Source organism: Azoarcus sp. DD4, from assembly GCF_006496635.1.
In the GTDB taxonomy this organism is placed as follows: Bacteria; Pseudomonadota; Gammaproteobacteria; order Burkholderiales; family Rhodocyclaceae; genus Azoarcus.
This window is the reverse complement of record NZ_CP022958.1, coordinates 5,324,464-5,379,809: the sequence shown is the minus strand read 5'-3', so window position 1 is coordinate 5,379,809 and position 55,346 is coordinate 5,324,464. Positions and strand designations below refer to the sequence as shown.

55 protein-coding genes (2 of these 55 only partly in view) are annotated in these 55,346 nt (G+C 68.8%); 39 read left to right on the top strand and 16 right to left on the bottom strand.

All coding sequences use genetic code 11. The features are described 5' to 3' along the window. Positions 1-1,287 carry the 5' portion of an MFS transporter gene (locus CJ010_RS24980; RefSeq protein ID WP_141020498.1) on the bottom strand. Its footprint begins 234 nt before the window's first position, so only the first 1,287 of its 1,521 coding nucleotides appear in the window; the start codon lies at positions 1,285-1,287; its stop codon lies beyond the left edge, outside the window. Positions 1,288-1,595: 308 nt separating this feature from the next. Here CJ010_RS24980 and CJ010_RS24970 point away from each other — a divergent pair, with 308 nt between their 5' ends. Further along, entirely contained in the window at positions 1,596-1,913 is a 318-nt protein-coding gene (locus CJ010_RS24970) for a hypothetical protein (RefSeq protein WP_141020496.1), read from the top strand. On the opposite strand, the gene CJ010_RS24965 is transcribed toward CJ010_RS24970, so the two are convergent. Then, entirely contained in the window at positions 1,900-3,588 is a 1,689-nt protein-coding gene (locus CJ010_RS24965; protein WP_141020495.1) for a hypothetical protein, read from the bottom strand. The genes CJ010_RS24970 and CJ010_RS24965 overlap by 14 nt on opposite strands. A gap of 141 nt (positions 3,589-3,729) precedes the next feature. On the opposite strand from CJ010_RS24965, the gene CJ010_RS24960 reads away from it, so the two are divergent. Then, complete coding sequence (locus tag CJ010_RS24960; protein WP_141020494.1) at positions 3,730-4,536, top strand: peptidoglycan-binding protein; 807 nt, start codon at positions 3,730-3,732, stop codon at positions 4,534-4,536. Between the two features lie 27 nt (positions 4,537-4,563). Here the strand turns inward: CJ010_RS24960 and metW are convergent, their stop codons facing one another. Then, a complete protein-coding gene (metW, locus tag CJ010_RS24955; RefSeq protein WP_141020493.1) occupies positions 4,564-5,151 on the bottom strand; it encodes a methionine biosynthesis protein MetW in 588 nt (195 codons plus the stop codon). Position 5,152: 1 nt separating this feature from the next. After that, positions 5,153-6,280 (bottom strand): homoserine O-acetyltransferase, encoded by a 1,128-nt coding sequence (locus CJ010_RS24950; protein ID WP_141020492.1) that lies wholly within the window; start codon positions 6,278-6,280, stop codon positions 5,153-5,155. A 367-nt stretch (positions 6,281-6,647) separates the two neighbouring features. On the opposite strand from CJ010_RS24950, the gene atzF reads away from it, so the two are divergent. From atzF to CJ010_RS24910, 8 genes are all read left to right on the top strand, one after another. Then, positions 6,648-8,450 (top strand): allophanate hydrolase, encoded by a 1,803-nt coding sequence (atzF, locus tag CJ010_RS24945; RefSeq protein WP_205754855.1) that lies wholly within the window; start codon positions 6,648-6,650, stop codon positions 8,448-8,450. Between the two features lie 60 nt (positions 8,451-8,510). Continuing rightward, positions 8,511-9,641 carry a BMP family ABC transporter substrate-binding protein gene (locus CJ010_RS24940; protein ID WP_141020490.1) on the top strand — a complete coding sequence of 377 codons (1,131 nt, stop codon included), beginning with the start codon at positions 8,511-8,513 and terminating at the stop codon, positions 9,639-9,641. Positions 9,642-9,656: 15 nt separating this feature from the next. Further along, positions 9,657-10,691 carry an ABC transporter permease gene (locus CJ010_RS24935; RefSeq protein ID WP_141020489.1) on the top strand — a complete coding sequence of 345 codons (1,035 nt, stop codon included), beginning with the start codon at positions 9,657-9,659 and terminating at the stop codon, positions 10,689-10,691. Beyond that, positions 10,684-11,619, top strand: coding sequence for an ABC transporter permease (locus tag CJ010_RS24930; RefSeq protein WP_205754854.1), 936 nt, complete (start codon positions 10,684-10,686; stop codon positions 11,617-11,619). Before CJ010_RS24935 ends, CJ010_RS24930 begins: the two co-directional genes overlap by 8 nt. 18 nt (positions 11,620-11,637) lie before the next feature. After that, entirely contained in the window at positions 11,638-12,321 is a 684-nt protein-coding gene (locus CJ010_RS24925) for a cysteine hydrolase family protein (protein ID WP_141020488.1), read from the top strand. A 4-nt stretch (positions 12,322-12,325) separates the two neighbouring features. Continuing rightward, complete coding sequence (locus CJ010_RS24920; RefSeq protein WP_141020487.1) at positions 12,326-13,903, top strand: ABC transporter ATP-binding protein; 1,578 nt, start codon at positions 12,326-12,328, stop codon at positions 13,901-13,903. A gap of 8 nt (positions 13,904-13,911) precedes the next feature. Continuing rightward, positions 13,912-14,988: an oxalurate catabolism protein HpxZ gene (hpxZ, locus tag CJ010_RS25315; RefSeq protein ID WP_141020486.1), complete on the top strand. Its 1,077-nt coding sequence runs from the start codon at positions 13,912-13,914 to the stop codon at positions 14,986-14,988. Between the two features lie 67 nt (positions 14,989-15,055). Beyond that, the gene (locus tag CJ010_RS24910) at positions 15,056-15,922 is read left to right on the top strand and encodes an outer envelope protein (RefSeq protein ID WP_141020485.1); all 867 of its coding nucleotides are present in this window, start codon (positions 15,056-15,058) and stop codon (positions 15,920-15,922) included. Between the two features lie 91 nt (positions 15,923-16,013). Here CJ010_RS24910 and CJ010_RS24905 read toward each other — a convergent pair whose 3' ends face one another. Together CJ010_RS24905 and CJ010_RS24900 are read right to left on the bottom strand one after the other, a co-directional pair. Further along, complete coding sequence (locus CJ010_RS24905) at positions 16,014-16,691, bottom strand: GntR family transcriptional regulator (protein ID WP_141020484.1); 678 nt, start codon at positions 16,689-16,691, stop codon at positions 16,014-16,016. Positions 16,692-17,047: 356 nt separating this feature from the next. Next, positions 17,048-17,332: a hypothetical protein gene (locus tag CJ010_RS24900; RefSeq protein ID WP_141020483.1), complete on the bottom strand. Its 285-nt coding sequence runs from the start codon at positions 17,330-17,332 to the stop codon at positions 17,048-17,050. Positions 17,333-17,716: 384 nt separating this feature from the next. Between CJ010_RS24900 and thiS the strand changes: the two genes are divergently transcribed. The 5 genes from thiS (at position 17,717) to CJ010_RS24875 (ending at position 21,949) form a co-directional block, all read left to right on the top strand. Further along, positions 17,717-17,920 carry a sulfur carrier protein ThiS gene (gene thiS, locus CJ010_RS24895; protein ID WP_141020482.1) on the top strand — a complete coding sequence of 68 codons (204 nt, stop codon included), beginning with the start codon at positions 17,717-17,719 and terminating at the stop codon, positions 17,918-17,920. A gap of 55 nt (positions 17,921-17,975) precedes the next feature. Continuing rightward, the gene (locus tag CJ010_RS24890) at positions 17,976-18,761 is read left to right on the top strand and encodes a thiazole synthase (protein WP_141020481.1); all 786 of its coding nucleotides are present in this window, start codon (positions 17,976-17,978) and stop codon (positions 18,759-18,761) included. Further along, positions 18,758-19,498 (top strand): tRNA (guanosine(46)-N7)-methyltransferase TrmB, encoded by a 741-nt coding sequence (trmB, locus tag CJ010_RS24885; protein WP_141020480.1) that lies wholly within the window; start codon positions 18,758-18,760, stop codon positions 19,496-19,498. The genes CJ010_RS24890 and trmB overlap by 4 nt, the downstream gene beginning before the upstream one ends. 44 nt (positions 19,499-19,542) lie before the next feature. Then, complete coding sequence (gene sppA, locus CJ010_RS24880) at positions 19,543-21,375, top strand: signal peptide peptidase SppA (RefSeq protein WP_141020479.1); 1,833 nt, start codon at positions 19,543-19,545, stop codon at positions 21,373-21,375. Between the two features lie 64 nt (positions 21,376-21,439). Beyond that, entirely contained in the window at positions 21,440-21,949 is a 510-nt protein-coding gene (locus CJ010_RS24875; RefSeq protein WP_141020478.1) for a hypothetical protein, read from the top strand. A gap of 34 nt (positions 21,950-21,983) precedes the next feature. On the opposite strand, the gene hemW is transcribed toward CJ010_RS24875, so the two are convergent. From hemW to CJ010_RS24850, 5 genes are read right to left on the bottom strand one after another with little or no spacing between them, the layout of a single operon-like run. After that, positions 21,984-23,222: a radical SAM family heme chaperone HemW gene (gene hemW, locus CJ010_RS24870; RefSeq protein ID WP_141020477.1), complete on the bottom strand. Its 1,239-nt coding sequence runs from the start codon at positions 23,220-23,222 to the stop codon at positions 21,984-21,986. Continuing rightward, positions 23,219-23,815, bottom strand: a complete 597-nt coding sequence (rdgB, locus tag CJ010_RS24865; RefSeq protein WP_141020476.1) for an RdgB/HAM1 family non-canonical purine NTP pyrophosphatase — start codon at positions 23,813-23,815, stop codon at positions 23,219-23,221. The genes hemW and rdgB overlap by 4 nt, the downstream gene beginning before the upstream one ends. 2 nt (positions 23,816-23,817) lie before the next feature. Continuing rightward, positions 23,818-24,537 carry a ribonuclease PH gene (rph, locus tag CJ010_RS24860; protein ID WP_141020475.1) on the bottom strand — a complete coding sequence of 240 codons (720 nt, stop codon included), beginning with the start codon at positions 24,535-24,537 and terminating at the stop codon, positions 23,818-23,820. A gap of 13 nt (positions 24,538-24,550) precedes the next feature. Beyond that, entirely contained in the window at positions 24,551-25,471 is a 921-nt protein-coding gene (locus CJ010_RS24855; protein WP_141020474.1) for a PP2C family serine/threonine-protein phosphatase, read from the bottom strand. A gap of 11 nt (positions 25,472-25,482) precedes the next feature. Further along, entirely contained in the window at positions 25,483-26,433 is a 951-nt protein-coding gene (locus CJ010_RS24850) for a serine/threonine-protein kinase (RefSeq protein WP_141020473.1), read from the bottom strand. A gap of 93 nt (positions 26,434-26,526) precedes the next feature. Here CJ010_RS24850 and CJ010_RS24845 point away from each other — a divergent pair, with 93 nt between their 5' ends. From CJ010_RS24845 to CJ010_RS24835, 3 genes are all read left to right on the top strand, one after another. Then, positions 26,527-27,393 (top strand): YicC/YloC family endoribonuclease, encoded by an 867-nt coding sequence (locus CJ010_RS24845; RefSeq protein ID WP_141020472.1) that lies wholly within the window; start codon positions 26,527-26,529, stop codon positions 27,391-27,393. A gap of 124 nt (positions 27,394-27,517) precedes the next feature. Continuing rightward, on the top strand, positions 27,518-27,973 hold the full coding sequence (locus tag CJ010_RS24840) for a MerR family transcriptional regulator (RefSeq protein ID WP_141020471.1): 456 nt from the start codon (positions 27,518-27,520) through the stop codon (positions 27,971-27,973). Continuing rightward, positions 27,918-28,304, top strand: a complete 387-nt coding sequence (locus CJ010_RS24835; RefSeq protein ID WP_141020470.1) for a carboxymuconolactone decarboxylase family protein — start codon at positions 27,918-27,920, stop codon at positions 28,302-28,304. The genes CJ010_RS24840 and CJ010_RS24835 overlap by 56 nt, the downstream gene beginning before the upstream one ends. Positions 28,305-28,319: 15 nt before the next feature. Here CJ010_RS24835 and CJ010_RS24830 read toward each other — a convergent pair whose 3' ends face one another. The 3 genes from CJ010_RS24830 to imuA are packed head-to-tail and all read right to left on the bottom strand — an operon-like array spanning position 28,320 to position 33,701. Continuing rightward, positions 28,320-31,514, bottom strand: coding sequence for an error-prone DNA polymerase (locus CJ010_RS24830; RefSeq protein WP_141020469.1), 3,195 nt, complete (start codon positions 31,512-31,514; stop codon positions 28,320-28,322). A 9-nt stretch (positions 31,515-31,523) separates the two neighbouring features. Further along, on the bottom strand, positions 31,524-32,948 hold the full coding sequence (locus tag CJ010_RS24825) for a DNA polymerase Y family protein (protein ID WP_141020468.1): 1,425 nt from the start codon (positions 32,946-32,948) through the stop codon (positions 31,524-31,526). Between the two features lie 15 nt (positions 32,949-32,963). Continuing rightward, on the bottom strand, positions 32,964-33,701 hold the full coding sequence (gene imuA, locus CJ010_RS24820; RefSeq protein WP_141020467.1) for a translesion DNA synthesis-associated protein ImuA: 738 nt from the start codon (positions 33,699-33,701) through the stop codon (positions 32,964-32,966). 320 nt (positions 33,702-34,021) lie between these two features. Here imuA and gmk point away from each other — a divergent pair, with 320 nt between their 5' ends. The 6 genes from gmk (at position 34,022) to CJ010_RS24790 (ending at position 39,722) form a co-directional block, all read left to right on the top strand. Further along, complete coding sequence (gmk, locus tag CJ010_RS24815) at positions 34,022-34,636, top strand: guanylate kinase (protein ID WP_141020466.1); 615 nt, start codon at positions 34,022-34,024, stop codon at positions 34,634-34,636. Between the two features lie 3 nt (positions 34,637-34,639). Further along, complete coding sequence (gene rpoZ / locus CJ010_RS24810; RefSeq protein WP_011767674.1) at positions 34,640-34,855, top strand: DNA-directed RNA polymerase subunit omega; 216 nt, start codon at positions 34,640-34,642, stop codon at positions 34,853-34,855. 26 nt (positions 34,856-34,881) lie between these two features. Next, positions 34,882-37,083 (top strand): bifunctional (p)ppGpp synthetase/guanosine-3',5'-bis(diphosphate) 3'-pyrophosphohydrolase, encoded by a 2,202-nt coding sequence (locus CJ010_RS24805; protein ID WP_141020465.1) that lies wholly within the window; start codon positions 34,882-34,884, stop codon positions 37,081-37,083. A 120-nt stretch (positions 37,084-37,203) separates the two neighbouring features. Continuing rightward, positions 37,204-37,395, top strand: coding sequence for a DUF3460 family protein (locus CJ010_RS24800; RefSeq protein WP_141020464.1), 192 nt, complete (start codon positions 37,204-37,206; stop codon positions 37,393-37,395). A 132-nt stretch (positions 37,396-37,527) separates the two neighbouring features. Beyond that, positions 37,528-38,295, top strand: a complete 768-nt coding sequence (locus tag CJ010_RS24795; protein ID WP_141020463.1) for a class I SAM-dependent methyltransferase — start codon at positions 37,528-37,530, stop codon at positions 38,293-38,295. A gap of 2 nt (positions 38,296-38,297) precedes the next feature. Continuing rightward, positions 38,298-39,722, top strand: a complete 1,425-nt coding sequence (locus tag CJ010_RS24790) for an exonuclease domain-containing protein (RefSeq protein ID WP_141020462.1) — start codon at positions 38,298-38,300, stop codon at positions 39,720-39,722. 5 nt (positions 39,723-39,727) lie between these two features. Here the strand turns inward: CJ010_RS24790 and CJ010_RS24785 are convergent, their stop codons facing one another. Beyond that, the gene (locus tag CJ010_RS24785) at positions 39,728-40,420 is read right to left on the bottom strand and encodes a Crp/Fnr family transcriptional regulator (protein ID WP_205754853.1); all 693 of its coding nucleotides are present in this window, start codon (positions 40,418-40,420) and stop codon (positions 39,728-39,730) included. 258 nt (positions 40,421-40,678) lie between these two features. Between CJ010_RS24785 and CJ010_RS24780 the strand changes: the two genes are divergently transcribed. From CJ010_RS24780 to CJ010_RS24740, 9 genes are all read left to right on the top strand, one after another. Further along, a complete protein-coding gene (locus CJ010_RS24780) occupies positions 40,679-42,607 on the top strand; it encodes a HAMP domain-containing protein (protein ID WP_141020460.1) in 1,929 nt (642 codons plus the stop codon). A gap of 145 nt (positions 42,608-42,752) precedes the next feature. Beyond that, positions 42,753-43,406 (top strand): two-component system response regulator NarL, encoded by a 654-nt coding sequence (gene narL, locus CJ010_RS24775; protein WP_141020459.1) that lies wholly within the window; start codon positions 42,753-42,755, stop codon positions 43,404-43,406. Positions 43,407-43,530: 124 nt separating this feature from the next. Next, complete coding sequence (napF, locus tag CJ010_RS24770; protein WP_141020458.1) at positions 43,531-44,037, top strand: ferredoxin-type protein NapF; 507 nt, start codon at positions 43,531-43,533, stop codon at positions 44,035-44,037. Beyond that, complete coding sequence (locus CJ010_RS24765; RefSeq protein ID WP_141020457.1) at positions 44,034-44,288, top strand: chaperone NapD; 255 nt, start codon at positions 44,034-44,036, stop codon at positions 44,286-44,288. Before napF ends, CJ010_RS24765 begins: the two co-directional genes overlap by 4 nt. Position 44,289: 1 nt before the next feature. Beyond that, positions 44,290-46,836: a nitrate reductase catalytic subunit NapA gene (gene napA / locus CJ010_RS24760; protein ID WP_141020456.1), complete on the top strand. Its 2,547-nt coding sequence runs from the start codon at positions 44,290-44,292 to the stop codon at positions 46,834-46,836. A gap of 163 nt (positions 46,837-46,999) precedes the next feature. Next, the gene (gene napG / locus CJ010_RS24755) at positions 47,000-47,860 is read left to right on the top strand and encodes a ferredoxin-type protein NapG (RefSeq protein WP_141020455.1); all 861 of its coding nucleotides are present in this window, start codon (positions 47,000-47,002) and stop codon (positions 47,858-47,860) included. After that, the gene (gene napH / locus CJ010_RS24750) at positions 47,857-48,804 is read left to right on the top strand and encodes a quinol dehydrogenase ferredoxin subunit NapH (RefSeq protein ID WP_141020454.1); all 948 of its coding nucleotides are present in this window, start codon (positions 47,857-47,859) and stop codon (positions 48,802-48,804) included. The genes napG and napH overlap by 4 nt, the downstream gene beginning before the upstream one ends. Continuing rightward, positions 48,801-49,253 (top strand): nitrate reductase cytochrome c-type subunit, encoded by a 453-nt coding sequence (locus tag CJ010_RS24745; RefSeq protein WP_141020453.1) that lies wholly within the window; start codon positions 48,801-48,803, stop codon positions 49,251-49,253. The genes napH and CJ010_RS24745 overlap by 4 nt, the downstream gene beginning before the upstream one ends. A 22-nt stretch (positions 49,254-49,275) precedes the next feature. Beyond that, entirely contained in the window at positions 49,276-49,929 is a 654-nt protein-coding gene (locus CJ010_RS24740) for a NapC/NirT family cytochrome c (protein WP_141020452.1), read from the top strand. Between the two features lie 309 nt (positions 49,930-50,238). On the opposite strand, the gene CJ010_RS24735 is transcribed toward CJ010_RS24740, so the two are convergent. After that, entirely contained in the window at positions 50,239-51,873 is a 1,635-nt protein-coding gene (locus CJ010_RS24735; protein ID WP_141020451.1) for a methyl-accepting chemotaxis protein, read from the bottom strand. A gap of 484 nt (positions 51,874-52,357) precedes the next feature. On the opposite strand from CJ010_RS24735, the gene ccmA reads away from it, so the two are divergent. From ccmA to CJ010_RS24705, 6 genes are all read left to right on the top strand, one after another. Continuing rightward, positions 52,358-52,984: a cytochrome c biogenesis heme-transporting ATPase CcmA gene (ccmA, locus tag CJ010_RS24730; protein ID WP_141020450.1), complete on the top strand. Its 627-nt coding sequence runs from the start codon at positions 52,358-52,360 to the stop codon at positions 52,982-52,984. Further along, positions 52,978-53,646: a heme exporter protein CcmB gene (gene ccmB / locus CJ010_RS24725; protein ID WP_141020449.1), complete on the top strand. Its 669-nt coding sequence runs from the start codon at positions 52,978-52,980 to the stop codon at positions 53,644-53,646. Before ccmA ends, ccmB begins: the two co-directional genes overlap by 7 nt. Before the next feature lie 88 nt (positions 53,647-53,734). Then, entirely contained in the window at positions 53,735-54,511 is a 777-nt protein-coding gene (ccmC, locus tag CJ010_RS24720) for a heme ABC transporter permease CcmC (protein WP_141020448.1), read from the top strand. Continuing rightward, positions 54,511-54,732: a heme exporter protein CcmD gene (gene ccmD / locus CJ010_RS24715; RefSeq protein WP_141020850.1), complete on the top strand. Its 222-nt coding sequence runs from the start codon at positions 54,511-54,513 to the stop codon at positions 54,730-54,732. The genes ccmC and ccmD overlap by 1 nt, the downstream gene beginning before the upstream one ends. Beyond that, positions 54,729-55,175, top strand: a complete 447-nt coding sequence (ccmE, locus tag CJ010_RS24710; RefSeq protein ID WP_141020447.1) for a cytochrome c maturation protein CcmE — start codon at positions 54,729-54,731, stop codon at positions 55,173-55,175. Before ccmD ends, ccmE begins: the two co-directional genes overlap by 4 nt. Next, a protein-coding gene (locus tag CJ010_RS24705; RefSeq protein ID WP_141020446.1) for a heme lyase CcmF/NrfE family subunit crosses the window boundary here: on the top strand, positions 55,172-55,346 show its 5' end (the start). It continues 1,799 nt past the right edge of the window; only the first 175 of its 1,974 coding nucleotides appear in the window; the start codon lies at positions 55,172-55,174; the stop codon falls past the right edge of the window. Before ccmE ends, CJ010_RS24705 begins: the two co-directional genes overlap by 4 nt.

Sequence of the window (55,346 nt, the reverse complement as noted above, 5' to 3'; positions counted from 1 at the left end):
GGCCATCAGCAGCGCGATGAAGGCCACCGTGCCCATGCCGCCGGAGATATTTTCGCCCGCGATCACCACGAGCAGTAGCCAGTCCAGTTGAGCCGGGCCGTCGAGGGCGACGATGCCCCAGTCGAAGGCGGGCATCTCCACCGCGCCCCAGGCGCCGCGGCCGAGTTCGGCCAGCAGATAGAAACCGAAGTTGGACACCAGCTGCAGGATGCCGAACAGCAGCAGCGAGCGGTACAGCGCCAGCCGCGTCATGATCAGGCCGCCGACGAAGGCGCCGAGGATGGTCAGCCAGATGCCTATCATCTTGTTGGCGATACCGACCTCTTCCTGGCTGAAGCCCATGCCCTTGATCAGGAAAGGTGTGGTGAGGCTGCCGGCGAAGGCATCGCCCAGCTTGTAGAGGATGATGAGCGCGAGGAAGGCGGCCGCGCCCTGCTGCGCGAAGTAGCTCGACAGCGAGCGGTTAAGCGTCTCGAAGCCGGCCCGGCGCGCCGCCCAGTAGGCCAGCGGCAGCGCCACCGCGATCTCGGCGAGCACGAACAGCAGCTGTATCCAGCGGTTGGCGTCGTCGGGATCGAGGCCGAGCAGGATCAGCGCCTGGTGCGCGGCGAGGTAGCCGACGCCCAGCCCGGCCAGCATCGCGACGAAGCCGACGAGTTCGCGCACCGGGTCGGATTCGAGCGGACGCAGGTGGGTCGCGACCCGCGGCAGCGCGAACATCGAGATCACGCAGCAGGCGAGCATGATCGCCGACATGGTCTCGTACACGCGTGGCCAGGACTGCCATTGGCCGGCCCAGATCAGGGCGATGCCGCCGGACAGGATCATCGCCAACCGGTAGGCAAACACGTGTACCGAGGCGCCCAGGCCGCGTTCGTCCTCTGGCAGCAGGTCGGTGCGATAGGCATCGACGACGACATCCTGTGACGCCGACAGGAAGGCCACCAGCAAGGCGGCGATGGCGAAGAGTTCAGGCGTGCCGCTGGGCGAAAGCCTGCCCATCCACCACAGCAGGCCGGCCAGCGCGAGCTGGGTCAGCACCAGCCAGCCGCGGCGACGGCCGAGCAGCGGCGGCTCGAAGCGATCCATCAACGGCGCCCACAGGAACTTGAACGTGTAGGGCACGCCGACCAGACCGAAGAAGCCGATGGTGGCGATGTCCACGCCATCCACCGTCAGCCAGGCCTGCATCGCCTGGCCGGTAAGCGCGAGGGGCAGGCCGGAGGCGAAGCCGAGCACCAGGATGGCGAACAGGCGCCAGCCGCGCCGGAGCGCGTGTGCCGTCATCGGCGCACCTCCGGCACTGGCGCCGGCGTGGCCGGGAGCGGAAGGCGATGCTTGGTGTGGAGCGGGCGTGGCGTTGCGGCTTGCGCCGGAGGCGATGCCGGCGCGGCAAGGGGACGGAGCACTGGCGGGTTCCGGGGCAAAGTTCGGCGGATTATCCCAGATTGGCCGCGGCGCCGGCAGCCACGTGCCAGCGGCGGGCCACGCCGGGGCGGGGGAGGTCACATTTCGATACGTTTCTTGCGCGCCGGCGTTGCCACACCAACAATGTGCGGCACACAATGAATCCAGACCAAAGGAGGAGACTCGCCATGTCCCAAGTCGTGATCGTGGCCTTTGGCCCTGAGCGTGAGTTCGAACTGACGGTGTCCGACAGCGAGACTGCAGGGCTGAAGAAGGACGAGGCCCGCGCCTGGCTGGCCAAGGAGTTCGAGGCGCTGGAATGCACGCCGTCGAACCCCATGGGCAAGGTGCTGGTGCTGGACATGATCCTCAACGTCGCCAAGTATGGCGGCGAGGCCCGCTTTGCCGAGAACGGCCCCTGGGCGCAGCGTTTCGCCGCGGTCACGGCGGCTGCCCTCGAACGCCCGGTGGTCCGCGTCGATATTCCCAGCTTCACTGTCGGCTGAGTCGCTCGCCGGGCGCGACCCTCACTGCGCCGTGCAGGCAGTCGAGCAGCGCGCTCAGCGTCGCGGCATTCGCGTTCCGGATGTCGATCAGGCGCGCGCGGGGAGCGGCCGCGCCACGGTTGGGGGAGTCAGGCGCCAGCGCCTGCCACAGGCCGGTCAGTGCATCCGCGAGGACGGTCCGATCGGTGCTGGCGTCGATCAGGAACACCACCCGTTGCAGCGCTACCGCGTCCAGCAGGTGGCGCAGTTCGTAGAGGCAACCGTGGTTGCCGGTCGAGAAGCTGCGCAGGTCCATCAGCACCACGTCGGCCAGTGCGGCCAGCCGGCGCATCGCCTGCTGCCAGGTGTCCGCATGGCAGAACAGCTCATTGACGCGGTAGCGTCCGTCCGGGTCGGGGCCGAGGTCGCGGCTGGAGATGCGGCGCTCGAGGTCGCTGTCGCCGCCGACGAACTGGCGTGACAGCCGGCCGCTGACGAAATCCAGGAATTCATGCGGTTCCACCGTGCTGGTGGCGAGATCGGGGCCGGCGATCAGGCTGATGTCGCCGAGCCGCAACCAGTACTTGCCGAGTGCGTCGAACAGGCGCTCGCTGCGCGCACCGAGTGCGAACACCCGCAGAAGCAGCAGGGATGGCGCGTGTTCGCTAGCGACCACCGGCCGCGCCAGCACCCACGTCAGCCGTCTGGTCAGCAGGTAGGCGATGAAGGCGACCAGGCCGGTCAGTACCCACAGCCAGCCCTCGAAGGCGAGCGTGATCGACTGCACCACGCCGAACAGCAACCACATCGCATCCAGCGTCAAGGCCTGGTCGCTGCTGCGCCGGGCACGGTGGCGGCGCCCCAGCCACAGCAGCAATTGCCAGCCGACGATGGCGGCGAGTACCGCGCCGACCAGCATCGTGAGGCCAAAAAGGCCACGGCTGCCCAGGCCGAACGGCGCGCCCAGCGCAATTACCGTGCGCATCGCCGCATCGTTCGATCCCAGCAGGCTTACCGCCAACTGGCTGCCGGTGACCGCCACTACCATGAAGCAGAGCACCAGCGGGCCGACCGCGCGTACCCGGCGATGCAGGAAGGCGAGCAGCAGCACGGTAGCGGGTGCGTTGGTGAGCAGCCAGAAGGTGGCGAGCTGGCCGAAGTCGAGGCCGGCGTTGCGCAGCAGGCCGTGGATGGCGACGGCCAGCACGATGGCGAAATAGCCGAGTGCCACCAGCAGGCGCTGGCGCAGGTCGACCGCTGCCACCAGGCCCACTGCCAGGGCGATGGGCCACGCGTAACAGGACATCAGCCACAGAAAGCGCGACAGCACGAAACCGCCGTCGCGGGTGAAGTACTGCCAGGCGCCGAACATCACCAGTGCGTAGGCAAGGCCACCTGCGACATAACCGAGGACGGCGCCGAGCATGGCGTGGCGCACGGCCCGGCGCACCGGGGAGGGCGCCAACCGGGCGGGATCGAGATAGTCCAGCGCCAGCGGCCGGGGCGGTGGTTCGCCGGCGATGACGATCTCCGGCGGTGGGGCGGCGCCGGCGCTGGCCGCCATCGACGTCAGTACTGCACGGCGATAACGCGCCAGCAGCAGGAAGGACACCGGCGCCGTCAGTGCCGCACTCAGCAGCACCAGGAAGGGCAGCATGCCGGTGGTGATCAGCGTGACCTGCGACGTCGCGTTCATGTGCCGTTCTCGGCTGCGCGGGGTAATTCAGTATAGGGGGAGCCACGGATGCTCACCGCATGATAAATCCGGTGCCGTCGCCTATAGTGGGTTGAGCCGCCGGCTTCGGCGCAGACGGCATAACCAGCGGGGGAGACGATCATGACGGTGCTGAAACGCGGCATGAGCGGCGCGGCGGTCAAGCGCCTGCAGAAGACCTTGAAGGAGAAGGGCTTCGATCCCGGCAAGATGGACGGCGATTTCGGCGGCGGCACCGAGGCCGCCTTGATGGCCTTCCAGCTCAGCGAAGGCTTGCTGGCCGACGGCATCGCCGGTCCGCGCTCGCTGACCGCGCTCGGGCTGGAGAAGAAGGAAGACGTTTGGCCCGACGTGATGCCCGGGGTGAGAGTGCAGGCGGTGTCGGGCATGTTCCCGGCCACCCCCATCGGCAACATCCGCGAGAACCTGCCGCCGGTGTGCGCCGCGCTCAGCGAGCGCGGCCTGACCGACCAGCCCATGGTGCTGATGGCGCTGGCGACGATACGGGCCGAGACCGAGAGCTTCGAGCCGGTGGCCGAGGGCCGCTCGCGCTTCAATACCTCGCCGCGCGGCCATCCCTTCGATCTCTACGACAACCGGCGCGACCTCGGTAACCAGGGCACGCCGGACGGCGAGCGTTTCCGCGGCCGTGGCTACGTCCAGCTCACCGGCCGCTTCAACTACCAGCGCTACGGCGAGCTGCTCGGCCTGGGCAAGCGCCTGATCGACGAGCCGGAACTCGCCTCCGACGCGGCGATCGCCGGCCGGTTGCTGGCGGCCTTCCTGAAGGACAAGGAGATCGCTATCAAGCAGGCCCTGCTGGCCGACGACCTGCGCCACGCGCGCCGGCTGGTCAACGGCGGCAGCCACGGCCTGGACCGCTTCACCGATGCCTTCCGCCGCGGCCAGCGGCTGATCCCGGCAGGCTGAAGGCGCGGTCTGGCCGCGGCCCGACGATCAGTCGCGGCCCAGCCGGTATACCGCCACGCTGGCGAGGAAGTTGGGCTCTTCCACCACGATCTTGCCCTCGTCGAAGGCCAGCCGCTCGCGCACCGCGATGCCGTTCAGCTCGCACAGCGCGTCGAAGTCGGCGATGGTGAAGAAGCGCACGTTGGGAGTGTTGAACCACTGGTGCGGCAGGCTTTCCGACACCGGCATGCGGCCGTTGAGGATGCTTTGGCGGTGGCGCCAGTAGCCGAAGTTGGGAAAGCTCACCACCGCTTCGCGGCCGACGCGCAGCATCTCGGCGAGGATGCCCTGGGTGTTGTGCATCGCCTGCAGCGACAGGCTCATGATGACGTGGTCGAAGAAGCCGTCCTCGAAGCCGGACAAGCCGTTTTCCATATCGACCTGGATCGCGTTCACCCCGTTCTTCACGCAGGCGATCAGCTTGTCGGGATCGTTCTCGACGCCGTAGCCCTGCACCTGACGTACCGCGATCAGGTGCTTGAGCAGGCTGCCGTCGCCGCAGCCGAGGTCCAGCACCTTCTCGCCGGGGGCGATCCACTGCGCAATCACGTCGTAGTCGTAGCGATAGGCCGCCATCTCACACCTCGATGCGGTCGAACCAGGCGCTGAGCAGCGCGTGGTATTGCGGGTCGTCGAGCAGGAAGGAGTCGTGCCCGGCCGGGCAGTCGATCTCCGCGTAGCTGACGTTGCGGCGGTTGTGCAGCAGGGCGTAAACGATCTCGTGCGAGCGCGCCGGCGAGAAGCGCCAGTCGGTGGTGAAGGACACCACCAGGAAGTCGGCGCTGGCGCGGGCGAGGGCGGCGTTGAGGTTGCCGCCATGTTCGAAGGCCGGGTCGAAGTAGTCCAGCGTCTTGGTCGTCAGCAGGTAGGTGTTGGCGTCGAAGTAGCCGGCGAACTTGTCGCCCTGGTAGCGCAGGTAGGACTCGATCTCGAATTCGACGTCGTAGCTGTATACCGCCTTGCCGTGGCGCAGGCTGCGGCCGAATTTCTCGCCCATCGAATCGTCGGACAGGTAGGTGATGTGGCCAATCATGCGTGCCAGTTTCAGGCCGCGGGCCGGCACCACGCCGTGCTCGTAGTAGTGGCCGCCGTGGAATTCGGGATCGGTGAGGATGGCCTGGCGGGCGACCTCGTTGAAGGCGATGTTCTGCGCGGTGAGCTTGGGCGCCGAGGCGATCACCGCGGCGTGGCCGACGCGCTCCGGATACTGCAGTGCCCACGACAGCGCCTGCATGCCGCCCAGGCTGCCGCCGACAATGGCGGCGAAGCGGGCGATGCCGAGGCGGTCGGCCAGCCGCGCCTGCGCATCCACCCAGTCTTCCACCGTGACGAAGGGGAAGTCGGCGCCCCAGGGCTTGCCGGTGGCAGGATTGATCGAACCTGGCCCGGTGCTGCCGTAGCAGCCGCCGAGGTTGTTCACCCCGATGACGAAGAACTTGCGCGTGTCGAGCGGCTTGCCGGGGCCAATCAGGTTGTCCCACCAGCCGACGTTGCGCGTGTCGTCCGCATACACGCCGGCGACGTGGTGCGAGCCGGACAGGGCGTGGCAGACCAGCACCGCGTTGCTGCGCGCGGCGTTGAGTTCGCCATAGGTTTCATAGACCAGGTCGTAGTCGGCGAGCGTGCCGCCGCTGCGCAGCGCCAGCGGCTCGGCGAAGTGCGCCGTCTGTGGCGTCACGATCCCGACGGATTGGGGTTCGGTCATGATCTTTGCGTGAAAAACAAAAAACCCAGCCGGCTGGAAAACGCGGACTGGGTCGCCCTCGCTTTAGCCGGATTTATTGAGCGCCCGCAAGCTGTGGTTCAAATCGGCGCTAGGTGGCCGAAAAGTAGCGCTGCGCCGGGCAAAAGTCAAACGTGCGGCGCGGCGCTGCAGCCCCGTCCGGCGCGCCCTGTTCCGGGGCGGGGGGCGCGGATTTTCCCCGCGGTGGTGCATGGCCACGCCGCCGCCTGTCTTCCGATATGCAACAAATGCGCGCCAATCAAGGGGAACGGGCTCAGGAAGTGCCGTGGCTTGGATATTGCTTCTTGTATTCCATCTTGAATCCAAGAAGAGGGCGACGATGCCAGCCATGCCGCAAGTACTCACCGTCGAGGGTTTGCTGGAGGCCTATCGCAGCGGTGTGCAGCGACCGGAGCAGGTGGTCGAGGCAGTATTGGCGCGCATCGCTGCCGCGGTCGATCCGGCAATGTGGATCTGCACTGCACCGGCCGAGCGCCTGCGGGCCCGCGCGGCCGAGCTGGCGGCAGCACTGCGCGACGGACCGGATCGTGCGCTGGAACGCTTCCCCCTGCTCGGCGTGCCCTTCGCGGTCAAGGACAACATCGACGTCGCCGGTCTGCCGACGACCGCGGCCTGCCCCGCCTTCAGCTACATGCCGCGCCGTTCGGCGGCGGCGGTAGAAAGCCTGGAGGCGGCCGGCGCGCTGATGGTGGGCAAGACCAACCTCGACCAGTTCGCCACCGGTCTGGTCGGTACCCGCTCGCCCTATGGCGAGGTCAGCAATCCCTTCGACGCGCGCTACATCTCGGGCGGTTCCAGCTCCGGTTCGGCCGCGGTCACCGCGCGCGGCCTGGTCGCCTTTGCGCTCGGCACCGACACCGCCGGCTCCGGCCGCATCCCGGCCGGCTGCTGCAATCTGGTCGGACTCAAGCCCACGCCCGGCCTGGTGAGCAACGAGGGTGTGTTTCCGGCGTGCCGTTCGCTCGATTGCGTGTCGGTGTTCGCCCACACCGTGGCCGACGCCTGGCGGGTGCTGGGCCGCTTTGCCTACGGTGCGCAGCCGGTGCTGCCGCTCGGCCCCGACCACCAGCCGCTGGTGGTGGGCGTGCCGATCGAGCTGAAGAAGGAGCTCGATGCGGCGGCCTGGCAAGCGTTCTCGCTCGCGCTTTCGCGCCTCGGCGAACGCGCCGGAATACGCGTCGAGATGATAGACATGACGCCCTTCCACGAGGTCTCGGCCCTGCTTTACGAGGGGCCGTGGGTGGCCGAACGGCGGGTGGCGCTCGGCAGCTTCCTCGACGAACATCGCGCCAGCATGGATCGCCATGTAGCCGCGATCATCGGCCGCGCCGACTGCTTCTCGGCCGCCGATGCCTTCCGCGGCCAGTACCGCCTGGCCGAACTGCAGGCGCAGTGTCAGGCACAGTTCGACAAGATCGACCTGCTGCTGGTACCGACCATGCCGGCCTTCTACACCCGCGAGCAGATCGCGCGCAGCCCGATCGAGTGCAACACCCATCTCGGTCGCTACACCAACTTCGTCAATCTGCTGCGTCTGTGCGCGCTGGCCGTGCCCGGGCCGTTCCGCGGCGACGGCCTGCCGGCCGGGGTGACCCTGATCGGCCCGAGCGGCGCCGACCACCGCCTGGCCGAGCTGGCGCGCCGGTGGGAGCCCCTGCTGCACACCCGGCTCGGCACCGGCACGCTCGAACCGCCCCGCCGCACGACGCCCTTGCCGCCGCTGCCCGGCAGCGAACCGACCGTGCGGCTGGTGGTCGTCGGCGCCCACCTGAGCGGATTGCCGCTCAACTGGCAGCTCGTCGAACGTAATGCCCGCCTGCTGGAAACCACCCGCACGGCGCCGGAATACCGCTTGTTCGCGCTGCCGGGCACGACGCCGCCCAAGCCCGGCCTCGTCCGCGTGGCGTCGGGCGGCGCGGCCATCGAAGTAGAGGTATGGGAATTGCCTGCCCGTCACTTCGGCAGTTTCGTTGCGCTGATCCCGGCGCCATTGGCCATCGGCACCGTGGTGCTGGAGGGCGGGCGCGAGCTCAAGGGTTTCATCTGCGAAGGCCTCGCGGCGAGCAGTGCGCAGGACATCAGCGCCAGCGGTGGCTGGCGCAACTACCTGCGGACACAGGCGCTGGCCTGATCAGCCGGCGGCGGACGCAGTCCCCACCGATTTCTCACCAAACAGAGAGGGAGCAAGGAAATGAGCCAGTCCAGACAGACCACCCGTCGCGATGTCCTCCGCGTGCTCGGCGCCGGTGCCGCAGCCGGGATCGCCCACAGTCTGCCCTTCGGCATCGGCAGCGCGCAGGCGGCCGACAAGCTTGTGGTCGGCGTGATCTACGTCGGCCCGCGCGACGACTTCGGCTACAACCAGGCGCAGGCCCAGGCTGCGGCGGTCATCAAGAAGCTGCCCGGCGTGAAGGTGATAGAGGAAGAAAAGGTGCCGGAGACGGTCGCGGTGCAGAAGACGATGGAGGCGATGATCGTGCAGGATGGCGCCACGCTGATCTTCGCAACTTCCTTCGGCTACTTCGATCCGCACGTGTTGAAGATGGCGGAGAAATACCCCAAGGTGCGCTTCGCCCACTGCGGCGGGTTGTGGACCGCCGGCAAGCACCCGGCCAACGTCGGCAGCTTCTTCGGTTACATCGACGAATGCCAGTACCTTGACGGTATCGCCGCCGCTTCGGCGAGCAAGACCGGCAAGCTCGGCTTCATCGCCGCCAAGCCCATTCCGCAGGTGCTGCGCAATATCAACGCCTTCCTGCTGGGGGCGCGCTCCGTCAATCCGACGGCCACCTTGCGGGTGGTGTTCACCGGCGACTGGTCGCTGCCGGTGAAGGAGGCGGAAGCCGCGAACAGCCTGATCGACCAGGGTGTCGACGTGCTCAGCTGTCATGTGGACAGCCCCAAGGTGATCGTCGAGACCGCCGAACGGCGTGGCGCGTTCAGCTGCGGCTACCACGCCAGCCAGGCCGCGCTGGCGCCCAGGGGCTACCTGACCGGTGCAGAGTGGGACTGGCAGACACCCTACACCCAGCTGGTCAAGGCTGCGGTCGAGGGCAAACCCATGGTGAATTTCCTGCGCGGCGGCCTCAAGGACGGCTTCGTCAAGCTGTCGCCCTTCGGTCCGGCGGTGCCGGCGGCAGCGCGGGCGCAGGCGGATGGCGTCAAGGCGGCGATGCTCAAGGGCGACTTCGTGATCTTCAAGGGCCCGCTGCTCGACAACTCCGGCAAGACGGTGCTGGCCGCGGGCAAGGCGCTGGGTCAGCAGGATCCGTTGCTGGAGAGCATGAACTACCTGGTCGACGGCGTGATCGGCCAGGTCTGAGCGCCGGATACGACCATGCATGCCGTTCGCGCCTTCTTCATGCCGGTGGCCCCGGTCACCGCGGCGATCGCTTTCGCCGCGGCGATGTTCGCGCTTTTCCTCGCGTTGCAGGGCTATCCGGCGCTGGCGGCGCTCGGCCTGGTGGTGGAGGGCGCCTACGGTTCCGTCTTCGCCTGGCAGAACACGCTGTCGCGCGCAGCGCCGCTGATGCTCACCGCGCTGTGCGTGGCGCTGCCGGCGCGGGCCGGGCTGGTGATCATCGGCGGCGAGGGCGCCTTCGCGGTCGGCGCGCTGGCCGCGGCGGTGGTGCCGCCGGCCCTGTCCGGCCTGCCGGCGCCGGCGGTGCAGCTGGCGATGGCGCTGGCGGCCTGCGCCGTCGGCGGCGGCTGGATCGCGCTGTCGGCCTGGCTGCGTCACGCGCGCGGCATCAACGAGACGATCTCCAGCCTGCTGCTGGCCTACATCGCCATCGCCGTCTTCAATTTCCTGGTCGAAGGCGCGCTGCGCGATCCGGCCAGCCTCAACAAACCTTCCACCCTGCCGCTGGCCGACAGCCTGATGCTGGGCGCGCTGCCCGGCCTGGATGTGCATTGGGGTCTGGCCTGGGGGGTGCTCTGCTGCGTGCTGGCCTGGTGTCTCACCCGGCGCACGGTGTTCGGCTTCGCCGTCGGCGTGGTCGGCGGCAACCCGCGCGCGGCGGCCATGGCCGGCCTGCCGGTCGGCCGGCTGATCCTCGCCGCCTGCCTGCTTGGCGGCGGCGCGGCCGGGCTGGCCGGCATGCTGGAGGTGGCGGCGGTGCATGGCAGCGCCAATGCGGCGGTGCTGGCCGGCTACGGCTACGCCGGCATCCTGGTGTCCTTCGCCGCCCGCCACAACCCGCTGGGCATCGTCGCCTGTGCGCTGCTGGTGGGCGGCATCGGCGCTTCCGGCAGCCTGCTGCAGCGCCGCATCGACCTGCCCGACGCCGCCACCCTGGTGCTGCAGGGCGCGCTCTTCGTCGCGCTGCTGGCCTTCGAAACCCTCAATCGCAAAGGAGGCCGCCGTGTCTGAAGCCGGTGACGGTCTTGCGCTGGGCAGCCTGCTGCTGGCCTTGCTGGGTGGCGCGCTGCGGGTCAGCACGCCCTTCCTCTTCGTCAGCCTGGGCGAATGCATCACCGAGAAATCGGGGCGCATCAACCTCGGCCTGGAAGGGATCCTGGTGCTGGGCGCGATGTGCGGCTACGGCGCCTCGCTGCTGAGCGGTTCGCCCTGGCTGGGCGTGCTGGCGGCCGGCCTGTCCGGCCTGTTGATGGGCCTGCTGCACGGCCTGCTGTGTTCGCTGCGCAAGGTGAACGACATCGCCGTCGGCATTGCGCTGATGCTGTTCGGCACCGGGCTGGCCTTCTTCCTCGGCAAGCCGCTGATCCAGCCGCAGGCTCCGATGCTGCCGGCGCTGGAGCTGGGTGCCTGGAGCGACAACGCCCAGGTGCAGTCGGCGCTGCGCATCAACGTGCTGCTGCCGCTCGGCCTGGCGCTGGCGCTGGCCTTGCGCTGGGGCTTTTCCAACAGCCGCTGGGGGCTGGCGCTGCGCCTGGTGGGCGACAACGCCGCGGCGGCGCGGGCGCTCGGTTACGCGGTGGTGCCGATGCGCGTGGGCGCGACGGCCATCGGCGGTTTTCTGGCCGGCATCGGCGGCGCCTTCCTGTCGCTGCACTACCCCGGCAGCTGGAACGAGGGCCTGTCCAGCGGCCAGGGCCTGATGGCCGTGGCGCTGGTGATCTTCGCGCGCTGGGATCCGCTGCGCTGCGCGCTCGCCGCGCTGCTGTTCGGCGCCGCCGGCGCGCTCGGCCCGGCCCTGCAGTCGCAGGGCGTGACCGCCGGCTACTACCTCTTCAACGCCGCCCCCTACGTGCTGACCCTGGCGCTGATGGCGGCGAGCTGGGCGCCTGGCCGCAGTCTGGCCGGCGCGCCCGGCGAATTGTCCCTGACCCAACGCTGACCCGCCGGAGCGCAGAACATGACCGCCTTTCACCTCGACGCCGATCCCTATCCCTGGCCCTGGAACGGCGACCTCACGCCGGCCAACACCGCGCTCGTCATCATCGACATGCAGACCGACTTCTGCGGCGTCGGCGGCTATGTGGACAAGATGGGCTACGACCTGTCGCTCACCCGTGCGCCGATCGAGCCCATCGGCCGGGTGCTGGCGACGATGCGGCGCAAGGGTTTCTTCATCATCCACACCCGCGAGGGTCACCGCCCCGATCTCGCCGACCTGCCAGCCAACAAGCGCTGGCGCTCGCAGCGCATCGGCGCCGGCATCGGCGACCCCGGCCCCTGCGGCCGCATCCTGGTGCGCGGCGAGCCGGGCTGGGAAATCATCCCCGAGCTGGCGCCGCTGGCGGGCGAGGTCGTCATCGACAAACCGGGCAAGGGCTCCTTCTACGCCACCGACCTGGAACTGGTCCTGCGCACCCGCGGCATCCGCAACATCGTGCTGACCGGCATCACCACCGACGTCTGCGTGCACACCACCATGCGCGACGCCAACGACATGGGCTTCGAATGCCTGCTGCTGGAAGACTGCTGCGGCGCTACCGATCACGGCAACCATCTCGCCGCGATCAAGATGATCAAGATGCAGGGCGGCGTGTTCGGCGCGGTAGCCGATTCGTCCACCCTGCTGGCCGCGCTGGACTGAGGCCATGAACCTGCTCGAACCGCCGGCCCTGCAGACGGTCGCCCTGGAGCGCGGGGCGGCGGTCGAGGCCTACCGCGTGACCAAGCGCTTCGGCGAACTCACCGCGCTCGATACCGTGTCGATGAAGGTGGAGGCGGGCAGCTTCCACTGCCTGCTCGGCGAGAACGGCGCCGGCAAGAGCACCCTGGTGAAGTGCCTGGTGGGCTACCACCCGCCGGAAGAGGGCAGCTTCCTGGTGGACGGCCGCGAGCAGGCCATCCGCAGCCCGCGCGATGCCCAGCGCCTGCGCATCGGCATGGTGTACCAGCATTTCACGCTGGCGCCCGGCATGAGCGTGGCCGAGAACCTGCTGCTGGCGCGCGGCGATCTGCCGCTGCGCATCGACTGGCGCAAGGAGCGCGCGGCGCTGGCGGCCTTCCTCGACGGCACGCCCTTCCGCCTCGATCTCGATGCGCGGGTCGCCGACCTTGCCGCCGGCGAAAAGCAGAAGCTGGAGATCCTCAAGCAGCTCTATCTCGGCCAGCGCCTGCTCATCCTCGACGAGCCCACCTCGGTACTGACGCCGGGCGAGGCCGACGAGGTGCTCGGCATGCTGCACGGCATGACGCGCGAAGGCCGGCTGACGGTGATGATGATCACCCACAAGTTCCGCGAGGTCGCCGCCTACGGCGACGCGGTCACCATCCTGCGCCGCGGCAAGCTTGCCGGCAGCGGCAAGGTGGGCGAACTCGGCACTGCCGAGATGGCGGAGATGATGGTCGGCAGCAGCGTGTCGGTGACGGTGAGGCCGCGGCGCAGCGCCGGCCAGGTCCATGCGCCGGGGGAGGAGCGCCTGCGCATCGAAGGCCTGTGCGCCGACAACGACCGCGGCACGCCTGCGGTGCAGGGCCTGGACCTGTCGGTGCGGGCGGGCGAGATCGTCGGTATCGCCGGGGTGGCCGGCAATGGCCAGAAGGAGATGATGGAAGTGCTGCTCGGCCAGCGCCGCCCCCGCGCCGGCCGCATTCGCGTAGGCGGCGAGGACTACCGCGCGACGCGGCCCGAGATGCGCCGCCACGGCGTCTACAGCCTGCCCGAGGAACCGCTGCGCAATGCCTGCGTGCCGGCGATGAGCGTGGCCGAGAACATGGCGCTGCGCGACTTCGACCTCGCACCGTATGCCGGCGGCTGGCTGTCGTTGCGTTTCCTGAAGAAGGGGGTGCTCGACCAGCGGGCGCGCAGGCTGATCGAAGCCTTCGGCGTGCGACCGCCGACGCCGGCTGCCGCCATCGAAAACTTGTCCGGCGGCAACGTGCAGCGCGCGGTGCTGGCGCGCGAGTTGTCGCAGCCGGTGCGCCTGCTGCTGGTGGCCAACCCGGTGTTCGGTCTCGACTTCCTCGCCACGGAGGCCATCCACCAGCGTCTGGCGCAGGCGCGCGACGAGGGCGCCGCCATCCTGCTGGTGAGCGAGGACCTCGACGAACTGCTCGAACTGGCTGACCGCATCCTGGTGATGTCGGGCGGCCGCATCGCCTATGAGGCCGCTGCCGGCGAGGCCGATCTTGGCCTCATCGGCCAGCACATGGCCGGCTTCGACCATTGAGGACATCCATGATCCGCGTACCCGCCCAACCCGGCGATTTCGTCTTCGATCCCGCTACCACCGCACTCGTCGTCATCGACATGCAGCGCGACTTCATCGAGCCCGGCGGCTTCGGCGAAAGCCTGGGCAACGACGTCTCGCGCCTGGCCGCCATCGTGCCGACGGTGGCGGCGCTGCTCGACCTGTGCCGCGCCCGCAGCATCGCCGTGATCCACACCCGCGAGGCGCACCGGCCCGATCTGTCCGACTGCCCGCCGGCCAAGCGCGCGCGCGGCACGGCCAGCCTGCGCATCGGCGATTGCGGGCCGATGGGGCGCATTCTCGTCGCCGGCGAGGCGGGCAACGACATCCTGGCGGCGGTGGCGCCGCGTCCCGGCGAGATCGTCATCGACAAGCCGGGCAAGGGCGCGTTCTACGCCACCGGGCTGGGCGAGATCCTGCGCCTGAGGGGCATCACCCACCTGATCTTCGCCGGCGTCACTACCGAGGTCTGCGTGCAGACCACGATGCGCGAGGCCAACGACCGCGGCTACGATTGCCTGCTGGTGGAGGACGCGACCGAAAGCTACTTCCCCGAATTCAAGGCCGCCACGCTCGCGATGATCCGTGCCCAGGGCGCCATCGTCGGCTGGACGGCGCCCCTGGCCGTGTTGCAGGCAGCGCTGGCGGGAGGCGGCAACAAGGTCACCGTCGGGACCACTGCCGGCGGCGCCGCGATCAACCTGCCGCACGTGGTCGCCGAACTGACCGCGGTGTTCGAGCGCTACGAGGCGGCGCTGATCCGCAACGACGTCGCCGTGCTCGACGAGCTGTTCTGGAACAGCCCGCTCACGGTGCGCTACGGCATCGGCGAAAACCTCTACGGCGCCGACGCCATCCGCGCGTATCGTGCCGCCTTCGTACCGCCGGCCAACATGCCGCGCAGCCTGCGCAAGCGGGTCATCACCACCTATGGCGAGGATTTCGCCACCGCCGACGTCGAGTTCCTGCGCGACGGCGATCCGGTCGGCCGCCAGAGCCAGACCTGGGTGCGCTTCGCCCGAGGCTGGCGGGTGGTGTCGGCGCATGTGAGCATGCTGGGCTGAACGGGCCCGCGGCGACCCGTTCGCGCGTCGCCACCAAAGGTTTTTGCAACGAGAAAGGGGAAGCAACATGAAAGGGAAGGCCTTGAAGCACGCCGCGCTGTGCGCCGCCATCGCCGCCATCGCCACGCCGGCAGCGGCGGCGGAGTGGAGCGACACCTCGATCGGCTGGCGCTACGGCGAAACCTTCGCCGAGCCGTACAACGACGAGGACATCAGCAAGCACATCCTCAACTTCACCCATGCCAGCGGCTACAAGTACGGCACCAACTTCCTCAACGTGGATTTCCTGTTCTCCGACAGCAAGGATTCCCCGACTACCAACGGCGTGCCCAACCGCGACGAGAGCGCACAGGAAGTCTATGTGCTCTACCGCCACACCCTGGACCTGGGCAAGATCACCGGCAGCAGCGCGTTCGCCTACGGCCCGGTGCGCGGCACCGGCGTCACGCTGGGTTTCGACTTCAATACCAAGTCGGGCGACGGCTACGAGTCGAAAAAGCGGATGTGGGTGTTCGGCCCGACCTTCATGCTGGACGTGCCCGGCTTCCTCAACGTCAGCCTGCTGATGCTGTGGGAAAGCAATGCGCCCAAGGGCCATCCCGACCGTTACCACTACGACCCGCATCCCATGCTCAACCTGGCCTGGGGCATTCCGTTCAGCATCGGTCCGGTGCCGCTGTCCTTCGAGGGCTTCGCCAACTTCATCGCCTACAAGGGCAAGGACGAGTTCGGCGGCAACACCAAGCCCGAGACCAACATCGACATGCAGGTCATGTACGACCTCAGCCATGCCGTCGGCGGTCCCAAGAACACCTTCAAGGTCGGCCTGGAATACCAGTACTGGCGCAACAAGTTCGGCAACGACCACACCGGTCCGGCCGGTGACGGCGCTTTTGCCAAGACGCCGATGATCCGCGCGGAATACCACTTCTGATGCGGCGTTGCCGGCGGCGCGGGCCACCGGACAGCAAAAAAGGCGCGGGGGACCGCGCCTTTTTCGTACAAGGCCGCCGCCGGACGGCGTTTCAGCGCTTGTTGCGCGCCATGTGCAGCATGTGCAGGGTGATGCCGCGCACTTCCGTCTTGCTGGCTTCGATGTGGCTGCGCAGCAGCTTGCCGGCGCCGACGGCGTCGCGCGCCTGCAGCAGGCGCAGGATGCGGGCGTGTTCGTCGTAGGTGGCCTGGATGCGTTCGCCCTTGGTGAAATCCAGCCGGCGGATGATGCGGATCTTTTCCGACACGTCGCGGTGCACCCGCGCCATTTCCGCATTGCCGGTGGCGATCACCAGTTCCTGGTGGAAGGCTTCGTCGTTCTCGGCCACGGTGCGCGCGTCGGTCAGGCGTTGTTCCGGCGGCACCAGCCAGATCGCAGCGAGCGCGGACAGGTCCGGCGCATCGGCGGCGCTGCAGATCTGCTCCACCGCCGCGAGTTCGAGCACGACGCGCAGGTCGTAGAGCTGCTCGAAGCGGTCGAAGTCGAAGGGCGACAGCGTCCAGCCGTTGCGGAAGGCCACCTTGAGGTAACCCTCCTGCTCGAGCCGGGACAGGGCCTGACGCACCGGCGTGCGACTGACCTGCAGGCTGTCGGCAAGCTCCGTCTCGGTCAGGCGGTCGCCCGGTAACAGGCGGAAATCGAAGATGTCCTGCTTGAGCCGCTCGTAGACGGTCTCGGACAGGCGGGCATGGGATTTGGACTGGGCCATATCGGTTCGCAGCGTTTACTCGGGCCTCATCGCTGGCGGTTTCGGGAATTGACCGGCGGTGCCGTGGTGTGTCCGCAGTCGATGTCTTTGTCATCGTTGTCCGCGCCGGTCGGCGTTTGCGGCCTGCGCGGAGGACGGCACACATTCCGTGAAAATGGCCGCCGGGAAGCGTGTCGGCGCAATCGCCGCCATACGCCGCCGAGCGATGTGGATGGCGGATAGCCTAGCGTAAACGCGCTGGCGAAGGGCCGCCGTAACATCGGTGCCGGCGACGCGGTTCGCACAGGCCGGTCGGGGCGATCGCCTTCCCCGGGCGGTGCGCCTGCCGTGTGCCCGCCTGCCGCCGGCAAGGGCGGTCAGCGCGATTCGGCAGCTATCGGAGCGGCGGCGACGCGCCCGTCGGCGGCTTGTGGCGAAGCCATGCCGCCGGCCAGCGGTGCACAGGCCTGTTTGAGCGCCGGACCATGCGGACAGATGGCCGTCTCGGCAGCGGCGACCGTCGCCACTTTCACGCAACGCAGATCGCCCTTGATGTTCGGTTGCAGCTTGCATTCGGCCGCGGCGGTGGCGGCGAAGGTGGCCGCGGTGCAGCTCAGCAGGGCGGTCAGGGTCAGGCGATAGGCAAGGTTCTGTACGTTCATGGCGATTCCTTCGTGAAAAGTCGTGGTTTGTCGCGTGAGGCGGGGCGGACGGGATGGTGTGGGTGGCGGCGTGCGCTGCCGCGGCGGTGGGCGAGCCGATCGATAGGACCTCCGGGGTGGTGGATACGGAGTTGGCGCCTCGGCGTGCCGGGCACTGCCTGGAATCTAGCTTATGGATACAATAAAGTATACAAACTTGTATCCAAAAAAGATCGGGACAAGGAAATACACCCCGCATGGAGGCCTCGGGGGGGCGGCAAGCTCATGTGCATGGCGGGCTTGAGGCAGGTGTCGACAACTGTCGGGCGGACGCTGCGGCGGTGCGCCGGTGGCGGCGATGGGGCGTGATAAGATTTCCGCCCTGATTCGCACCGGTTTCCCCGCATGATTCGCGTCATCCTCAATGGCCAGCCCGCCGAGATCGAGGCCGGCCTCACCGTCGCAGGCCTGCTCGAACAGCGCCAGCTCGCCGGCAAGCGTCTCGCCGTGGAGCGCAACGGCGACATCGTGCCGCGTGCGCGCCACGGCGAGACGCAGCTGGTCGACGGCGACCGGCTCGAGATCGTCGTCGCGGTCGGTGGCGGTTGAGCGCCACGCTGCGCACCACCGCCTTTATCCCACCCTAGCTCCCACAGGTTTCCCCATGAACGACGCCCTGGTGATCGCCGGAAAGCAATACCGCTCCCGGCTGCTGGTCGGTACCGGCAAATACAAGGATTTCGCCGAAACGCGAGAGGCCATCGACGCGAGCGGCGCCGAGATCGTCACCGTTGCGATCCGCCGCACCAACATCGGCCAGAACGCCGACGAGCCCAATCTGCTCGATGCCCTGCCGCCGGACCAGTTCACCATCCTGCCCAACACCGCCGGCTGCTACACCGCCGACGACGCGGTGCGCACGCTGCGGCTGGCGCGCGAGCTGCTCGACGGCCACGCGCTGGTGAAGCTGGAGGTGCTGGGCGATCCGAAGTCGCTGTTCCCCAACATGCCGGAAACCCTGAAGGCGGCGGAAACCCTGGTGAAGGACGGCTTCGACGTGATGGTTTACTGCGCCGACGACCCTATCCAGGCCAAGATGCTCGAAGAGATCGGCTGCGTCGCGGTGATGCCGCTCGCCTCGCTGATCGGCTCCGGCATGGGCATCCTCAATCCGTGGAACCTGCGCCTCATCATCGACAACGCCAAGGTGCCGGTGCTGGTCGATGCCGGCGTCGGCACCGCGTCGGATGCCGCGATCGCCATGGAACTCGGCTGCGACGGCGTGCTGATGAACACCGCCATCGCAGCCGCCGGCCGGCCGGTGCTGATGGCGAGCGCGATGAGGAAGGCGGTGGAGGCCGGCCGCGAGGCCTTCCTCGCCGGCCGCATGCCGCGCAAGTTCTACTCGGCCGACCCGAGCTCGCCGACCGCGGGGCTGATCGGTTCATGAGCGATATGGAACACAAGCCGGCCGCAGGCGCGGTCGAGCTGATCGCCCAGGACCGCCCGGAACACCGCTTCTCCAGCCGCAGCATCCGCAGCTTCGTGCTGCGCCAGGGCCGGATGTCGGGCGCGCAGCAACGCTACCTGGAAGACATGCTGCCCAAGATCGGTATCGAATACCGGGCGGCACCGCTCGACCTCGACGCCGCCTTCGGCCGCAGCGCGCCCAAGATCCTCGAGATCGGCTTCGGCATGGGCGAGACCACCGCGAAGATCGCCGTTGCGCATCCCGAGCAGGATTACCTCGGCATCGAGGTGCACGGCCCCGGCGTCGGCGCGATGTGCAAGCTGGTGGCCGAGAACGGCCTCGCCAACGTGCGCATCATGCAGCACGATGCCGTCGAGGTGATGCGCGACATGATCGCCGACGGCGCGCTCGCCGGCGTACACGTGTTCTTCCCCGATCCCTGGCGCAAGGCGCGCCATTACAAGCGCCGCCTGATCCAGCCCGATTTCGTCGCCCTGGTGGCGCAGAAGCTCGCCCCCGGCGGCTATCTGCATTGCGCGACCGATTGGGAGCATTATGCGCACTGGATGCTGGAGATCCTCGCCGCTGAGCCCTCGCTGCAGAACACCGCAGACGGCTTCGCACCGCGGCCGGATTACCGGCCGCTGACCAAATTCGAAAACCGCGGCCTCAAGCTGGGCCACGGCGTGTGGGATCTCGTCTTCCGCCGCCGCTGACGCCGGGCAGCGCCCGGCCCTGAGATCGTCGAGGAGGGCGAACCGTGTTGCGTAGGCTGTTCCGATTCATCGGCCGGGTGCTGGGCGGCATCTGGCGTGGCGTGGACCTGCTGCGTCGCACGACGCTCAACCTGGTGCTGCTGGCACTGATCGTCGCCGGCCTGTTCGCCTTCTTCCGCGCGCTGCCGGACGTGCCGCAGGGCGCGGCGCTGGTACTCAAACCGAGCGGCGTGCTGGTCGAACAGGTGGTGGTGGACGAACCGCTGGCGCTGCTGCGCGGCGAAGCCGCCGGCGGCCAGGTGGCGCTCAACGACCTGCTCGAAGCCCTGCGCGCCGCCGCCAACGACGAACGCATCGGCGCGCTGGTGATCGAGACCGACGACCTGCGCGCCGGCGGCCTCTCCAAGCTGACCGAGCTGCGTGAGGCCATCCTCGCCTTCAAGGCCACCGGCAAGCCAGTGCTCGCCCGCGGCGAACGCTATACCCAGGCGCAGTACTACCTGGCCGCGCTGGCTGACGAGGTGCACCTGTCGCCGGACGGTTTCCTGCTGCTGCAGGGCCTGTCGCGCTATGTCACCTACTTCAAGGGCGCACTCGATGCATTGGGCGTGAAGCTGCACGTCTTCCGCGTCGGCGAGTACAAGTCCTTCTCCGAACCCTTCACCCGCAGCGACATGTCGGCGGAGGATCGCGAATCCACCCAGGCGCTGGTCGACGAATTGTGGCAGGTGTTCCGCGGCGACGTTGCCGGCGCCCGCAAGCTGACGCCGGAGGCGCTCGACGCCTATGTGCTGCGCTACCGCGACGCCCTGGCCGCGGCCGGTGGCGATGCCGCGCAGGCCGCGCGTGCCGCCGGTCTGGTCGACCGGCTGTCGACCCGTGACGAATGGCGCGCCCGCCTGATCGAGCGGGTCGGCGCCGACAATTCCGGCAAGGATTTCCGTCAGGTCGACGCCGCCGCCTACCTGTTCGCGCTGCGCGCGACCAAGCCGCAGCATGCCGACCGCGTCGCGGTGGTGGTGGCGCAGGGCGCGATCGCCGACGGCGAGCAACCGGCCGGCGTGGTCGGCGGCGACACCCTGGCACGGCAGATACGCGAAGCGCGCGAGGACGCCGCGGTGAAGGCGGTGGTGCTGCGCATCGACAGTCCGGGCGGCAGCGCGTGGGCGTCCGAACTGATCCGCCGCGAGCTGGAGCTCACCCGTCGCGCCGGCAAACCGGTGATCGCTTCGATGAGTTCGGTCGCGGCGTCCGGCGGCTACTGGATTGCCGCCGGGGCGGACGAGATCTGGGCGGCGCCGAGCACGCTCACCGGCTCGATCGGCATCTTCGCCCTGATTCCTGAACTGTCGCAGCCGCTCAAGCGGCTCGGTGTCACCGTGGATGGCGTCACCACCGGACCGCTGGCCGGCCTGCCCGATCCGCGGCGGCCGCTCGATCCTGCCGTGGCGGATGCCCTGCAGCTCGGCATCGAACACGGTTATCGGCGCTTCCTCGATGTCGTGGCGCAGGCGCGCGGCATGCAGGCCACCGAGGTGGACGAGGTGGCGCGCGGCCGGGTCTGGACCGGCGAGGCCGCCGCCCGCCTCCGCCTGGTGGACCGGCTGGGGGGCGTCGAGGCCGCGGTGGCGGCGGCGGCGCAGCGCGCCGGCCTGGAACACTACACCGTGGTGTGGCCGGCGGCCGAGGTGTCGGCCGGCCGGCTCCTGCTGCATCGTCTGCTGGCCTTCGCCGGCATCGACGCCGTGCCGTCGGGTGTCCCGGCTTCGCCGCTCGGCCGCCTGCTGGCCGGGCTGGAGGCAGAGGCGGCCGCGTTGCTGCAGTGGAACGACCCGCAGCATTTCTACGTACACTGCCTGTGCGCCGCACCGGAGTAGACGGCTCCCAATCTGCTGTCTGTCATGCAAGAATCCCCGCACAATAACAGCGGGGAGACGAAGCATGGCCGTGGTATTCGCCAAGACAGCGAAGGGACATGAAGAGATTGCCGGCAAGGCCGGCGGCCTGACGCCGCGACAGCGGCGGGTACTGATCTTCGTCGATGGCCGGCGCACGGTGGACGAGTTGCGCGGCATGCTGCAGTCGGACGATCTCCAGCACACGCTGGGCATGCTGGAAGAGGAAGGCTATATCGAGGTGGCGGTCGTGAGCGACGACAGCGGGGCGTTCGCCGCCCCGGCCGGCGCGCTACCTTCCATCACCGCCTTCGCCGGGCTGCCGGCGGACGGCGATACCCTGAGGCTGCAGCAGGCCCGCAATTTCATGAGCAACACCATCAACGCCTTCGTCGGCGGCCTGGGGGCGAGCTCGTTGCTGGAACGCATCGAGCGCGCCGCGGACCACGCCGCGCTGCGCAGCCTGTTCGACGAGTGGTACCACGCCCTGGTCGGCTCGCGCGAAGGGCGGCGCGAGGCCGAGGCGTTGCGCACCAAGCTGCTGCAGGTGATCTGAGCCCTCGGGCAGGCGCGGCGGTGTGGGGTGCGTTTCAGTCGCGCAGGAAGGTCTGCAGCAGGTCGTTGAGGAAGCGGCGGCCGTGTTCGGTGGGCCGTATGGTTTCGGCGTCGATGGCCAGCAGGCCGCGTTCGAGCGCGTCGCGCAGCTCGGCCTCGATGGCCGTCAGCGGCAGGCCGGTGCGGGCGGCGAACAAGGTGCGCGGAAAGCCCCCGGTGAGCCGCAGCGCGTTCATCATGAACTCGAAGGGCAGTTCGGTTACCGTCACCTCGCGTCTTTCCTGCACGAAATCGCCGCGGGCCGCGCCTTCGAGGTAGCGCTGCGGATGCTTGTGGCGCATCTCGCGGACGATGCCTTCATGGCTGGAGAGCTTGCCGTGGGCGCCGGGGCCGATGCCGAGGTAGTCGCCGAAGGTCCAGTAGTTGAGGTTGTGGCGGCTTTCCTGGCCGGGACGGGCGAAGGCCGAGGTCTCGTAGTGGCGGAAACCGGCGTCGGCCAGTCGCGCCTCTATCGCGTCCTGCATGTCGGCGGCGAGGTCGTCGTCGGGCAGCGGCGGCGGGCTGTGGGCGAAGGGCGTGTTCGGTTCCAGCGTCAGATGGTAGCAGGACAGGTGGCTGACGCCGAAAGCCACTGCGGTGTCGACATCGGCGAGCGCGGCGTCCAGCGTCTGCTGGGGCAGCGCGTACATCAGGTCGAGGTTGACCCGCTCGAAATGGGTGAGCGCACCTTCGATCGCGCGCCGGGCCTCGTCGCCGCCGTGGATGCGGCCGAGGCGGCCGAGCATGGCGTCGTCGAAGCTCTGGATGCCGAGCGACAGCCGGTTGACGCCGGTGGCGCGAAAGTCGCGGAAGCGGCCGGCTTCCACCGTGCCGGGATTGGCTTCCAGCGTGATTTCGGCCATCGGGTCGAGCGGCAGGCGCATGCGGATCGCGGTGAGCAGGCGGTCGAGCGCCGCGGCCGACATCAGGCTGGGGGTGCCGCCGCCGATGAAGATGCTGTGCACCCGGCGGCCCCACACCTGCGGCAGCGCGGCTTCGAGGTCGGCCACCACCGCATCCACCCAGGCGTCTTCGGGAATGCCGGCGTCGCTGCCGCGTGGCGCATGCGAGTTGAAGTCGCAGTAGGGGCACTTCTTCACGCACCACGGGAAATGCACGTAGAGCGCGAGCGGCGGCGGCGCGCCGAGCTGCGGGCGTTCTGGAAGGGAGAACGCCGAGGCGGCCGCGCTTGGGGCCGGCGCCGGCGTCAGCGGGATGATGCGGCGTTCGCTCACAGCGGATGGGTCTTGAGGCGGTCGAGCAGGTGGCGCATCGCGGCACCGCGGTGGCTGAGGGTGTTCTTGAGCGCGGCGTCGAGTTCGGCGGCGGTCTGGCCGAGTTCGGGCAGCCAGAACAGCGGGTCGTAGCCGAAGCCGCCTTCGCCGCGTGCGGCCTCGAGGATGGTGCCGTGCCATTCGCCGTCGGCGATCAGCGGGCGCGGGTCGTCGGCATGGCGCACCAGCACCACCGCCGAATAGAAGTAGGCGCTGCGGTCGGCGGCGCCGGCCAGCCTTTCCAGCAGCAGGGCGTTGTTGCGGGCGTCGGACTTGGGTTCGCCGGCGTAACGGGCGGAGATCACGCCGGGCGCGCCGCCGAGCGCGGCCACGCACAGGCCGGAGTCGTCGGCCACCGCCGGCAGGCCGGTGGCGGCCGCGGCGTGGCGGGCCTTGGCGAGGGCGTTCTCGACGAAGGTGGCGTGCGGTTCTTCGGCTTCGGCGACGCCGAGCGCCGACTGAGGCACGACCTCGATGCCGAGCGGTGCGAGCAGGGCCTGCATCTCGGCGGCCTTCTTGGCGTTGTTGCTGGCGAGGACGAGTCGTTTGCTCATGGTCAGGCTCCTGCGATGGCGGCCTTCTGCATGCCGATCAGCTGGCCGATGCCGGCATCGGCGAGATCGAGCAGGGCGTTGAGCTCGGCGCGCGAGAAGGGCGTGCCTTCCGCCGTGCCCTGGACCTCGATCATGCCGCCGCTGCCGGTCATGACGACGTTCATGTCGGTGTCGCAGCCGGAGTCTTCAGCATAGTCGAGGTCCAGCACCGGTACGCCATCGACGATGCCCACCGAGATCGCGGCAACGAAGTCGGTCATCGGGTTGGCGGCGAGCTTGCCGGCGGCCACCAGGCCTTCGAGTGCGTCGTGCAGGGCGACGCAGGCACCGGTGATGGACGCGGTGCGGGTGCCGCCGTCGGCCTGCAGTACGTCGCAGTCGATCACCACCTGGCGTTCGCCGAGCGCCGCGAGATCGACCACCGCGCGCAGGCTGCGGCCGATCAGGCGCTGGATCTCCTGGGTGCGGCCGGTCTGCTTGCCCTTGGCTGCCTCGCGTGCGCTGCGGGTATGGGTGGCGCGCGGCAGCATGCCGTACTCGGCGGTCACCCAGCCGCGTCCCTTGCCCTTGAGGAAGCCGGGCACGGCCTCTTCGACGCTGGCGGTGCACAGCACGCGGGTGTCGCCGAATTCCACGAGCACCGATCCTTCGGCGTGGCGGGTGAAGCGGCGGGTGAGGGTGACGGGGCGGAGTTCGTCGGCTTGGCGCTGGCTGGGTCGCATGTGCTGGTAAGGCTCAGGGTTTGGAGAATTTGTGGATTGCCGCATTGATCTCGGCGATCGCGTTTTCGATGTCGTCGTCCGACAGTTCGACGCCGGCGGCCGGCGTGCGGCTGGGCTGGAAGGCGTCGAGCTGGGTGGTGAAGTTGTTGAGCGCCATGGTCTGGGTGGACACGGCGTCCGGCAGGGCCTGCGCCTGGTCGTCGTGCCAGCACATCGCCACCGCCGACAGATTGTCGCAGCTGCTGCCGGCGCTTGTCTCGGCGCGGGTGAGCAGGCGCGGAATGGCGGTCATCAGGTTGGTGTCGGCCAGCCCGAGCACCAGAGCGTCGTTGTTGAGCGGGCCCCACAGGCCGTCGGTGCACAGCAGGAAGACGTCGCCGTCGTGCAGCGGGGTGCGGCGAGAGAACTCGATCTGCGGCGCATGGTTGCCGCCCAGGCAGGAATAGATGCGGTTGCGGCCGGGATGGCGGGCGGCACCTTCGGCGTCGAGCAGGCCCTGCTCCAGCATCAGTTGCACGCGCGAGTGGTCGCGCGTCTGGGCGACGATCTTGCCCTGGCGCATGAGATAGAGCCGCGAGTCGCCGGCATGCGCCCAGTAGGCGAAGCCTTCCTGGACGATGCAGGCCACCACCGTGGTACGCGGCGCCTCCGGCAGGTTCTTGTCGAGCGCGTAGTCGAGGATGGCGTGATGGGCATTGACCAGCGCGCGCGACAGGAACAGGCCGGGATCCTGCAGCAGCGGCTGGGCTTCGCGCTGAAAGGCCTGGGTGATGAACTGCACCGCGATATGGGCGGCGACCTCGCCGTGCAGATGACCGCCCATGCCGTCGGCGATCAGCATCAGCAGTGAATCGCGCGAATAGCAGTAGGCGATGCGGTCCTGGTTGGTCTTGCGCCGGCCGATCCGGCTTTCCTGGTAGATGGTGAATCGCATTTGAGCTCCCGTCAGCCGCGGCCGATGAAGGATTTGAGCCGTGCGCCCAGGTCGGTGAACCACGAGGCCGGCATCGGTTCGCCCGCCTCTTTCTGCATCAGTGCCTTTTGCAGGGTGTAGACGCTCTGCGGCCGTTCGAGCGGGTCGAGCTTCAGGCTCCACTCGATCAGTTCGAGCAGCTGGGCAGAATAGCGCCCGGCATGTGATCTGGATATCTGCTGGAGCGTGTCCTGCTTGACCCGCTCGTCCGAGCGCGGCGGCGCACAGCCGACGATGCAGGCATAGATGCTGGCGCCCACGCTGTAGATGTCGCTCCACGGGCCCAGCGCCTCGCGGTGGCCGAGCTGCTCCGGCGAGGCGAAGCCCGGCGTGTACATCGGCTTGAGCATGGGCTGCTCGAGCGCCAGGGTCTGGCGGGCGGCGCCGAAGTCGAGCAGCACCGGCGTGCCGTCGGTGCGCAGGTAGATGTTGGACGGCTTGATGTCCAGGTGCAGCAGCTTGTGCGCATGGACTTCGCGCAGGCCGTTGAGCATGCGGGTGAACACCGCGCGGATGAAGCGCTCGCCGACATCGCCCCGGTGCTTCTGGATGTAGTCGTGCAGCGTGCGGCCGCGCTCGAACTGCATCACCATGTACACGGTGTTGTTGGCGCGGAAGAAATTGAGCACCCGCACGACGTTGGGATGCATCAGCTTGGCGAGCGAACGGCCTTCCTCGAAGAAGCACTTCATGCCGTAGCGGAAGGCGGGCTGGTTTTCTTCAGGTACGACGGGCTCGATCTGGCCTTCCTTGCGCAGTGCCAGCGAGTTCGGCAGGTATTCCTTGATCGCCACCGCATTGCCGTCGTCTTCGTCATACGCCAGGTAGACGATGGAGAAGCCGCCCAGTGACAGCTGGCGCTCGATACGGTAACGATCGAGCTGGAAGCCGGCGGGGAGGGCGCAGTTTGCTTGAGGCGGCATCTGGTGGAGCGCTAAGATTCGGCTTCCCGCGGCATTTTCTTGTATGGGCCTGCAGTGTAATCGATCACGGCAGCTTCCCGGAGACCCCCATCCATGATCCACAGCATGACCGGTTTCGCGGTTCAGACCCGCGATCTTGGGCCCGTTAGCCTTCATCTCGAGCTGCGCAGCGTCAATTCCCGCTACCTGGATTTGTCCTTCCGCATCGTCGAGGACCTGCGCCAGGCCGAACCGGCGATCCGCGAGCAGATCGCCGCGCGCCTGACCCGCGGCAAGGTCGAATGCCGGCTCAACCTGCATGCCAACGACGCCGCGCCGCGCAGCCTGGCACTCAACAACACCCTGCTCGGCCAGCTCACCGAAGCGCAGGCCGCGGTGCGCCGCCAGTTCCCGGATGCCGCGCCGATGTCGGTGGGCGAGGTGCTGCGCTGGCCCGGCATGCTGGCCGACGACAGCCTCGCCTTCGAGCAGATGCAGCCGGCGATCGCCGAACTGGCCGGGGCCGCGCTCGACGAACTGGTCGCCACCCGTCGCCGCGAGGGCGACAAGCTCGCCGCCATGATCCGTGAGCGCGTGGTGCGCATGCGCGAACTGGTGGCGGTGGCGACGCCCCGCATGCCGGCCATCGTCGCCGAATACCAGGACAAGCTCACCGCCCGCCTGCGCGATGCGGTGGCCTCGCTCGACGAGGACCGCGTGCGCCAGGAAGTGGCGCTGTTCGCCCAGCGGATCGACGTCGCCGAGGAACTGTCGCGGCTCGCCACCCACCTCGACGAGGTCGAGCGCATCCTCAAGGCCGGCGGTGCGGCCGGCAAGCGGCTGGACTTCCTGATGCAGGAACTCAACCGCGAAGCCAACACCCTGGCTTCCAAGTCTGCCGCTACCGACATCACCGGCATCGCGATGGAGCTCAAGGTGCTGATCGAGCAGATGCGCGAGCAGGTGCAGAACATCGAGTGAGGCCCAGCAGCGTTTTTCCCGCGGCGGCGCATCGCGCTGCCCGCCTGCGATGTAGCCGGCATTTGACCGCGGCCGGTGCGCGGTGCTTGACTTCGAGCGCACTCGAACTTCTAGCATCGTTCCCATGGAATCCCATCTGAGTATCGACGAGGTCGCGCGCCGCACCGGCCTGTCCGCCCACACCCTGCGCTACTACGAGCGCATCGGCCTGATCGCGCCGGTGGCCCGGGCGCCGGGCGGGCAGCGGCGCTATGCCGCGGCCGACCTCGAATGGATCGGATTCCTGCTGCGACTGCGCGCCACCCGCATGCCCATCGGGCAGATGCAGGCGTTCGCGCGGCTGCGCAGCGAGGGGAACGCCACCGCGGGTGCGCGCCGTGCGCTGCTCGAAGCGCATCTGGCCGAGGTGCTGGCCGTCATCGAAGCGATGCAGCAGGCCGCCACGGCGCTGCAGGCCAAGATCGGCCATTACCGCGACATCGAGCGTTCCCTGCCGTCGTCCGCCACCGATGAGAGGGAATCCCATGCAACAGGACCGTTACGCAACAGGCCTCGCGCGGCTGCGCGAGATCGACGGTGAAGCCGGCGAGCGCGTCGTCGCCAGCCTTGCCGACATCGCCCCCGACTTTGCCCGCTACCTGATCGAGTTTCCGTTCGGCGACATCTACTCGCGCCCCGGGCTGGACCTGCGCAGCCGCGAGATCGCGGTGGTCGCCGCGCTCACCGCGCTGGGCAATGCCGTGCCGCAGCTCAAGGTGCATATCCGCGGTGCGCTCAACGTCGGCGTCAGCCGCGACGAGATCGTCGAGACCATCATGCAGATGGCGGTGTATGCCGGTTTTCCGGCCGCGCTCAACGGCCTGTTCGCCGCGCGCGAGGTGTTCGGCGAGGATGCCGCGGCGGCGTCGTGAGGCGGCGCCCGCCGTTCAGTGGAAGTCCCGGCTGCGCGCATCCAGCCCACCCACCCAGGGGCTGAGGTCGACCAGGCGCTTGGCGAGCAGATGCACCACCTCGCCTTCGCGCTGCAGCTGGCCGAACACGCCCAGTAGCCGGGCGCCGAGCAGTTCACGGCGCTGGCGCTCGGCGAGCCCGGCATAGACCACCACGTTGGCCGATCCGGTTTCGTCTTCCAGGGTGACGAAGATCACGCCCTGCGCGGTGCCGGGCCGCTGGCGGCCGGTGACGATGCCGGCGACGCGCACCAGCGCGCGGTCGGGCGTGCGCGCCAGCGCGGCGGCCTGAAGGAAGCGTCCGCGGGCGAGGCGGGCGCGCAGCAGCGCCAGCGGATGGCGGCCGAGGCTGAAGCCGGTGGCGGCGTAGTCGGCGAGCAGCTCCTCCGCCTCCTTGGGCGCCGCGAGTGCCACCGCGGCTTCGGGCGGCGGCGCGGCATCGAACAGGTCGCCCTGCAGGCAGACCCCGGCGACCTGCCAGGCGGCCTGGCGGCGATGGCCGGCGAGCGCCTGCAGCGCGCCGGCGGCGGCGAGCAGGTCGAGTTCGCGGCGCTCCAGTGCGGCGCGGCGGGCGAGGTCGTTGGTGTCGGCGAAGGGCGCCGCCGCACGCGCTTCGGTCACGCGCAGCGCGGCGGCTTCGCTGAAGCCGGAGATTTCGCGCAGGCCCAGCCGCACCGCCGGCCGCCGGCCAGCGTCGGGGTCGGCGGGCAGGTCTTCCAGCGCTGCATCCCAGGCGCTGGCGGTGACGTCCACCGGCCGCAGGGCCACGCCGTGGCGGCGGGCGTCCTGCAGCAGCTGGGCGGGTGCGTAGAAGCCCATCGGCTGGCTGTTGAGCAGGCCGCACAGGAAGGCCTCCGGCTCGTGACGCTTGAGCCAGGCCGAGGCGTAGGCGAGCAGCGCGAAGCTGGCGGCGTGGGATTCCGGGAAGCCGTATTCGCCGAAGCCCTCGATCTGGCGGCACAGCGCGTCGGCGAAGTCGCTGTCGTGGCCGCGTGCCTTCATGCCGTCGCGCAGCTTCTGCTTGAAGCGCTCGATGTGGCCTTTCTGCCGCCACGACGCCATCGCCCGCCGCAGCTGGTCGGCTTCGCCCGGGGTGAAGCCGGCGGCGACCTCGGCGAGCTTCATCACCTGCTCCTGGAAGATCGGCACGCCCAGCGTGCGTTCCAGTACCGCGCGCACGTCGGTGGGCAGGCGGGCGAGGGTGCGCGCGGTGGCGGCGGGGTCGGCGCGGTTGGTGAGGTAGGGATGGACCATGTCGCCCTGGATCGGTCCAGGGCGGACGATCGCCACCTGCACCACCAGGTCGTAGAACTGGCGTGGCCGCAGCCGCGGCAGCATGGCCATCTGCGCGCGCGATTCGACCTGGAACACGCCGACCGAATCGGCCGCGCACAGCATGTCGAAGGTGGCGGCGTCCTTGGGCGGGATGTGGGGGAGCGCGAAGGGCGCGCCGCGGCGTCGGCCGACCAGTTCCAGGCTGCGGCGGATCACCGACAGCATGCCGAGCGCGAGCACATCCACCTTGAGCAGGCCGAGCGCTTCGAGATCCTCCTTGTCCCACTGGATCACCGAACGCTCGGGCATTGCCGCGTTCTCGATCGGCACCAGGCGGCCGAGCGGGCCGCGCGAGATGACGAAGCCGCCGACGTGCTGCGACAGATGGCGCGGAAAGCCGACCAGCATTTCGGTGAGGTCCAGCCATTTCGCCACCCGCGGGCTGGCGGGATCGAGGCCGAGTTCGATGAGCCGCGCCGGCAGCTGGTCGCGTTTGTCCCACCACGCCAGCGAACGCGCGAGCGCGTCGATCTGGGCCTGGCCGAAGCCGAGCGCGCGGCCGGCGTCGCGCAGCGCGCCGCGGGTGCGGTAGCGGATCACGGTGGCGGCGAGCGCGGCGCGGTCGCGGCCGTACTTGCCATAGATGTACTGGATGACGGTCTCGCGCCGCTCGTGCTCGAAATCGACGTCGATGTCGGGCGGTTCGTCGCGCTCGCGAGAGACGAAGCGTCCGAACAGCAAGGAGGCGCGCGCCGGATCCACCTCGGTGATGCCGAGCGCGTAGCACACGATGGAGTTGGCCGCCGAGCCGCGGCCCTGGCACAGGATGCCCTCGCGGCGGGCGAAGCAGACGATGTCGTAGACGGTGAGGAAGAAAGGCTCGTAGCCCAGTTCGATGACCAGCGCGAGTTCCTGCTCGACGCTGGCCGCGATCGCCGGCGGCACGCCTTGCGGATAGCGCCGCGCCAGTCCGGCCAGGGTCTCGCTGCGCAGGTAGCTGGCGGGCGTCTCGCCGGTGGGGACGATCTCCTGCGGGTACTCGTAGCGCAGTGTGTCGAGCTGGAAGTCGCACTGCGCGGCGAGGCCGGCGCTGGCTTCGAGCAGTTCCGCCGGGTACAGGCGGGCGAGCCGCAGCGGATGGCGCAGGTGGCGCTCGCCATTGGGATGGAGCGCGGTGCCGGCCTCGAACACCGTGGTGCCGAGGCGGATCGCGGTGAGCGTGTCCTGCAGCGGACGGCGGGCGCGCAGATGCATGTGTACGTCGCCCGTCGCCAGCCGCGGCAGGCCGGCTGCGGCGGCGAGTTCGGCAGTGCGAGCGAGCCAGGCGGCATCGTCGGCGCCGCTGTGCAGCTCCACCGCCAGCCAGGCGCGCTCGCCGAAACGCTGGGCGAACCAGCGCGCGTCGTCGGCGGTGGACGCGGCGTCGGGCAGCCACAGCGCGTAGCAGTCGGGTACCGCGCCGGCGGGCGAGATCGCGTCGAGGTCGGCGCGCACCAGGCGGTAGCTGCCCTTCTCGCTGCGCTGGCGGGCGAGGGTGATCAGCGCCGAGAGATTGCCGTAGCCGGCCCGGCCCTTCGCCAGCAGCACCAGCCTGAGGCCGCAGACGAGGCGTAATTCGGCGCCGAAGACGAGGCGGAACTGCTCGGCGCGTTCGGCGATCAGGCGGTCGTTCGCGCTGGCGCTGGGCGCGTCGGCGGCGGCGCGCAGCTGTTTGCGCAATTCGGCAAGCCCGACGTGCGCACGTACCACGCCCGCCAGCGAACATTCGTCGGTGATCGCCAGGCCCCGGTAACCGAGCGCCCAGGCGCGTTCCACCAGCTCTTCCGGGTGCGAGGCGCCGCGCAGGAAGCTGTAGTTCGACAGGCAGTGGAGCTCGGCGTACGGCGGTATGGTCATGACCGGCATTCAGGCGAAGTGGCCGTGCAGCCACCAGCCGCGGCTGTCGCGGAACACCCACAGCCAGGCGCCGCGGCTGCTGAGTGCGACGAAGTAGTCGCGGCGCTGGTCGCCGCTGCCTTCGCCGCCGTCCCACCAGCCGCTTTCGATGCGTTCGGCGCGGGTCAGCAGGCGCAGCGGGCCGTCGTGCTGGGGGCGGCCGCGCTGTTCGGCGAGTGCGCGCGGTGCGGGCAGCAGCCACAGCGGGCGGGCGCCGCCGGTGACGGGCGCGGCACCGCTGCCCGGCTGCGGCCAGTCGGTGGCGCGGGTAGCGCATTCGGGGCGGTGCTCCGCGATCACCGCCAGCCCGTGCACCGCCTCGCGACCAAGCCGTGCCCGCAGGCGTTCGACCACCGGGGCGATGCCCTCGCCGCCGCGTTCGCCGAACAGCCCGGCGCTGTGGCCGGGAAGGGTCTCGACGGTGGTGGCGGAGAGCTGCAATTCCACCACCGGGGCGGTCAGGCTGAGGCGATCGAGGCGTTCGCGCAGCACCCGCAGCAGGCGTTCCGGGTCGCGCGTGGCGGTGGCGAAGGCGAGCAGCAGGCGGCTGGGCTCGGCGTCCTCGTGGATGAGTTCGAGCTGGCATTCGCGCATCCCCGCGGCGCGCGCCTGCAGCCAGCCGGCGAGTGCCATCACCAGCCGGCGCGCGGCGAACAACAACATCGCTGCATGATCGACGCGGGCGGGCAGCTCCAGGCGCTGGGCGAAATGTTCGGGAAAGGCGAAGGGCGGCCGCAGATCGGGCAGCGCACCGGTCGCGCGGGCAAGCTGCTGCGCCAGCTCGGGGCCGAAGCGGCGTGCCAGGGCGGATGCCGGCAAGGCCAGCAACTGGCCGATGCGCTGCAGGCCGAGGGTGGCAAGACGGCGCTGGTCGGCGGCGGCAAGGTCGAGGACGGCGACCGGCAGCGCGGCGAGCGCTGCGTCGTCGATGCCGCCCATTGCCGTCGACGCCTCCGGTGCCACTCCGGCGCGTGCCAGCCACTGGGCAGCGAGCGGTGTGGGTGCGAGGCCGAGGCGCAGCGAAAAGCCCTGTGCGGCGCCTTCGCCGCGCACCTGCGCGAGCAGGCGGGGCAAGCCGCCGAACAGCCGCAGGCTGCCTTGGATTTCCAGTACCAGTTCGGTGGTCGAGGCGAGGCTCAGCTGCGGACTGAACTGGCCCGCCCAGCAGGCCAGGGTTTCGAGCGCGGCGCGCTGGCGTGTTGGTTCGAGGTCACGCACCGTGAGTCCGGGGGCCAGGCCGAGGGCGCTGGACAGCCGCATGCCGGGCAGGATGCCGGCCGCCTCGGCATGCTCGTCGGCCACCACCACGCGCTGTCTGGCGACCACCGCGACGGGCGGATCGGCGGCGAAGACCTCCACCGCGAGACGGGGAAAATGCAGGGCGAGCCACAGCATGATGCATCCATCCGCTCAGGGCCGTACCAGCTGACGGGCTTCGGGCGCCGAGGGGCGCCGCTCGGCGACCGGGAGCCCGGCGGTGGCCGGGCCGGCCTGATGCGGGCGTTGCCGGTTCCAGGCCAGCGGCCGCGCCACCTGCAACTGCAAGGGCCGGGCCAGCGGCGGGCCGCGGCGCTTGATCAGCTCGACCGCAAGGCTCTCTTCGCCGGTGCTCAGCAGCAGCCGCAATGGCGCTGGCGAGGCATTGCCGACTGCGCTGTGCGGGCGGAACACGAAGGCCAGGCTGCGCCGGCCGTGGGCCGCCAGCTGCAGGCGGCGCAGGCTGCGGGCATCGCTGTCCGGCAGCCAGGCGAGCAGTGCGGCGAGGGCGCCGCTGGCGAGCAGGTGTTCGCAGGCCCAGGCGGCATCGGCGGCTGCGGCTTCCACCACCAGCAGGCGGTCGAGCGGCACGCCGGCGCTTTGCCAGGCGGGTGCGTGGGCCCGCCAGGGCGGCGCCACCAGCGCGATCGGGCCGGCTTCCCGGTCGAGCGCGGTGAGTATGGGCAACAACAGCGACAGTTCGCCGATACCGGCATCCCGGCACAGCAGTTCGGTGAGTTCGCCGCAGGGCCAGCCACCGCCTGGCAGCGCCGCGTCGAGCGCGGCATGGCCGCTCGCCACCACCGACACGGCAGCGCCGGCCAGCCGCCCGCCGCGCCAGAGGTCGGCGCGTTGCAGCAGTTCGGCAAGGGCGGGAGCGCGAGTGGCCATGGAGCGGACGACGCCGGCCACAGAGGCGGGCGTCGTGCGAAGATTGAATTGACTGTAAGTTTATACAGTCAACGCGCCATGCTTCAAGCCGGCCGGAGTCCATCCGGCGCAGGGGCCATTGCGTCGTCGCCGCGACCGCGGTCCCCGGCGACGAGAACGCGCGCCAGGCCGCTGATCCCGGCGTTACAATCGAGACCTTCCCAGTGCCGTGGCGAGGGCTCGATGCCCGCCGGGTGTCGTATGCGCACCCGTGCCGCCGTTTTTGCTGTCGCCGCGGCCGGGTCACGATGTCCATCCCGAATCGACCAAGGACGGCAACAATGCCCGGAACCCTCTTCATCGTCACCGCGCCTTCCGGTGCCGGCAAGACCACGCTGGTGCGCGGCCTGCTCGAACGCGACCGCCAGGTGCAGCTGTCGATCTCCTACACGACCCGTGCGCCGCGTCCGGGCGAGCAGGACGGGCGGGAATACCATTTCGTCGACGTACCCACCTTTCGCGCGCTGCGCGACCGCGGCGAGTTCCTCGAATGGGCCGAGGTGCACGGAAACTATTACGCCACCTCCAAGGTCTGGCTGAAGGAGCAGCTCGCCGCCGGCCGCGACACCCTGCTCGAAATCGACTGGCAAGGGGCGCAGCAGGTGCGCAAGGCCTTCCCGGACGCGGTCGGCGTATTCATCCTGCCGCCCTCGGCAGAAGAGCTGGAAAACCGCCTGCGCGGCCGCGGTACCGACAGCGACGAGGTCATCAGCCGCCGTCTGCTGGGCGCGCGGGGCGAGATGCGACACGTCGGTGAATTCGATTATGTTATCGTTAACAACGAGTTGCATGAAGCGCTCGACGATCTGGTTGCAGTCGTGCGCGCCGCCCGGCTACGCTACGCCAACCAGCATCTGCGCCATCCGCAGTATTTTGCGTTTCTCGAACAGGACTGAACCATGGCCCGCATCACCGTTGAAGACTGCCTGAAAAGGATTCCGAACCGCTTCCAGCTCACGCTGGCCGCCACCTACCGTGCGCGTCAGCTGACCGCCGGCGGCACGCCGCAGATCGAACTCGACCCGCACGACAAGGACAAGCCCACGGTCATCGCCCTGCGCGAAGTGGCTGCCGGCAAGGTCGGGCTCGAGATGCTCAACCGCGGTCAGGCCTGACCCCGGCCCCCGGGGGGACTCGTGCGATGGAAAGCACCGCCGTATCTGCCCCCCTGCAGCCTCCGTCGCCGCACGCCGCCGATGTCTCTCCCGACTTTGCGGCGCTGCGCGACAAGCTCGCCAGTTACCTGAAGGCCGACGATCTCGGCCGCATCGACGCCGCCTACCATTTCGCTGCGGCAGCCCACGAGGGTCAGTTCCGCATCAGCGGCGAACCCTACATCTCGCATCCGGTCGCGGTCGCTTCCATCGTCGCCGACTGGAATCTCGACGTCCAGGCGCTCACCGCCGCGCTCCTCCACGATGTGATGGAGGACACCCACATCTCCAAGGCGGAGATCGCCGAGCGTTTCGGCAAGACCTCGGCCGAGCTGGTTGACGGCCTGTCCAAGCTCGACAGGATAGAGTTCCGCTCGCAGGAAGAGGCCCAGGCCGAGAACTTCCGCAAGATGCTGCTGGCGATGGCCAGCGACCTGCGCGTCATCCTGGTCAAGCTCGCCGACCGGCTGCACAACATGCGCACGCTGGACTACATGCGCCCGGCCAAGCGCCGCCGCATCGCGGTCGAGACGCTGGAGATCTACGCGCCCATCGCCAACCGGCTGGGGCTCAACAACCTCTACCGCGAGCTGCAGGAACTGTCCTTCCAGCATCGCTATCCCCTGCGTTACCGGGTGCTGTCCAAGGCCATCAAGGCGGCGCGCGGCAACCGCCGCGAAGTGGTGGGCAAGGTGCTCGCGGGCATCGAGGAGCGGCTGCCGCAGTGGGGGATTTCGGCCGAGGTGCAGGGCCGCGAGAAACACCTCTACGGCATCTACCGCAAGATGGTGGAAAAGCACCTGTCCTTCTCGCAGGTGCTCGACATCTATGGCTTCCGCGTCATCGTCCGCGATGTGCCGGCCTGTTACCTCGCGCTCGGCGCGCTGCACTCGATGTACAAGCCGGTGCCGGGCAAGTTCAAGGACTACCTGGCCATCCCCAAGGCCAATGGCTACCAGTCGCTGCACACCACGCTGATCGGTCCCTTCGGCACCCCGGTGGAAGTGCAGATCCGCACCCGCGAGATGCACCACATCGCCGAAACCGGCGTGGCTTCGCACTGGCTGTACAAGGAAGACGAGAAGACGCTCACCGAGCTGCAGCAGAAGACGCACTCCTGGCTGCAGTCGCTGCTCGAACTCCAATCCACCTCGGGCGAGGCCACCGAGTTCCTCGAACACGTCAAGATCGACCTCTTCCCGGGCGAGGTCTATGTGTTCTCGCCCAAGGGCAAGATCTTCTCCATGCCCAAGGGCTCGACGCCGGTCGATTTCGCCTACGCGGTGCATACCGACATCGGCAACCGCTGCGTCGCCTGCCGGATCAATGGCGACCTGATGCCGCTGCGCTCCGAGCTGCGCAACGGCGACCAGGTCGAGATCATCACTGCCGCCCACGCCAACCCCAATCCGGCCTGGCTGTCCTATGTGCGCACCGGCAAGGCGCGCGCGCAGATCCGCCACTTCCTCAAGAGCGCGCAGCAGGAAGAGTCGGTCGCGCTCGGCGAGCGCCTGCTCAACCAGGCGCTGCGTCCGCACGGGCTCACGCTGGGGCAGATCTCCACCTTCGCCTGGGACCGCTTCCTGCGCGACCGCGGCGTGCGCAGCAAGAAGGAGATCTTCTCCGACATCGGTCTGGGCAAGCGCCTGCCGGTGATCGTCGCGCGCCGGCTGTCGCAGGCGCAGGACCAGGAATCCGGCCGACCGGACGTGATCAAGCCCAAGCCCGCCGGCGCCATCATGATCCGCGGCAGCGAGGGCATCGCGGTGCAGCTGGCACGCTGCTGCCACCCGATTCCGGGCGATCCCATCATCGGCACCATCCGCAAGGGCCAGGGGCTGGAGGTGCACCTGCACGATTGTCCGGTGGTGGCCAAGCTGCGTGGCGACCGCGGCCGCTGGGTGGATGTCGAATGGGAGCCGGGCGACGACCGCATGTTCGACGTCACCATCCGGGTGCTTACCAAGAACGCCCGCGGCGTGCTCGCCAAGGTGGCGAGCGTGATCTCCGAGGAAGAGTGCAACATCCAGAACGTCAGCATGGACAACGAGCAGGGCGCGTACATCGCGCTCAGCTTCACGTTGCAGGTGCGCGACCGCATGCACCTCGCACGCGTCATGCGCGGCGTGCGCCGGGTGCAGGAAGTGGTGCGCATCGGCCGCGTCAAGGGCGACGGCCGCGTCGGCTGACGCCTATCTTGTCGCGTAATGCCAATGTAATTTCATGCAATGACGTCATATGCAGCGCCGCGCGCATCGACGCGTCCGCGGGCTGGTAGAATCCACACGTTTTCGAGGGAGAATCCAAGCATGGCCATGTACGAATCCGAACACACCAAGTTCATGCGCGAGTGGATGGAGAAGCATCCGCAGGAAGCCGTGGAACAGAAGAAGGGTCGCGCCCTGTGGTGGGACAAGCCGCAGACGCTGGAAGACCAGCAACAGAAGCAGGCTTCGCGCGTGCCGGTCAAGCCTTACTACTACGACATCAACACCCACTGAGCCGGCTGGGCGGCATCGCGCCGCGCAGTTGCCGCCACCACCGGCGCCGGGCACGCTCAAGGCCCGGCGCCGGTTTTCAATGCAGCACCGGATGTCCGCCGGCTTTCGCTGCCCCTCCTGGCCAACATCAAGATGACCGAACCTGCTTCCAGCGCCAGTCCGCTGCAGACCGACCCGCAGTTGCGCCGCTACTTTTCCAGCGAGGACGAGCGTCGCAGCACCACCCGTGCGCTGTTCGACCGCGCCGCCTCCGGCTATGACCGCGCCGAGCAGATCACCGCCTTTGGCACCGGTCCGTGGTACCGGCGCTATGCCCTGCAGCGCAGCGGACTGGCCACCGGCATGACGGTGCTGGACGTCGCCGCCGGCACAGGGCTGGTGGCGCGCGAGGCGCACCGCATCGTCGGCGCGCGCGGCCGGCTGGTCGCGCTGGATCCGTCGCCCGGCATGCTGGAGGAACTACGCAAGAAGCTGGACGTGGAAACGATAGAGGCCTATGCAGAGTCCATTCCGCTGCCGGCCGCGCATGTCGACTTCGTGTCGATGGGCTATGCGCTGCGTCACGTCGCCGACCTCGATCTCGCCTTCGGCGAGTATCTGAGGGTGCTCCGTGCGGGCGGCACTGCCTGCATCATGGAAATCACCCGGCCGCGCAGCGCCCTCGGCCGGATGGCGATGCGCTGCTACATCCGCGCGGTGGTGCCGGTGCTGGCCCGCCTGGCGCGCTGCACGCCCGACATTTCCATGCTATGGGAATATTACTGGGACACCATCCAGGCCTCGGTCGAGCCGGAGCGCGTGATGGACGCGATGCGCCGCGCCGGTTTCGAGGACGTGCGCTGCATGGTGACGCTGGGCGTGTTCCGCGAGTACGTCGGGCGCAAACCGCAGCCGGCCTGAAGATGTCGCTGCCGGCGCGTTTCGCCCTCATCGATCTCGAGACCACCGGTGCGCATCCGTTGCGCGACCGCATCACCGAGATCGCCATCCTGCGGGTCGAAGGCGGCGAACTGGTGCAGCGTTGGGAGAGCCTGGTCAATCCCGGCGTGCCGATTCCACCTACCATCCAGACCGTGACCGGCATCACCGACGAGATGGTGGCCGCCGCGCCGGATTTCGCTGCGCTGGCCGACACCGTGGCGGCCCTGCTCGACGACTGCGTGTTCGTCGCCCACAACGCCCGCTTCGACTACGGCTTCATGAAGAATGCCTATGCGGCGCTCGGGCGCGAATTCGACGCCCCGGTGCTATGCACGGTGAAGCTGTCGCGCGCACTCTATCCGGATCACCACCGCCACGGCCTCGATGCGCTGATCGAACGCCACGGCCTGGTCTGCAGCGCCCGCCACCGCGCGATGGGCGACACCGAGGTGCTGTGGCAGTTTGCCCGCCTCGTCGCCGATGCCTTTCCGGCGGCCACGCTGACGCGTGCGGTCGAGCGGGCGATGAAGGCGCCGTCGCGCCCGCCCGGTTTGCCGGAGGGGGCGATCGAAGGCCTGCCGGACGCGCCCGGTGTCTATCTGTATTTCGCCGAGGGTGAAGCGCCGGCCGGCGGCAGCGAACGGCCGCTCTACGTCGCCCGTGCCGCCAGCCTGCGCGCCCGGGTGATGGAGCAGTTCGCCGCGGCGGCGCGCGGCGGCAAGGAGGCGGATCTCGTGCGCCAGGTGAAGCGGGTCGAATGGCTGGAAACCGCTGGCGAGCTCGGCGCGCAACTGCTCGAAGCCGAGCTGCTGCGGACGCGGCGGCCGAGCCACAACCGCATCCAGCATGCAGGCGAGGCCGCCTTCGCGCTGCGTTACATCCCCAACCGCAAGCGGCCGCCCATCCTCGAGCGGGTGATCGTGCAGGGCACCGATCCACAGGACTGGGATGCCCTGTACGGCATTTTCCGCAGCCGCAAGGAGCAGGAAAACCTGCTGCGCGAATTCGCCCTGCTGTACCAGCTGTGTCCGCGTCGCCTGGGCCTGGAATCGGGCACCCAGGGGGCCTGTTCCGCCCATCGCGCCAAGCGTTGCGCCGGCGTGTGCGATGGCCGCGAGACCCCTGCCCAGCACGATGCGCGCCTGCTTGGCGCGCTGGCGGCGGCCCGCCTCAAACCCTGGCCGTGGCCCGGCCCGGCGGTGGCCGTCGAGCGCCACGGTGCGAGCGGACTGACCGCCCACCACCTGTTCGATCGCTGGTGCTATCTCGGCAGCACCGACGACGAGGCGGCGCTGGCGGAGATTGCTGCCGCGCCGCGCAGTTTCGATCTCGATACCTACCGCATGTTCGCGCGCTGGCTGACGACGCCGGCGCATGCCGCCGCGGTGCGCCCGCTGGCGGCTTGAAGGCCTCAGCCGGCGGCGCAGCTGCGCAGCTGGGACAGCTTGTCCAGCACCAGACCGCGGCGCCCCTGCGGCCTTATCATGCCGTCGCGGGTGAGGCGCGACAGAACCCGCGACAGGGTCTCGGGCGTCAGGTTGAGCTGGGCGGCGATGGTCTGCTTGTCGGTTTCCAGGCGGATTTCGCAGTGTTCGGCGCTGGCCGGTGCGAGCCGGGTGAGATAGTGTGCGACGCGCTGCACGCTGTTGCGCTGAAAGCACTGCTGCAGGTTCTCGAGCAGCGCGTACATCGTCGCCGCCAGCCGCGTGCCGAGCGCGGCGGCAAAGGCCGGACAGCTCGCCATCGCGCCGCGCAGGTCGACGCCGCGCAGCTGCAGCAGCCGGCTGTCGCGGATCGCCTGCGTCGTGACCAGCGGCTCGCGCTCCAGCAGGGCGACGTCCTCGCCGAAGCTGTCGCCCGCGCCGACCAGCTGGATGACCATTTCGGTACCGGAGGCCGACAGCAGGAAACGCTTGACCTCGCCGTCGAGGACCACGAACGCGCAGTCGGGCTGCTGTCCCGGTTGCCGCAGGATCTCGCCGCGCGCCATGCGCAGGCAACGGCCGTGCTCCAGCAACTGACGGCGCTGGGCATCGTCGAGCAGGTCGAAGGGGGCGATCGTCTTGAGGCTGTCCTGCAGCAAGGTGCTTGTCTCGTCGGTCATCATCCGTCTCCCGATGCACGCGCGGTTGCGTGGTGACGAACTCAGTGTAGATCGCGTTGCAATCGGAATGAATAAGCGGAAATCCGGCCGGTTTGCACCCGGATACCTCCTTGGAGGTATAAGCGGAACGGGTTAAATCGCTGTTTACTATAGTCAGAGATCTGGACGGTGGTCGCCTGACGGGGCGCCGCCGCCCGAACGAGGTATGTCTACATTCCGACCGTGGCGTCCAGCGCCGGTCGGCGACGGAGAGCGCACATGCGCAAGCGACTTACGGATGCGCTCGCCCGGCGCTCCATCCTGCTGTTGGTGGGCCTGGCGATGCTGGCGGTGACGGCGATCGGACTGGCTGGCATGAGCCTGTCGGTGGTGGTGGCGGAAACGGTACAGGGCAGCGCGAGCGCGATCAACGTTGCCGGCAGCCTGCGCCGGCTGACTCACCGCGTCGCCAGCCTGGCGGCGGCGGAGGCGATCAATGGCCGCGTGCCGGGGCCCCGGGTGCGCGACGCGATCGCGCAGTTCGACAGCCATTTCACCCACACCGAGCTGCAGCGGGTGCTGGAACGCGAACCCGACGGCGTGTTCGCGGCAACCTACCGCGGCGTCGAGGCCAGCTGGAAGCTCAGTCTCAAGCCCGGCCTGCAGGCGCTGGGCGAGGCCGGCGTGCCGCCGACGGCGGAGCAGGTGGAGCAGTTGCTGACCGACGTGGACAACTTCGTCGAGCAGCTCAACACGCTGGTGGCGGTGCTGGAGCACGATACCGAAACGCGCATCGGCGAGCTGCGCCGTATCCTGGCGGTGGCCATCGTCGTCACCCTGATCGTGGTCGGCGTCGCGCTGGTGCTGCTGCACCGGCTGGTGCACCGGCCGCTCGGCAATCTGCTCGACGCCGCCAGCCGTATCGGCAGCGGCGACTTCGCAGTGCGTCTGGCGCATACCGGGCGCAACGAACTGGGCCGCGTCGGCGCTGCCTTCAACCTGATGGCGAGCGAGCTCTCCAAGCTCTATCGCGATCTCGAAGCGCGGGTCGAGGCCAAGACGGCCGAACTGCAGCGCAGCAACCGCTCGCTGGAAGTGCTCTACCACGCGATCGCGCGGCTCTACAACGCACCGGCGGCCACCGAAGCCTATACCGAGACGCTGCGCGACATCGAACAGGTGATGGGCTTGAGCGGCAGTCTGGCCTGCATCGAGCCGCGTCACGACGGGCCGGCCACGGTGCTCGCCTCCAGCCTCGGCCCCTGCCCGGAACGGCTGGCCGGCGGCGCCGGCGCGCTCGCCTGCGAGCACTGCCGGGCCCACGCCGTGCCCTGGAGTTACCAGCGCGAGGGCGATCACGAAGTGCTGCGGGTACCCCTACGCGACAGCGACAACCACTACGGCATGTTGCGTTTCGCGCTGCCGGTGGGGCGCCGGCTGGAGGACTGGCAGCGCCAGCTGGTGGAAGCGTTGTCGCGTCACATCGCGATGGCGCTCGGCACCGCCCGCCGCACCGAGCAGGAGCGCCTGCTGGCGCTGCAGGAGGAGCGCTCGGTGATCGCCCGCGAACTGCACGATTCGCTCGCCCAGGCCCTGTCCTACATGAAGATCCAGGTCGCACTGCTGCAGCCGGTGCTGGGCGATCCGTCGCGGCGCGGCGAGGCCGACACCATCCTCGCCGATCTGCGCGCCGGCATCAACGCTGCCTACCGCCAGCTGCGCGAACTGCTGGTGTCCTTCCGTCTGCAGATGAGCGGCGACTTCCCCGACCTGCTGCGTGCGGCGGTGGACGAATACGCCGGCAAGGGCGGGGTCGCCGTCCGGCTCGAAACCCGACTGGCCGACTGTCCGCTCGGCCCCAACCAGGAGGTGCATGTGCTGCACATTGTCCGCGAAGCCCTGTCGAACATGGTGCGCCATGCCGCCGCCACCCAGGCCACCGTCAGCCTCAGCTGCGATCCCGGCCACCGCGTCAGCGTTGTGATCGAGGATAACGGCGTCGGTCTTGCTGCGGTACCGGGCGATGCGCGCAACCACCACGGCATGACCATCATGCGCGAGCGTGCGCGCAGCCTCGGCGGCGAACTCGAGATCGGTGCCGGCAGCGCTGGCGGCACCCGCGTCGCGCTGAGCTTCCAGGCCCAGCCGCGGCCGGCCCACGCGCTGGCGGCCGACGCCGTTGCGAGTCTTGCCGGGGGAGGCGCATGAGCGCCGCCGCCCGGCCGCCCGAAGGCGGCGCGCGCACTCCCGCGGGGGTGGAGCAGGGGTTTCGTGGAGCACTGCTCCACGCCTGCGCAACGGGCTGGCTGTGCAAAGCCAGCCCTGCGGCGCGTAGCGACAGGAGGGTCGTCAAGTGAGCGAGGAGATCCAGCGCGTTGTCCTGGTCGACGACCACCCGCTGTTCCGCAAAGGGCTGGCCCAGCTGTTGGCGACCATCCCGTCCTTCCGGCTGGTCGGCGAGGCGGCCGGTGGCGTCGAGGGGCTGGCGCTGGCGCTGCGGCTGGCGCCCGACCTGCTGCTGCTTGACCTCAACATGAAGGACATGAGTGGCCTGGATGTGCTGCGCGGCGTGCGTGCGGCCCAGCTCGACACCCGGGTGGTCATGGTCACCGTGTCCGATCATGGCGAAGACCTCGTTGCCGCACTGCGCGCCGGCGCCGACGGCTACCTGCTCAAGGACATGGAGCCGGAAGCGATGGTCGCTGCGCTGCGCGAGGCGGCTGCCGGTCGCATCGTGATCTCCGAGCAACTCACCCACCTGATGGCGGTTGCACTGCGGGGCGAGAGCCGGCCGCGTTCGGTGGAAGCGGCCGGCCTAACCGAGCAGGAGCTGCGCATCCTCGAGCACATCGCGGGCGGTCTGTCGAACAAGCTCATCGGTCGCGAGCTCGATATTGCCGAAGGCACCGTCAAGGTCCACGTCAAGCACATCCTGCGCAAGCTGGCGGTGCGCTCGCGGGTGGAGGCCGCGGTGTGGGCGGTGGAGCATCTGCGCGCCCCGGCCTGAGTCGCGTGCCCTGCCTTCGATGAGAGCCATTCTCGTCTTGACTGAGGTCAATGACGGCCCTGGCGGTGAGGGCGCCCAATAGACCCCGTTACCAATGCGGGGAAAAGTTGTGGAATCCGTTTCGATGTTGCGCCGGGGCTTGTTGCGCGGTCGTGTCCGCGCCGTTGCACCGGCCCTGCGCCCGCCCTGGGCGCTGGCCGAAGCGGACTTCCTCGCCCGTTGCAGCCGCTGCGACGCCTGCGTCGCCGCCTGTCCCACAGGCATCGTGGTGACGGGCGAGGGCGGCTTTCCGACGGTCGATTTTTCCCGCGGCGAATGCACTTTCTGTGGCGATTGCGTGCCGCCCTGTACCCCCAGAGCCCTGTCGCGCCCGGCGGCCGATGCGCCGCCGTGGTCGCTGACGGCGCGCATCGGCGACGGCTGTCTGGCCCTGAAGGGGGTGGAATGCCGTGTCTGCGGCGAAGCCTGCGGCGAGGGTGCGATCCGCTTCCGGCCACGCATCGGTGGTGTCGCGCTGGCCGAACTCGATGCCTCGCGCTGCACCGGTTGCGGCGCCTGCCATGCGCCCTGCCCGGTGCGGGCGATTTCCCTGGACATGAATACGAAGCTGGCGATGGAGGAAGGCGCATGAGGATCGCAAGCCTGGTCGTGCGGGCCAAGCCCGAGCACTTTGCCGAACTGGGCGAAACCCTGGGCGAGATCCCGGGCGTGGAGCTGCACGGCACATCGACGGAGAACGGCCGCATGGTCCTCACCATCGAGGACGGTGAGGGCTACTCGATGACCGATTCGATACTGGCGGTGAGCCTGGCCGAGCATGTGCTCGGCGCCACGCTCGCCTATGAATACACCGACGAAGGTCTGGAATTACTGGAGGCGTGAGATGAGCATGGATCGACGCGATTTCATCAAGGCCAATGCGGTCGCCGCGGCAGCGGCGAGCGCCGGCATCGGCATCCCGGTGGTGGCGCAGGCGCAGCCCAATGGCGCCAACGCCACCAAGGTGCGCTGGGACAAGGCGGCCTGCCGCTTCTGCGGCGTCGGCTGTTCGGTGCTGGTGGGCGTGCAGAACGGCCGCGTAGTGGCGACCCAGGGCGATCCGGACGCACCGGTGAACCGCGGCCTGAATTGCATCAAGGGCTACTTCCTGTCCAAGATCATGTACGGCGACGACCGCCTGACCAAGCCACTGCTGCGGATGAAGAACGGCAAGTACGACAAGAACGGCGAATTCACGCCGATCTCGTGGGATCAGGCCTTCGACATCATGGCCGAGAAGTGGAAGGCCGCGATCAAGGAGCAGGGGCCGGATTCGATCTGCATGTTCGGCTCGGGCCAGTGGACCATCTGGGAAGGCTATGCCGCCTCCAAGCTGTTCAAGGCCGGCTTCCGCACCAACAACATCGACCCCAACGCCCGCCACTGCATGGCCTCGGCGGTAACCGGCTTCATGCGTACCTTCGGCATCGACGAGCCGATGGGCTGCTATGACGACATCGAGAACGCCGACGCCTTCGTGCTGTGGGGTTCGAACATGGCGGAGATGCACCCCATCCTGTGGACGCGCATCACCGACCGTCGCCTGTCCAAGGAAGGCAGCGAGGTGCACGTGCTGTCCACCTTCGAGCACCGTTCCTTCGAGCTGGCCGACAACGGCATGATCTTCACGCCGCAGACCGACCTCGCCATCCTCAACTACATCTGCAACTACATCATCCAGACCAAGCGGGTGAACACCGCCTTCGTCAATGCGAACGTGAAGTTCAAGGCCGGCGAGACCGACATCGGCTTCGGCCTGCGCCCCACCCACGCGCTGGAGCAGAAGGCGACCAGCAACGGCTACCCCGGTGCCGACGGCAAGCCCAAGGGCGACGCCAATGCGGCCAAGGACATCAGCTTCGAGGAATTCGCCAGGTTCGTCTCCGAATACACGCTGGAAAAGACGGCCAAGCTGACCGGCGTGCCCGCCGAGCGGCTGAAGCGGCTGGCCGAGGTCTATGCCGATCCGAACAAGAAGGTGATGTCCTTCTGGACCATGGGCTTCAACCAGCACACCCGCGGCACCTGGGTGAACAACATGATCTACAACGTCCACCTGCTGGTGGGCAAGATCAGCGAGCCGGGCAACAGCCCCTTCTCGCTCACCGGCCAGCCGTCGGCCTGCGGCACCGCGCGCGAGGTCGGCACCTTCGCCCACCGCCTGCCGGCCGACATGGTGGTCGCCAACCCGATGCATCGCGCCATCGCCGAGCAGATCTGGAAGCTGCCGGAGGGCACCATCCCGGCCAAGATCGGCCTGCACGCGGTGGCGCAGAGCCGTGCGCTGAAGGACGGCAAGCTCAAGTGCTACTGGACCAGCACCACCAACAACATGCAGGCCGGGCCCAACGTCAACGAGGAGATCTACCCCGGCTGGCGCAACCCGAACGCCTTCGTGGTGGTGTCCGACGTCTATCCGACGGTGTCGGCGCTGTCTGCCGACCTCATCCTGCCCTCGGCGATGTGGACCGAGAAGGAAGGCGCCTTCGGCAACGCCGAGCGCCGCACCCAGTTCTGGCGCCAGCAGGTCAATGCGCCGGGCGAAGCCAAGAGCGACCTGTGGCAGTACATCGAGTTCTCCAAGCGCTTCAAGGTCGAGGAAGTGTGGCCGGCCGAACTCATCGCCAAGAAGCCGGAATTCAAGGGCAAGACCCTGTTCGACGTGCTCTACGCCAACGGCACGGTGAACAAGTTCCCGCTCGCCGACGTCGACAAGGCCAACGCCCACGCCATTCCCGCCTACATGAATGACGAGTCGAAGGCGCTCGGCTTCTACCTGCAGAAAGGCCTGTTCGAGGAATACGCCCAGTTCGGCCGCGGCCACGGTCACGATCTCGCCGACTTCGACGTCTATCACAAGGCGCGCGGCCTGCGCTGGCCGGTGGTGGAGGGCAAGGAAACCCTGTGGCGCTTCCGCGAAGGCTACGACCCCTACGTCAAGCAGGGCGAGGGCGTGAAGTTCTACGGCCACAAGGACGGCAAGGCGGTGGTGTTCGCGCTGCCTTACCAGGATCCGCCGGAGATGCCGGACAAGGAGTTCGACATGTGGTTGTGCACCGGCCGCGTGCTGGAGCACTGGCACACCGGCTCGATGACCCGCCGCGTGCCGGAACTGCACCGCTCCGTGCCCGAGGCCCAGGTCTTCATGCATCCGGACGATGCCACGCAGCGCGGCCTGCAGCGCGGCATGGCGGTCAAGCTGGTGTCGCGGCGCGGCGAAGTCGTCGCCCGGCTGGAGACGCGCGGCCGCAACAAGCCGCCCAAGGGCCTGATCTTCGTGCCCTTCTTCGACGAAGGCCGCTTGATCAACAAGCTCACGCTGGACGCCACTTGCCCGATCTCGAAGGAAACCGATTTCAAGAAGTGCGCGGTGAAGGTGCTGAAGGCCTGAGCAAGCGTTGCCGGCCCGCCCCGCAGCATGCGGTCACGCCCCCCGGGGTGGCCGCGCGGTGGGCGGCGGCACATACCAGTCAGCGAGAACGATGCGTGCGCGGCCCGCACGCCGCCCGGCACGGCCGGACGGCGGCTGCCGGTTGCGAGCGCGTTGCAGGATCATGAAAGACGACACCACCAAGGACACGCCGCAACCGAGTGCGCGCCGCCGCTTCCTCAAGGATGCGGCCGGCGTGGCGGGCGGTGCCGGCCTGCTGGCGCTGGGCGCGGGGCTCTATGCGCGCCAGGCGTCGGCATTGCCGGCGACCGCGCTGCGGCCGCCGGGCGCGCTCGCGGAAGGCGATTTCCTCGCCGCCTGCGTGCGCTGCGGCCTGTGTGTGCGTGATTGTCCCTACGACACCCTCGAACTCGCCCGCCTCGGCGACGCGGTTGCCAGCGGCACGCCGTACTTCGAGGCGCGCAAGGTGCCGTGCGAGATGTGCGAGGACATCCCCTGCGTGGCGGCCTGTCCCACCGGCGCGCTCGACCGCGGGCTGACCGAGATCGGCAAGGCGCGCATGGGCCTGGCGGTGCTGATCGACCATGAAACCTGCCTCAACTTTCTCGGCTTGCGCTGCGACGTCTGCTACCGGGTGTGCCCGGTGATCGACAAGGCGATCACGCTGGAGAAGATGCACAACCCGCGCTCCGACCGTCACGCCATGCTGTTGCCGACGGTGCATTCGGATCACTGCACCGGTTGCGGCAAGTGCGAGAAGGCCTGCGTGCTGCCGGGCGAGGCGGCGATCAAGGTGCTGCCGGTCAAGCTGGCGCAGGGTTCGCGCGCCGAGCACTACCGTCGTGGCTGGGAGGAAAAGGAAGCCGCCGGTGGTTCGCTGATCGGCGAGCAGGTGGAACTGCCGGTGCGCGGCATGGAAGACAAGGCCTATGGCGACACCCGCCTGCGGCCGGGCGAAACGCCAACGCCGGCGCCGGCTCCTGCCGCGCCGGGTGGCGGCCTCGATTCGGGGTGGAAGCCATGAACGCCGCCGCGAACACGCCCACCGAAAGCGTTACCGACAGCGCCCACCCGGTGCCGCCGACCAGCGTGCGTGGCGCCGCCCTGCGCGGGGTCATGGCGCGTCCCGGCGCGGAGGCGGTCGCGACCAAGGGCTGGCTGCGGGCGCACAAATGGCTGCTGCTGCGTCGGTCGAGCCAGCTCGGCATCCTCGCGCTGTTCCTGCTCGGCCCCTGGTTCGGCTGGTGGATCGTCAAGGGCAACCTGACGTCCAGCCTCACGCTCGGCGTGCTGCCGCTCACCGATCCCTTCGTCCTGGCGCAATCCCTCTTCGCCGGCCAGTTGCCCTACCGCGAGGCGCTGATCGGCGGCGGCATCGTGCTCGCCTTCTACCTGCTGTTCGGCGGCCGCCTGTTCTGTTCCTGGGTGTGTCCGGTGAACCTCGTCACCGACGCCGCGGCCTGGCTGCGGCGCCGGCTCGGCCTCAAGGGCGGCAAGGCGCCGGCCGGCAACACGCGCTACTGGCTACTGGCCTTCGTCATGATCGCCGCGGCGGTGACCGGCAGCCTGGCGTGGGAGTGGGTGAATCCGGTGTCGATGTTCCACCGCGGCCTGATCTTCGGTTTCGGCCTGGCCTGGGGCATCGTCGGCGGCATCTTCTTCTACGACTTCCTGATCGCCCCGCGCGGCTGGTGCGGCCACCTGTGCCCGCAGGGGGCCTTCTACGGCCTGCTCGGCCGGGCTGCCACCGTGCGCGTGTCGGCGGCGCGGCGCAGCGCCTGCAACGACTGCATGGACTGCTTCGCAGTCTGCCCCGAACCCCAGGTCATCCGTCCCGCGCTCAAGGGCGTGGGGCAGGACCACCCGCTGATCCTCGACGGCGACTGCACCACCTGCGGGCGCTGCGTCGATGTCTGCGGCAAGGACGTTTTCCGTATTACGACCCGATTCAACAGGAGCGAGTCATGAACAAACCCACCCGCCAACTCGTGATTGCGCTCATTGCCGCCCTCGGCATCGGCGCTGCCGTCCCGCCCGCCGCGATCGCGGAAGGCGTCAAGAGCATACGCGGCAACGACGTGTCGGCGCCGGAAGTGGCGCCCGGCAGCTACAAGCCGATTCCCGACCGCGCGCCGATCCCGCGCGACTACGTGCAGCAGCCGCCGCTGATTCCGCACAAGACCGAAGGCTACGAGGTCACCAAGAACTTCAACCGCTGCATGGACTGTCACGCCTGGAGCCGCTATCAGGAGACCGGTGCGACCAAGGTCAGCCTGACCCACTTCAAGGACCGCGACGGTGGCGAGCTTTCCAACATCTCGCCGCGGCGCTACTTCTGCATGCAGTGCCATGTGCCGCAGACCGATGCCCAGCCGCTGGTGACCAACAAGTTCCAGCGCGCCGAAGGCCTGCGCTAGAGCCAACAGAACGGGGACTGTCATGACGGATAACAACAACAGCGGTCTGTGGGCCAAGCTGCGCCGGGCAGGCTGGGGTCTGCTCGGGGTGGCCTTCGTCGGCGGCATCATCTTCTGGGGCGGCTTCAACTGGGCCCTGGAGATGACCAACAAGGAGCAGTTCTGCATCTCCTGCCACGAGATGGAGGAAAACGTCTATCGCGAGTACCGCAACACCATCCACTACCAGAACCGTACCGGCGTGCGGGCGACTTGCCCGGACTGCCATGTGCCCAAGGAGTGGGGGCCGAAGATCGTCCGCAAGATCAAGGCGTCGAACGAGGTCTGGCACAAGATGCTGGGTTCGATCGACACGCCGGAGAAGTTCAACGCCAAGCGCCTGCAGCTGGCGCAGAACGAATGGCGGCGGATGAAGGCCAACAACTCGCAGGAATGCCGCAACTGCCACAACTACGAGTACTTCGACTACTCGGTGCAGGGCCGGCGCTCCAACAAGATGCACCAGGCCGGGCTGTCGGCCGGGCAGACCTGCATCGATTGCCACAAGGGCATCGCCCACTCGCTGCCGCCGATCGAGCAGGAAATCGGCGCCGGGCGCGACTCGGTGGCTCCCGAGGTCTTCCATCCGGCGGCGCCGCAACAGGCTGCACCGCAGCAGCCGGCGCAATCGCAATAAAGTCGGTGGCGGCGGGTCGGCACGCCCGCCGCCACGCAGTGGCAAGCGTGGGGGCTTGCCGTTTTGCGGTCGGGCCGCCCCAAGGCAAGACAGCCCCCTTGGGGGCAGCGCCGCCACGCAGTGGCAAGCGTGGGGGCTCGCCGTTTTGCAGCCGGGCCGCCCCAAGGCAAGACAGCCTCCTTGGGGGGCAGCGCCGCCACGCAGTGGCAAGCGTGGGGGCTTGCCGTTTTGCCGTCGGGCCGCCCCAAGGCAAAACAGCCCCCTTGGGGGGCAGCGCCGCCACGCAGTGGCAAGCGTGGGGGCTCCTTTCTACACGGCGTACTGGCCCATGGCCTTGCGCATGCGGTCCACCACGGTATCGAGGTGGCGCACCATGTCCTCGGTGTCGGACACGACCGCTACGTTCTGTTCGGTCATCGACGCCACCTGTTCGATGTGGCGGGCCAGATCCTGCATGGCGCCCTGCTGCTCGCCGGAGGCGTGGGAGATTTCAGACACCCGCTGCATCGTGTTCACCATTTCGGCGTTGATGCGGTTGAGCGAGGCTTCGGCGGCACCGACGCGCTCCACGCCCTCGCCGACCTGGGTGGCACCGGCCCGCATGGTATCGACCGCCTGACGCGTCTCGTCGCGGATGGTGTCTATCATCGTGCCGATCTCGCGGGTGGCCTCGCCGGTGCGCTCGGCCAGCTTGCGCACTTCGTCGGCCACCACCGCGAAGCCGCGGCCCTGTTCGCCGGCGCGGGCGGCTTCGATCGCGGCGTTGAGCGCGAGCAGGTTGGTCTGATCGGCGATCTCGCGGATCACCCCGGTGATGCGGCCGATCTCGTCAGAGCGCTTGCCCAGGGTTTCGAGCTGCTCGGCCGAGGTGCGCACGCGGTCGGCGAGCGACTGGATGTTGCGGCTGGCGTCGCGGGTGATGCGGGCGCCATCGTCCGACACCCGGCTGGTCTCCTCGGCCACGCTACGGGTCGATAGCGCATGCGCTGCAACCTCGCTGATCGACACGCTCACTTCCTCGATCGAGGCCGCGGCCGAGCTGGCCGCCTCGCTCTGCGTCTGGGCCGACACGCGCACGTCGTGAACGCTGCTGCCGACCTTGCCGGCGGCGCGCTCCACCTGCACCGACACCTCGCTCATCCCCTGCAGCGTGGCCTGTACCGAGGACACGACCTTGTCGGCGCGACGCGCCACCGCGCCGATGACGTCGCGGCGGCCGAGATCGAAGCGATGGCGCAGGTCGCCGGTGGTGAGGATGGCCTCCAGCCAGGCCGCGGTCGCCGCGAGGTCGCGGTTCACGTGGGGAGCGAAGAAGACGAGAAAGTAGAGGGCGTAGAGGCCGGACAGGGCGGCAACAGCCAGCGTCAGGGCGGCGGGCAGGGCGATGTCGGCGATCGTGCCGACCAGCATCAGCAGCGCTGGTAACAGCGCGGCGACGCCGACGAAGGCGAGTTGCGCCGGCAGCGACATCAGACCGTTGAGCCATTCCGGCCGGCGCTGCACGACGCGGCCGTGATAGACCTTGATCGAGCGGTCGCCGTCGCGGATGCGCTTGTAGGCGGCTTCGGCCGCAGCGATCTCGTCGCGGGTGGGACGGGCGCGCACCGACTGGTAGCCGACGATACGCCCGTTCTCGCGCACCGGCGAGGCATTGGCGACCACCCAGTAGTAGCCACCGTCCTTGCGCCGGTTCTTCACCAGGCCGCGCCACGGCCGCCCGGCCTTGAGGTCGGCCCACATGTCGGCGAAGGCCTCGGCCGGCATGTCGGGGTGGCGCACCATGCCGTGCGGTTTGCCTATCATTTCCTCGCGGGTATAGGCGCTGATTTCTGCGAAAGCCTCGTTGGCTTCCTCGATCAGGCCTTTGAGGTCGGTGCGGGAGTAGATGAACTCGCCGTCCGGGATGACGGTTTCGATCTCGGTGTTGTACCTGCTTGCACGCATGCTGTTCTCCCCGGAAGCCAGGCGGTCTGCGGTGCAGCCCGGGCGCTGATTAAGGTGGGTATGCAATCCGTACGCAGCACTTTCCATGCCCACGACGAAAGTGGTGACGACGATCGCCCAATGGCCATCAATCCTTTTCGCCAAAAGGCTTTCTGAGTGACTCCGTAGTGGCAACTTGTATTACCTAGGTAATACGTCGGAAATGCCTGCCCGTGCGGTTCTTCGACGTGGCGACGCTCGCCGCGTATGCCGATGCGCTGGTCGGCGCCCCATTGCAGCGGCGCGCAGTGTGCCTGCATAAAACCATTCTGTGAACATGGTTTATTGCGAGAAACGGGCCTTGCCGGCGTGCGGCCGATGTTGCTGCGCACCATCGGCGCGCATCGATAGCGCTGTTGCAAAGCCGACAATCCGGCACTGCGGCTGACGTCGGCAGGGCAAAATCCATTCCCGCCGCTGCCGCCCTGTGGTTCAATCCGTCCCCATGCTCGAAGCCGAAGATCTCGCCTGCCTGAAGGGCGACCGCCTGCTGTTCCGCGGCCTCGCCCTCCGTCTGGAGGCGGGCGAGCTGCTGCGCGTCGCCGGACCCAATGGCGTCGGCAAGACCAGCCTGCTGCGTCTGCTCACCGGCCTGGCCCTGCCGGAAGCCGGCGAGGTGCGCTGGCAGGGGCGGTCGATCGCGCGCGAACGCGACGCCTTCCACCGCGCGCTGCTCTATCTCGGCCACGCCGCCGCTCTCAACGACTTGCTCACGCCGCTGGAAAACCTGCGCTTCGCCTGTGCCGCCGCCGGTGACGACGCCGACGAGGAGCGCTGCATGCAGGCGCTGGTGCGCATTGGCCTGGCCGACCAGCTCGACCTGCCGGCGCGGGTGCTGTCGCAGGGCCAGCGCCGCCGCGTTGGCCTTGCCCGCCTGTTCCTCGGCTCGCGCCGGCCCCTGTGGATACTCGACGAGCCTTTCACTGCGCTCGACGTGGCGGCGGTGGCCGAATTGGCGACCACGCTGTCCGACCACTGCGCTGCCGGCGGCATGGTGATGCTCACCACCCACCAGGATGCGCCCTTTGCACGTGCGCCGCGGGTGCTCGACGTCGGAGCCTGGGCATGCTGAGCGCCTTTCTCGCGGTGTTGCGGCGCGACCTGCTGCTGGCCTGGCGCGGCCGCGCCGACGTGCTGGTGACGCTGGCCTTCTTCGTCATCGTGGTCTGTCTCTTCCCCTTCGGTGTCGGTGCCGAGCCCAATCTGCTGCGCGCGATCGCGCCCGGCGTGCTGTGGGTCGCCGCGCTGCTTGCCTGCCTGCTGTCGCTGCACCGCCTGTTCGCCCAGGACCATGTCGACGGAACCCTGGAGCAACTTCTCCTGTCTAGTGAGCCTGCCGTGCTGTGGGTGACCGCCAAGGTGCTGGCCTTCTGGCTCAGCACCGGGCTGCCGGTGATGGTGGTGGCCCCGGGCCTGGCGCTGCTGCTTGACCTCGAACAAGGCGCGCTGCCGGTGCTTGTCTTAAGTTTGGCGCTCGGCACGCCCATCCTCGCCCTGCTCGGCGCGGTCGGGGCGGCGCTGACGCTGGGCCTGCGCGGCGGTGGCATGCTGCTTGCACTGCTGGTGCTGCCATTGTTCGTGCCGGTGCTGATCTTCGGTGCCGGCGCGGTCGAGGCGGAGCTGTCCGGCACCGGCGCCGCCGCCCACTTGCTGTTGCTCGGCGGCGGCCTGGCCGGGGCTTTGGCGCTGGCGCCGCTGGCCTGCGCCGCGGCGCTGCGGATTTCGAGCGAATGACGATCAACCTTTACCCGGCCCGCGCGGCGCGCACGGACCACTCCGGCGACACAGCGGCGAACCGGCGCCGCCTAGCGAAGCGACACCCATGAGCACTCCCGAACGCGGTTCCAGCCTGTTCCGATTTGCCGCACCCCAGGTCTTCTATCCGCTTGCCGGCCGCCTCGCACCGTGGTTTGCCGCCGCCGCGGTGCTGCTCACCGTGGCCGGGCTGTGGCTGGCCTTCTTCGTCGCGCCCACCGACGCGGTGCAGGGCGAGGTCTACCGGGTGATCTTCATCCACGTGCCGGCGGCCTGGATGTCGATGTTCATCTACCTGGTGATGGCTTTCTGGTCGGCGGTCGGGCTGGTGATGAACACCCGGTTGTCCTTCATCATGAGCCAGGCACTGGCGCCCACCGGGGCGATGTTCTGTTTCGTGGCGTTGTGGACCGGCGCACTCTGGGGCAAGCCGACCTGGGGCGCCTACTGGGTGTGGGATGCGCGCCTGACCTCGCAGCTGCTGCTGCTCTTCCTCTACTTCGGTTTCATCGCGCTCACCCGCGCGATCGAGGATCCGCGCCGCGCCGACCGTGCCGGTGCGCTGATCGCCATCGTCGGCGCGGTGAACGTGCCGGTCATCTATTTCTCGGTGAAGTGGTGGAACACCCTGCACCAGGGCGCTTCGGTCAGTCTCACCAAGGCGCCGACCATGGCCTCCACCATGCTCGCGGGCATGCTGGTAATGGCCTTCGCCTCGTGGGCCTACACCCTGGCGGTGGTGCTGTGGCGGGTGCGGCCGATGATCCTGGAGCGCGAGCGCCACACCGAATGGGTGGGCACGGTGCTGGCGCGCGAAGCCGGCACGGAAGGAGGGCGGGCGTGATGCAGTGGGAGTCGTGGGCGGCGTTCTGGGAAATGGGCGGCAAGGGCGGCTACGTGTGGTGGAGCTACGCGGTGACCTTCGCGCTGGTGGCGCTGGAACTCGTGCTGCTCGCACAGCGTCGGAAGGACACCCTCAAGCGACTGCTGCGCTGGCGGCGCGCGGTCGGCAAGGACAAGGAAGCAGGCGGCCGCATTCCGGCCGCGATGGAGATGGAACGATGAAACCCCGTAGCAAACGTCTGATGCTGGTCGGCGGCGGCGTGGCCCTGCTGGCCGCGGCGGCGGCCCTGGTGCTGTCCGCCTTCCAGCAGAACCTGGTGTTCTTCCACACCCCGACCGAGGTTGCCGAAGGCAAGGCGCCGGTGGGCAAGACCTTCCGCGTCGGCGGCATGGTGGAGGGCGGCTCCATCCAGCGCGACGCCGACGGTGTCACGGTGCGCTTCGTCATCACCGACACCGCCAAGGTCATTCCGGTGAGCTACAAGGGTTCGCTGCCCGACCTCTTCAAGGAGGGCAAGGGCGCGGTGGTGCAGGGCACGCTCGGCGCCGACGGTCAGTTCCGCGCCACCGAGGTGCTGGCCAAGCACGACGAGAACTACATGCCGCCCGAGGCTGCGCACGCGCTCGAACAGGCCCACAAGGCAGCGCAGACGGTGCAGCAATGATTCCCGAACTCGGTCACTTTTCCCTGGTGCTGGCCCTGGTGCTGGCTCTGGTCCAGGCGGTGGTGCCGCTGGTCGGCGCCCACCGCAACCGGCTGGCGCTGATGGCGGTGGCGCGGCCGGCGGCGCAGGGCCAGTTCTTCTTCGTCGCCCTGTCGTTCGCCCTGCTGACCT

Bases quoted from the DNA above. Each gene is read 5' to 3' on its own strand.
- CJ010_RS24970 (WP_141020496.1), top strand. From the start codon at position 1,596: ATGTCCCAAGTCGTGATCGTGGCCTTTGGCCCTGAGCGTGAGTTCGAA.
- CJ010_RS24965 (WP_141020495.1), bottom strand. From the start codon at position 3,588: ATGAACGCGACGTCGCAGGTCACGCTGATCACCACCGGCATGCTGCCC.
- CJ010_RS24960 (WP_141020494.1), top strand. From the start codon at position 3,730: ATGACGGTGCTGAAACGCGGCATGAGCGGCGCGGCGGTCAAGCGCCTG.
- metW (WP_141020493.1), bottom strand. From the start codon at position 5,151: ATGGCGGCCTATCGCTACGACTACGACGTGATTGCGCAGTGGATCGCC.
- CJ010_RS24950 (WP_141020492.1), bottom strand. From the start codon at position 6,280: ATGACCGAACCCCAATCCGTCGGGATCGTGACGCCACAGACGGCGCAC.
- atzF (WP_205754855.1), top strand. From the start codon at position 6,648: ATGCCGCAAGTACTCACCGTCGAGGGTTTGCTGGAGGCCTATCGCAGC.
- CJ010_RS24940 (WP_141020490.1), top strand. From the start codon at position 8,511: ATGAGCCAGTCCAGACAGACCACCCGTCGCGATGTCCTCCGCGTGCTC.
- CJ010_RS24935 (WP_141020489.1), top strand. From the start codon at position 9,657: ATGCATGCCGTTCGCGCCTTCTTCATGCCGGTGGCCCCGGTCACCGCG.
- CJ010_RS24925 (WP_141020488.1), top strand. From the start codon at position 11,638: ATGACCGCCTTTCACCTCGACGCCGATCCCTATCCCTGGCCCTGGAAC.
- CJ010_RS24920 (WP_141020487.1), top strand. From the start codon at position 12,326: ATGAACCTGCTCGAACCGCCGGCCCTGCAGACGGTCGCCCTGGAGCGC.
- hpxZ (WP_141020486.1), top strand. From the start codon at position 13,912: ATGATCCGCGTACCCGCCCAACCCGGCGATTTCGTCTTCGATCCCGCT.
- CJ010_RS24910 (WP_141020485.1), top strand. From the start codon at position 15,056: ATGAAAGGGAAGGCCTTGAAGCACGCCGCGCTGTGCGCCGCCATCGCC.
- CJ010_RS24905 (WP_141020484.1), bottom strand. From the start codon at position 16,691: ATGGCCCAGTCCAAATCCCATGCCCGCCTGTCCGAGACCGTCTACGAG.
- CJ010_RS24900 (WP_141020483.1), bottom strand. From the start codon at position 17,332: ATGAACGTACAGAACCTTGCCTATCGCCTGACCCTGACCGCCCTGCTG.
- thiS (WP_141020482.1), top strand. From the start codon at position 17,717: ATGATTCGCGTCATCCTCAATGGCCAGCCCGCCGAGATCGAGGCCGGC.
- CJ010_RS24890 (WP_141020481.1), top strand. From the start codon at position 17,976: ATGAACGACGCCCTGGTGATCGCCGGAAAGCAATACCGCTCCCGGCTG.
- trmB (WP_141020480.1), top strand. From the start codon at position 18,758: ATGAGCGATATGGAACACAAGCCGGCCGCAGGCGCGGTCGAGCTGATC.
- CJ010_RS24875 (WP_141020478.1), top strand. From the start codon at position 21,440: ATGGCCGTGGTATTCGCCAAGACAGCGAAGGGACATGAAGAGATTGCC.
- rdgB (WP_141020476.1), bottom strand. From the start codon at position 23,815: ATGAGCAAACGACTCGTCCTCGCCAGCAACAACGCCAAGAAGGCCGCC.
- rph (WP_141020475.1), bottom strand. From the start codon at position 24,537: ATGCGACCCAGCCAGCGCCAAGCCGACGAACTCCGCCCCGTCACCCTC.
- CJ010_RS24855 (WP_141020474.1), bottom strand. From the start codon at position 25,471: ATGCGATTCACCATCTACCAGGAAAGCCGGATCGGCCGGCGCAAGACC.
- CJ010_RS24850 (WP_141020473.1), bottom strand. From the start codon at position 26,433: ATGCCGCCTCAAGCAAACTGCGCCCTCCCCGCCGGCTTCCAGCTCGAT.
- CJ010_RS24845 (WP_141020472.1), top strand. From the start codon at position 26,527: ATGATCCACAGCATGACCGGTTTCGCGGTTCAGACCCGCGATCTTGGG.
- CJ010_RS24840 (WP_141020471.1), top strand. From the start codon at position 27,518: ATGGAATCCCATCTGAGTATCGACGAGGTCGCGCGCCGCACCGGCCTG.
- CJ010_RS24835 (WP_141020470.1), top strand. From the start codon at position 27,918: ATGCAACAGGACCGTTACGCAACAGGCCTCGCGCGGCTGCGCGAGATC.
- CJ010_RS24830 (WP_141020469.1), bottom strand. From the start codon at position 31,514: ATGACCATACCGCCGTACGCCGAGCTCCACTGCCTGTCGAACTACAGC.
- CJ010_RS24825 (WP_141020468.1), bottom strand. From the start codon at position 32,948: ATGCTGTGGCTCGCCCTGCATTTTCCCCGTCTCGCGGTGGAGGTCTTC.
- imuA (WP_141020467.1), bottom strand. From the start codon at position 33,701: ATGGCCACTCGCGCTCCCGCCCTTGCCGAACTGCTGCAACGCGCCGAC.
- gmk (WP_141020466.1), top strand. From the start codon at position 34,022: ATGCCCGGAACCCTCTTCATCGTCACCGCGCCTTCCGGTGCCGGCAAG.
- rpoZ (WP_011767674.1), top strand. From the start codon at position 34,640: ATGGCCCGCATCACCGTTGAAGACTGCCTGAAAAGGATTCCGAACCGC.
- CJ010_RS24805 (WP_141020465.1), top strand. From the start codon at position 34,882: ATGGAAAGCACCGCCGTATCTGCCCCCCTGCAGCCTCCGTCGCCGCAC.
- CJ010_RS24800 (WP_141020464.1), top strand. From the start codon at position 37,204: ATGGCCATGTACGAATCCGAACACACCAAGTTCATGCGCGAGTGGATG.
- CJ010_RS24795 (WP_141020463.1), top strand. From the start codon at position 37,528: ATGACCGAACCTGCTTCCAGCGCCAGTCCGCTGCAGACCGACCCGCAG.
- CJ010_RS24790 (WP_141020462.1), top strand. From the start codon at position 38,298: ATGTCGCTGCCGGCGCGTTTCGCCCTCATCGATCTCGAGACCACCGGT.
- CJ010_RS24785 (WP_205754853.1), bottom strand. From the start codon at position 40,420: ATGACCGACGAGACAAGCACCTTGCTGCAGGACAGCCTCAAGACGATC.
- CJ010_RS24780 (WP_141020460.1), top strand. From the start codon at position 40,679: ATGCGCAAGCGACTTACGGATGCGCTCGCCCGGCGCTCCATCCTGCTG.
- napF (WP_141020458.1), top strand. From the start codon at position 43,531: ATGTTGCGCCGGGGCTTGTTGCGCGGTCGTGTCCGCGCCGTTGCACCG.
- CJ010_RS24765 (WP_141020457.1), top strand. From the start codon at position 44,034: ATGAGGATCGCAAGCCTGGTCGTGCGGGCCAAGCCCGAGCACTTTGCC.
- napA (WP_141020456.1), top strand. From the start codon at position 44,290: ATGAGCATGGATCGACGCGATTTCATCAAGGCCAATGCGGTCGCCGCG.
- napG (WP_141020455.1), top strand. From the start codon at position 47,000: ATGAAAGACGACACCACCAAGGACACGCCGCAACCGAGTGCGCGCCGC.
- napH (WP_141020454.1), top strand. From the start codon at position 47,857: ATGAACGCCGCCGCGAACACGCCCACCGAAAGCGTTACCGACAGCGCC.
- CJ010_RS24745 (WP_141020453.1), top strand. From the start codon at position 48,801: ATGAACAAACCCACCCGCCAACTCGTGATTGCGCTCATTGCCGCCCTC.
- CJ010_RS24740 (WP_141020452.1), top strand. From the start codon at position 49,276: ATGACGGATAACAACAACAGCGGTCTGTGGGCCAAGCTGCGCCGGGCA.
- CJ010_RS24735 (WP_141020451.1), bottom strand. From the start codon at position 51,873: ATGCGTGCAAGCAGGTACAACACCGAGATCGAAACCGTCATCCCGGAC.
- ccmA (WP_141020450.1), top strand. From the start codon at position 52,358: ATGCTCGAAGCCGAAGATCTCGCCTGCCTGAAGGGCGACCGCCTGCTG.
- ccmB (WP_141020449.1), top strand. From the start codon at position 52,978: ATGCTGAGCGCCTTTCTCGCGGTGTTGCGGCGCGACCTGCTGCTGGCC.
- ccmC (WP_141020448.1), top strand. From the start codon at position 53,735: ATGAGCACTCCCGAACGCGGTTCCAGCCTGTTCCGATTTGCCGCACCC.
- ccmD (WP_141020850.1), top strand. From the start codon at position 54,511: ATGCAGTGGGAGTCGTGGGCGGCGTTCTGGGAAATGGGCGGCAAGGGC.
- ccmE (WP_141020447.1), top strand. From the start codon at position 54,729: ATGAAACCCCGTAGCAAACGTCTGATGCTGGTCGGCGGCGGCGTGGCC.